Genomic DNA, 57671 nt, shown 5'->3' with positions numbered 1-57671 from the left:
ATAACATCACAAGTCACCACTACAGTTGGCTCTGCAAAAAACGGGTCGATAAAACCTGTTTCAGCATCTGGACGTAAGATCATGTCAGACGCTTCGATACCTTTCCAACCAGCAATTGAAGAACCGTCGAACATTTTACCATCTTCAAAAGTATCTTCATCGATAGTATCTGCTGGGTAAGTAACATGTTGTTCTTTACCCTTAGTGTCCGTAAAACGGAAGTCTACCCATTTTGCGCCACTTTCTTGGATGAGTTGTAGGACCTTGTTCGCCATGCTCATTTTGCTCCGATGATTTTTTGTTGCACATTTAGTGCGTGTTAGTAGTTGGTAGTTTTAAAGCAATTACCGTACCAACTTTTAAAAGCAAAGCTAAAATCTTGAAATCCTTATCAGATTAACAGCTTTATTCACTTTGCTTTGCGACTATTATACTGTGCTTAAAACTAAATGCACCATATTCAGGCACAGTTCATCGCAATAAAAAATATTTATTTACAACCTGTATCAAAATGGTGCACCTCAGAGCATGATCGTTTAATTATTAAACTTAAAGTCAAGTTTATTCAGGGATTTAATTACTTAATTTACCAAACGATATATTTTATAAATTTTTATAAATTAGAAAAATGGATCAAATTTTCAGGCACATGCGTTTAATGCCTTGTTTTATATATCAATAAATAAAAAAATTTAATATTTAATTTTTACTTGAAAGACTAAAATTACAACTCAATCATGACTTTATTAATACACATCGAGCCATGATGAATCTAAATTTTGTGCATCATATTAGTTCATTAAAATTAAATATCTTCGCTAAATGATGTAAAAGTGAACGACCGCGAGACTAAATCTTATAAATTATAAATTTACTGAGTGCATTTTGTTTGTTTGTTTTTAAAACAAATCTTACTCATCAAACAGAATGATTAAAAAAACTTATGAATAACACGTATGAGCTTTTAGATTCAGATCAATTTTTCATTTATTAGCGCTCTTCACCTAGAACCATTCATTCACACATTAATTTGATTTAAGTGATCAATATTGCTGATGTTTTGAACCCCAAAATTTAACCTGCGCTGATAAAAGAATCTGCTATGATAACTGCCACTTAATCGCTTTGAGTTACTAGACAAGGATGCAGTCAACACCCTGTGATGTATCTTATTAATGTGAATAACAAAGCTAAATTAAGTTAAATTATAAATTTCAAGAGGTTAAGCTTAAAATGCTTCTGATGATCGACAACTATGACTCTTTTACCTACAACATCGTCCAATATTTTGGCGAGTTAAATCAGGAAGTAAAAGTGGTCCGTAATGATGCCGTGACTTTGGAGGATATTGAGCGATGGCAACCAAAATATCTCGTCATTGGACCTGGTCCCTGCTCTCCCTCTGAGGCAGGTATTTCAATCCCAGCGATTCAACACTTTTCAGGCAAGATTCCACTGCTTGGGGTGTGCTTAGGTCACCAAAGTATCGGGCAAGCATTTGGTGGAGATATTGTTCGTGCAAAAAAAGTAATGCACGGGCGTTTATCTGACATGTACCACTCTGATCAAGGGATCTTTAGCAATCTACCCTCTCCATTCTCAGCGACTCGCTATCACTCTTTAGTCATTGATCAAGCGACTTTACCTGAATGTTTAGAGGTGACGTGTTGGACCAATGAAGAAGATGGTTCTATGGAAGAAATTATGGGTGTGAAACATAAAATCCTTCCCGTTGAAGGTGTTCAGTTCCATCCAGAATCGATACTCAGCCAACATGGCCACAAAATTTTCCAAAACTTCTTAGAAATTTATGCGTAAGAGCAAGACATGAATATTCAACAAGCATTAAACAACATTACGAAAAATATTGAATTAACACAGCCTCAAATGGAAGCTGTTATGCGCACCATTATGGATGGTGAAGCGACTGATGCACAAATCGGTGCATTGATGATGGGTTTGCGTTTAAAAGGCGAAAGTATTGACGAAATTACTGCTGCTGCACGTGTGATGCGTGAATATGCGATCAAGATTGATGTCAGTGATCTTCCATACTTAGTCGATATCGTTGGCACGGGTGGTGATGGACAAAACCTGTTTAATGTATCAACTGCATCAAGTTTTGTAATTGCAGCTGCAGGTGCAACGATTGCCAAACACGGTGGCCGAGGTGTGTCATCAAAATCAGGCTCGTCAGATCTATTAGAACAAGCTGGTATTAATCTCGACCTAAATATGGCACAGACTGAACGCTGTATCCGCGATTTGGGTGTGGGTTTTCTCTTTGCTCCAAACCATCATAAAGCAATGAAGTATGCAGCAGGTCCTCGTAAAGAATTGGGCTTCAGAAGCATTTTCAACTTACTTGGCCCGCTTACGAATCCGGCTGGTGTAAAGCGCTTTGTAATTGGCGTGTTCTCAACAGAATTATGTCGACCTATTGCTGAAGTTCTTAAGCAACTTGGTGCTGAGCACGTCATGGTTGTTCACTCTAAAGATGGACTAGATGAAATCAGTCTTGCTTCATCCACCTATGTCGCTGAGTTAAAAAATGGTGAAATTACTGAGTGGGAAATCCTCCCTGAGGATGTAGAGATTGAATCTCAAACATTGACGCATTTATCTGTTGATAGCTCTGCTGAAAGTTTGGCACTGATCAAAGATGCACTAGGTAAGAAAAAATCACCGAAAGGTGAAAAAGCGGCCAGTATGATTGCATTGAATGCTGGTGCTGGTATTTATGTCTCAGGTTTAACTTCGAGTTATAAACAAGGTGTGGCATTAGCACATGACATCATTTATGGTGGTCAGGCACTTGAAAAGATGGATGTGCTTTCTGAATTCACAAAAACAATAAAACATTATGAAGCTTAATTAAGTCAGGACATTCTTATGTTAGATATCGCGAATACTATTCTTGGCAAAATTGTTGACCGTAAACAAGAAGAGTTTGCTGCACGATTAAAACAACGTAGTTATAAGGACGTCGAAGAACTCGCTCAAGCCGCTAGCCCTGTTCGCGGTTTTGCTCAAGCACTACAACACAAACGTCCTGCTGTCATTGCTGAAATCAAAAAAGCATCTCCTTCTAAAGGCATTATTCGAGAAAACTTCAATCCTGCTGAAATAGCTGAACAGTATCAATCAGCGGGTGCAGCTTGTTTATCAGTACTTACAGATATTGATTTCTTCCAGGGTGCCGATGAGAACATTCATATTGCTCGCTCTCACTGTGATTTGCCTGCACTAAGAAAAGATTTCTTAATCGATCCTTATGGTGTGATTGAAGCTCGTGCATTGCATGCAGACTGTATCCTTCTCATTGTTGCATGTCTTTCAGATCAACAACTTGAGGAAATGTCGAAAACTGCATTTGAACATCATTTAGATGTACTGGTTGAAGTGCATGATGAATATGAACTAGAACGTGCTCTCAAATTATCAGATCGTTGTTTATTAGGCGTTAATAATCGTAATTTAAAAACTTTCGATGTTGATTTGAACACATCAATTCGTCTAAAAAAACAACTTGCACCATCTCGTTTATTAGTGACGGAAAGCGGCATTGCAACCTCAGCGGATGTCACCATGATGCAAGAAAATGACATTCACACTTTCCTTGTGGGTGAAAGTTTTATGAAACAGCCTCGTCCTGATCATGCCTTTACCGCATTGTTTGGCGAACCTCAGAATATTTGACTCTAATATTCTGCGGTAAATTGTTCGACTAAAAATAATTCAATCTCATAAGAATGGATTTCCGAATCCATTCTTGCCTCCATTAATGCCAACAACAATAGCTAGAACAAATTCAAAATAAATTAGATTAATAATCAATCTCTTTTTTTTGCTTTATCCCTTAAGTTATCTCCAATTCATCCAACACCTTAAAATCAACTTAAATACTTCTCACTACAAAGTTGAGGGATTTTCGGATTATAATCACATTCATTCATCTTCCACTTTAAAGTCACAAGCACGTTATGAGTAAACATGATTCTTCTTTATCAAAAGATCAATTTAATTTACTGAAACAGTTTAAGAAACAAATCAGTAATCCTGCTCCTCGTGTTGAAGCTCCTAAACCTATTGAAAAGACGGTTGAACAAGAGCATGAGGAAGATTTAGAACTCTTTCGTCAGCAGATGCAAGGCGTTCAAAAAATTGATCATGGCAATATTGCAAAAATTGAGAAACCAGTAAAAAAGAAATTGGATGCTCAAACCTTAGCAAAACGTGCTGCTGCTGAAGGTCCAATGCATACTGATGAAACAGTGATGTCTGATACTCAAGCCATGCTCAATCCAGTTGGCAGTCAGGCTAGTCTGAGTTATCGAATTGCGACCTTACAACATAAAGTATTTGAAGATCTGAAAGCTGGAAATTTACGTTGGTTTGAAGCAGTTGATTTGCATGGCTGTACCGTAGAAGAAGCACGTTCAGCTGTATTGCAAATTATTCAGATGGCGAAAGAGCAAAATCAAAACGTCATTAAAATTGTTCATGGTAAAGGCCCTGAAGCTGTTTTAAAAACCTATGTTAATAGTTGGCTCAGACAACATCGTGATGTTTTGGCTTTTGTCAGTGCGCCTGAAAAACAAGGTGGCACTGGCGCGGTCTTAGTTCTGCTTAAACGTGCAGAAAAGAATCCAAAATTTACTCAATAATCGGAATTTTTTCTGAATATACGGCATTGTAATCGTTTTCTGATACAATGCCGTCCTTGTTCAACATCTGTGTAAGTGAACACGTCTTATGTCTATGCAGCAATCCTACGCCAACATTTTAACTGCCGTTGGCGAAGATCTTACTCGTCCTGGTCTTAAAGATACACCAATGCGTGCTGCTAAAGCTTTTTCGTATTTGACGTCAGGTTATAGCCAAACGCTTGAAGAAGTGACCAACAATGCGGTCTTCCCTTCAGACAACCGTGAAATGGTTTTGGTCAAGAACATCGAATTCTATTCGCTTTGTGAACATCATTTACTGCCGTTCTATGGACGTGTGCATATTGCCTACTTACCAGAAGGTCAAGTTTTAGGTTTATCTAAATTTGCACGTATTACTGAAATGTTTGCCCGTCGTCTACAGATTCAAGAAAATCTAACTCAACAGATTGCTGAAGCTGTGGCTCAAGTGACTGGTGCTAGAGGCGTAGCTGTTGTCATTGATTCAGCACATATGTGTATGATGATGCGTGGTGTAGGCAAACAAGAGTCAACCACTCGTACAGTATCATTTGTTGGTGACTTTAAAACTAACAAAGATGAACGTCGCGAGTTTCTGAGCGCTGTTCCAGAAAGTTATTAATTCATAAAACCTCAACCTTGTTGAGGTTTTTTTTAGACCGTATTCCAAGGCTCAATTTCTTAAGGTGAATATATGACATCTCTTCATGTTGCAGGTCAAGGTCAACAACAAGCAGAAAAGTCAGTCGACTTCCCGCGTCCTGATCGTCTCGTCCAAGGCAATCCCGAACGTCACACCTACAGTCTTTATGAACACGAGCATATGGAATGTGGGATTTGGGAATGTGAAGTTGGTGCTTGGAATATTCAATTTGCCGACAATAAACAAGAATTCTTTCAAATTATAGAAGGAAAAGTTCGCATCCACACTCAAAGTAAAAATCACTTTATCGAAGTTTCGGCAGGTCAAGCAGGTGTAATACCACCAGGATTCATTGGAACATTCGAAGTCATTGAGAAAGTGAAAAAGTACTATGTGAATGTAATCGTTTAAAAACAAGCCTCACCTTTCAACACAGTACTTCCTAGTACTGTGTATTTACCAATAGCGTGTAAATCCTAAACTAGTTTGATGCCAATCATGCTGTTCTTGTAATTGATAATTCCAGTGAATAGAGATAGCACTTTGCGAGTTAAGTGCATACTGAACTGAGGATCGTAGTCCGAGCTGCCAAGCCTGCTGATCTTCCCAAAAAGGGATTTCAATTTGCACTAAGCTATTCACTCGATCTGACCATAAGTTTTGACAACCTACAGTTGGCCCTAGCCCCAATCTCCAGCCCTTTTCTAAAATTTTTCCAGCTTGAATATGATTCTGCATCTGCGCATAACACAGTTGTTCACGATCTGCATCTGCCCAACTATATCCAAACTGTGTTGATAGATTCAAAACACCATGTTGCTCGCTATCACTGAAATTTCCAGAAACATCAATTGAGATTTGCTTCCAACCGAATCCAAATCCCCAGCTCAACGGCGTCTTAAAAGGCGTAATTGGATTATAAGAATTCACTTCTAAAAGATCTAAATCAGCCAACTTGAATTGATCATTCCGTAACTCGAGACTTCCCTCAAGAAATTTCAACTGTGTTCCAAGTCGGTATCCACCCTGAGGATCAGATAAATCGTGATAGGCTTGTCGATGGTTGAACTGCACAAACGTATCGTCCTGCACTCGTCCAAATTCAATCGATGTTTTTCGAGCATGATGCCCGTCCACAGGGTCAATTCGTGGTCTTGCCACTTCAGTACGTTGTTTTTCAACAGGGAGTTGGCTTCTTAAACTCAAAATTTGTCGTATTTTTGGTTGCGCAATACTCGCTTCTATTTTTTGAGAAATAAGCTGTAGATACAAATGATCATATGCCATCTCAAGAATACGCGCCTGATCCTTGGCCGTAAATTGAGCTAAAAATTCACGCATTTGTGCTGGTTGAACCAGCGTTAATTGATGTGCCGAATGTGCTAAGTCATTACCATGTTGTTTGGCTTGATGAAGTAACTGCGTTTCAAGTGCTGGGCGATAAACAGTATCTTTAATGAGACCTTGCTGCTGAACCGCTTTAATGGTTTCGACTGGGATTACAGTATGACTAAACTGTGCTTGGAGATTGGCATCGGGTTTTACCAAATCAATGAGTCCCAATAAGCGGTAGGCACAATTATCACTTATAAAATAATAGGGAAATTGGACATGCTTTAACTCCCAGATATGTTGTACTAAACGTGTAGTTTCTTCTGGGTTTAATGCTAATTCGTATTCCCACAAATCACGGCTTTCGAAATCACCATACTCTTTTACTTTTCGATAGTAGGGCATTAACGAATATTCACCTGGATATTGACCCGTTAAGCCTTTCCAAGCAAAAGAAAAACTATCACTATTTTCGACCGTCGCAGCGTAGTTGACGGCATAAGAAATAAGATTAAGCTCTTTTTGATCTTTAGGATCAAAACGTAACAAGGTATGACCAAACATCGAACTTGGATTTCCCATGAAATCTGTCGCATAAATCAATGTTGCTTGATACGGTTTAATCTGTCCAATCCATTCCTCTAGAGCAGGACAATCTGCTTTAGGAAGCTCCTCTTGTTTTATTTTCAGTTGTTCTATTAACCATGCAGAGCGAGCTGGGAAACGACATATAATGGATTGATCTTGTCCTCGATCTATAAATAATTCACGAATATTTGCATTCAGCTCATCTTCTAAATTATCTGCACCATTTGCACTAAAAAAAAATCCTGAATAGCTCACTTCACTCTTCGCTTGATGTGCATACATTAATCTTTGCCAAGTTTTATTTTTATCAAGCTGATGGTGTTGTGCTTGTGCAATATATTGTTCAACTGGAGAAGTATATGCATGTGTCAGAAAGCTACTGACAATCAAGGCAGAAAAAAAAGCAAATTTCATAAAATGAACTTAATAATGATGAAACAAAAAAACCCTGCCATAAGACAAGGTTTTCGCAATTAAACGTAAGCTTTTAAAACTTCGTCTTGAGACATAACAGTTTGAAGAGATGCAAGGACTTGGAATGCATCTTGATTGTCCGCTGAATAAATTTCAGAGAAATTTTCTTTTGATACTGCAAAGAAACGTGCTTTATCTTCAGATTTAATATTCAGAAGCTCTGCAAGGACGTTAAGACTTTCCCCCTCACCTACCGCCATATCACGTGCAAGAGCTTCGGCATTTTCATTTGTAAATGTTACTGCTTGTGCTGTTACTGTACCTGTACCACTACAGCCTAATGTCCCGAAAGTAATACCGAATAATTGGTTAGCAAATAAACCGTTGGTCGTACCTGCTAAGATTTTTGCAACTTTACCAGACTGACCTGCCCAAACTTGTGAACCGATACCACAACCCACATCACGGTCAGCAAATGCAGCTGTTGATCCTACTGCCAATACCGCAGCTAAAGCTAATTTTTTATACATAACATCACTCCAAACTTGATGTGCTCAAGTGTTCTTTATTGTTCCAATTTTGTTCTTTTACGAACTTCTTTAACATAGCGATATCAAGCCAAGAACGCAAAACAAATCTTACCAATGCCATCAAGTATCGAGTTTTTTTGATGAATTAACTTATTCGCCCTTCAATCGCCACAAACCCTGTGAATTCCGTTCACCTAGGATTTTTAAAACCAATACTAAACTCAGCATTAATAGGAGATACCAAGAACCAAGTTTCCCCCATCCCACCATATGCCACTGTTCCACTTGCGTTGGATACAACCAAATTTGATAAAAAGTACTGATATTTTCAGCAATCCAAATAATAAATGCCAGCAACAAAAGTACAGGAAGCATTGGCAAGGTCATTTCATGATATTTAAGCTTGAACGTTATTTTAGTTTTCCAAAATATCAACACGCTCCATGCAAACAGTAAATATCGTATATCTGGGATAAAGAACTTAGTCATAAAGTTTAAATAGGACAAGATCGCTAAACTCAGCATATTAAAAAAACTAGGTAAGTTCTCAATTTCTACGCGATAGAGCCTGAGTGAACGAGCAAAAAAACTGCCTACGGCAGAATACATAAATCCCGCAAAAAGTGGTACGGTCATAATCTTAAACGCCGCAGGTTGCGGATATTGCCATGATGCAATCTGTGGATGTGTCAGGAAAATCTCCATGACCATTGCCAACATATGAAATATTGCAATAACTTTGGCTTCAGCCCAAGACTCTAACTTTAAAAGCAGTAAACAGACCTGAATAACCACTGCATAAATCAAGAGGTAGTCGTATCGGTACAATCCATAATATTCTTGATGCCCTATCGAAGCCGTCAAAGCAAAGGCTAGCAGTAATAAAATACCAAATAAGGCAGCGGATGCTGCCTTATAATGAAACTCAAATAATGATTTTAAAAAGCTCACACATTCATCCTAAATGTTTAGCCTAAATATTTTGCGCTGTACTCATGTACCGTATCAATGAAAACTTTAGGATTCGCAGGATCTACCCATTGGGTGATACCGTGTCCAAGGTTTGCAACATAACCCGTTTTTTCACCAGCAGCATATGCATCATCGAGCATTAATTTTACTGACTTTTCGATACTCGCAGGAGAGCCATATAATGTTGCAGGGTCTAAATTACCTTGTAGGGCAGCGCGACCAGCAACAGTTTGACGTGCAACATTTAAAGGGGTTGTCCAATCTAGTCCAAACGCATCTGCGCCAGTTGCGATCATAGGTTCTAACCATTGACCACCACCTTTGGTAAATAAAATTACTGGTACTTTGCGGCCTTCATTTTCACGATTTAAACCCTTCACGATTTTGTGCATATAATTGAGGGAAAATTCTTGATATTCTCGATGTGCAAGTGCACCACCCCAACTGTCAAAAATTTGAATCGCCTGCGCACCTGCCTCAATCTGTGCGTTCAAATAATCTATGACTGAATAAGCCAAATGATCTAACAAGGCATGTAAAACTTCAGGTTGTGCATACATCATTTGCTTGGTGTAACGGAAATCTTTACTCGACCCACCCTCGATCATATACGTCGCGAGTGTCCATGGACTCCCAGAAAATCCGATTAGAGGTACCTGGCCACCTAATGCTGATCGGATTGTCGACACTGCATTCATGACATAGTCTAAGTCCGATTTAGCATCAATTTTTGGTAATTGGGCTACATCCTGCTCAGTACGGACTGTTTTCTTAAATTTTGGTCCTTCCCCTGCTTCAAAATATAGTCCTAAGCCCAAAGCATCAGGAACAGTCAAAATATCTGAAAATAGAATGGCTGCATCTAAGTCATAGCGACGAAGCGGCTGTAAAGTCACTTCACAAGCAAAGTCATTATTTTTGCACAAAGAAAGAAAATCACCAGCAGTTGCTCGTGTCGCACGATATTCAGGTAAATATCGACCAGCCTGACGCATCATCCAAACTGGCGTGCAGTCCACAGGTTCACGTAATAAGGCACGCAGAAAACGATCATTTTTTAAGGTCGTCATTTACTTTCTCGATGCAAAATTGAAATTCCATTCATCATACCAAAAAGCTGCACTTTAAAGTATTTAGTTAGAATGAAAATAAAGATTGAGACTATCGGAATTTATTTGATTTAAACAAAACAAATACTGCATATCCGTGTTTTTTCTGCAATACTTTATCCGTGTTTTTATAAATCAATATGAATAATTCTTAAGGTTGAATTACATGTTCGTTCGCTCAATTCTTGCTTTGAGTTTAAGTTGTATTATGTCTGGAACTGCATTGGCTGCTTCTGGTACTGCTGAACAACCGCTTTCTCCAATTACAAAAACGAGTTTAGATACTATTCAAGATCCAATTGATCCTCTCGCGGTAGAATCTAGCTCTGAAGCCCAAATTAGCCAGCAAGAGCAAAATGATCTAAATCAAGCTGCAGATACGCTTCAAAACCTAGAAAGAACTGAGGATAGCACTGCGGACATTGGCAGTGCACCTGCATCTTCAGCAGTGACAAATCCAGCTCCATCTACATCAGCACCTGCTACAGCAAATTCATGGACGCTAGACAGTCTGAATAATGCTGAATGGTATGAAAATATTGGCAAAGGTCAATTCCCTGTATATGCCCGTGCACATGTAATGTTAAATAATTCACATGCTTCACCAGGTGCTATTGACGGTACAAGTGGAAAAAATACACTTAAAGCAATTGCTTCATTCCAGCAAATGAATGGCTTAAAGGCTACAGGTGTTTTGACGAAAGAGACTTGGGATGCTCTAGTTGCACGCCAAGCTGGTAAACCTGCTTATGTTGAATATACGATTACTGAAGCAGACCTAAAAGGTCCTTATGCAGCCTCAATTCCTCATGACTATGCTTTACAAGCGAAAATGAAAGGTCTGTATTACACTCGTGTAAGTGAAATGCTGGCTGAAAAATTCCATATGGATGAAGAGTTTCTCAAGAAACTGAATCCTAAAGCGACATTTAAGAAAGCCGGTGAAAAGCTTATTGTGACCAACATTCGCAATGAACTTCCAGAAAATATTCATTTAATCGTGGCACATAAAGGCGCTAAACAACTTTATTTATTTAACCAACAAAACCAAATGGTTGGTTCATTCCCAGCAACCATCGGTAGTGCTGACACTCCATCGCCGACAGGAACATACAAAATTACTGGCGTAGCGAAAAACCCTTGGTATAGCTATTCACCAAGTAACTTTGTACAAGGTAAAAACTTGAAGCCACTTTCATTACCACCTGGTCCTAATGGCCCTGTAGGTAATATCTGGATCGGTTTAAGCAAAAAATCGTTCGGTATTCACGGCACACCTAACCCATCAAGTATTTCTAAGACAGCTTCACACGGTTGTATCCGCTTAACCAACTGGGATGCGAATGATTTGGGTAATAAAGTTCGTTCTGGCGTTACAGTAAAGTTCTTAGAATAATCTAATTTTAAAAAGCCTGTTTCAAGCAGGCTTTTTTATCCTTTTTATGTTTCAAAATTAGAACGATACGTTATCCTAATCCACTATCTTATTCATTTTAACCTATTAAAATAACATCATCTTTAAGAATAATGAAAGGAGCATCATCATGAATGCTTATTTACATCGCAGTGAATCACGTGGTCATGTAAAAATGGGTTGGTTAGAATCCAAACACAGCTTTTCATTTGGGAGCTGGTATGACCCTAACCACATGGGCATCAGTGCTCTCCGTGTCATTAATGATGACCTCATTGCTGGTCATCAAGGTTTCGGTACACATCCACACGACAATATGGAAATTCTCACCTGTGTATTACAGGGAGCGATTACACATAAAGATAGTATGGGTAACCACGGTGATATCAAAGCTGGTGAATGGCAACTGATGAGTGCTGGTACAGGCATTCAACACAGTGAAATCAACCAAGGTGATGAAACAGTTCATTTACTGCAAATCTGGATTATTCCAAATCAGCGCAATGCAGAGCCGAATTACCAACAAATTCAACTCGATCCTGCTGAACAACCGAACCAATGGCATCTGATTTGTGGACCGACAGAACAAGCACCCATGCATATTCGCCAAAATGCGGAGGTTAAAACAGCTGTTTTGGAGAAAGGGCATTCACTTGAAGTTGTTGCAACACAACATGTCAGCTATCTACATGTAATTAGTGGTTCAATTCAAGTCGCTGAACACACTGTGAATGCTGGAGATGCTATTGCATTTATTGATCCAGCGCAGATTGAAGCATCAGAAGATGCTCGTGTGATTTGGTTCGATCTTCCAGAAAAAGTGGCTTAAACGCTGTAGAGAAACCACCTTAGGGTGGTTTTTTTATGCCATGCTCAAAAAATTAAATCAAACAGTAAATATCAGTCTTAATATCGCACGAATATGAAGAAAATAAAAAAAGCCACTAATGATTAGTGGCTTTTTAAAAATTTGGCGGAAGCGGTGAGATTCGAACTCACGGAGGACTCACACCCTCGTCGGTTTTCAAGACCGGTGCATTAAACCGCTCTGCCACGCTTCCAATGGCGGCTATCATATAAATATTTTTTAAAATTGGCAAACACTTTTCTAAGAAATTTTGCTCGCCTGCCTATTTTTAAATCAGAAATTACTATTTTGATGAATTTTCGATCTTTCATAGCGAATTGAATTAATAAACCATGTTTTTTTTCCCAAGGGTGTATGTACCTCAAATTCATCATCTACTTGCTTACCTAACATTGCACGTGCCATAGGTGAATCTATTGAAATATGTAGAGGATGATGATCATAAATTTCATCTACACCGACAATCCGAATCGTCTTTAATTGTCCTTCCTCGTTCTCGATGTCTACCCAAGCTCCAAAATATACTTTGCCCTCTTGTTCAGGAGAAAAATCGATAATTCGCAACTCTTCAAGTCGTTTACCGAGGTAACGAACACGACGGTCTATTTTTCGTAAAATTTGTTTATTGTATTGATAATCTGCGTTTTCAGAACGATCACCTAAACTGGCAGCCCAATTCACTTTTTTGGTGATTTCAGGTCGTTCCTCATGCCATAAATACTGTAGTTCTGCGACCAATTTGTCATGCCCACTTCGGGTAATTAAATTCGATTTCATAGGCGATAAAATGAGTATTTTGCTTACGTTATAGCGACACATTGCAACATTTTATACCGCATTTCTACATGGAAAAATTTTATAAAGTTTTTTCTTTTTATTTATCAATGCCTTAAAACCATGTTTTTTATTTTTTTTTGTACAAAATTTGACATGAGTAAAATTGACCATTAATATGCGCCCATGTTTTATCTTGATTACTTTTTGTACGAAGATCTTTTCTTCAATATTTTATCCACCCACACATGTCATTTTGAATGACGTTCATGACGCCCACCCTAATTGAATTTATCAACTTTAAATAAAAGTTTAAGGCGGTACTGCTTTTGCTTTTTTTGGGCATAAATTACTTGTAGCGGAGACAACATGCGCAGTAGTTCAAACACTGGATCGAGGCTTTGCCTTAATTCACTAACTTCTTCTCTCTCGTTTAAAGCGATGGTCCTCGCTACAGCATTTATCCCATTTCATGCATTAAATGCAACAAAGACCGACAACCAATACAACTCCATTGTAAATTCGAACAAACTTACAGTGGTGGCCGTGTCAAATCCCACCGTGGTTTTTAAAGACGGTAACTTCAAACATGGCTTTGGCTACGACTTGGTGAGCAGTTACGCTCAAAACTTAAATGTAAAACTCGATTTTAAAACGGTTCAAAGTAATGAAGCCGCTTTGAAAATGGTGCAGCAAGGTAAAGCTCATTTCGCGGTGACCACAGCATCGATCATGACCATTGAGCAAAAGAATCTTTCAGGTTTTTCCGCATCATGTGGTGACCTTGAAAGCTTACGCAAAAATGGGCTTAATCCAGAAATCAATTGGGTTTTTAAAAATGCTGCTGATCCTTTAACAGATACTGCCAGCGGTTTTGTTTGTCAAAGCAAGCAAAATGGTGCTATCCGTCAAATGGCATCTTTCTACAACCGCAACGTGGTTAAACAAGATGATTGGGATACTATTCAGCGCAATCTTAAAACACGTATGCCAATTTATAAAGCTAGCTTTAAAAAGTCAGCCCAAACATACGACTTAGATTGGCACTTCCTCGCTGCGATAGGCTATCAAGAGTCGTTCTTAAAACCGAATTCTGTGTCTCCTACAGGTGTGCGTGGCATCATGATGCTCACCAACAACACAGCAAAAGCAATGGGTGTGTCGAATCGTGTTGATCCTGCTCAAAGTATTGCAGGTGGTGCGAAGTATTTTGATCTGATGATGTCGAAATATGATTATATTCCTAAACATGATCGTTATTGGTATGCCCTCGTGGCTTACAATATGGGGCCAGGTGCCACAGATGCGATTATGAAGCGCCTAAAAGCCCAAGGAAAAAATCCGAATGATTGGATACAGGTATATGATTTTCTTTACCGTAATCAATCGCACAATACGCGTTATAAGCAAGCGATCCAATACGTCACTCGTATTCGTGCTTATTTAGAACATATTAAAACGACACCAAGTTTGGTGAGTATTTAACAAAAAAAAGCTTACCTAAAGGTAAGCTTTTTTTTGTTTAAAAGTCTTAAGTAGTTTGCTCTAAAACTTTTTTGAACAAATCTTTTTGTTCTTGGCTTGGCTTCGCTGTTTGTAAAGCCATCAATTGAGACATATCGCCTTGAACTTTGATTTTACCAGTCATAAATGCTTGCATAGCAGCAGCCATGTCAAACTCTAAGAATACTTTGCGTAAAGTATCCGCATCTAAGTTTAAAGTTGTTTTAGCATTCGCAGAAGCGCCTTTTTGGATCTTACCGCTATCAAGCGCTAATTCAGTCGTTCCTTCGCTACCTGTTACTACAAGATTCAATGCTAGATTTGCTAATGATGGTGGTAAGTTCAAATCACCAGCTTCAGCTGTAAGTTTCTCAACGTTTGCAAACCAATCATCAGTTAAAAATGCAGGCATGTTCTTTCCTCGATGTATTTATTCAATTTATTGCGTTACCTATCCAAGATAACAACATGTAGAAGCTTTACGCTTGAGAGAGTTATAGCATGATATTTTCCAAATGCGATACGTTTTTTTGTACTCTGCGTTCGATTTTTTTTGTAAATAAAACTAATCGCCTAAATATCATCAAATCTTTATTTTTTCACAAGTTTGTCAATGATTTTTTGTATCGGTACTACGACCTAAAGTGACAAAAAACATCATTTTGTAAATCGACTCAACACCTTCATTAAAATGTAAAAATCTAAGAAATAAAAAAAGCACTTCGAAAAGTGCTTTTTTTATTAAGACGAATTACTCAGCAGCAAAACCGAGATTGACCATGCTAATACGCTTATTTGGTGTGTCCCCTTCGGCTGTTGAACAAGTTACATCAAAATCAACTTCACGTTGTCCATCTAAGGCTTCAAAATCGAAAAGATCTCGGTCAGCCAATTGCGATGGCGAGACATTCTGTAACGCGCCAAAAATGCTGTGTAAACGTTTTGGATGAGCTTTATCCCATTCACGCAACATATCATTGATGATTGCGCGCTGTAAGTTTTCCTGCGAACCACACAAGTTACATGGAATAATTGGGAATTTGCGCATTTCAGCGTATTTGATGATGTCTTTCTCTTCAACATACGCCAAAGGACGAATCAAAATATTCTTTTTATCCGATGAAAGTAGTTTTGGTGGCATCGCCTTTAAACTACCGCCATGGAATAGGTTCAAGAAGAACGTTGCCATAATATCATCACGATGATGACCTAAAGCAACTTTGGTCGCGCCAATTTCTTGAGCAAAACCATATAAAGAACCACGGCGCAAGCGTGAGCACACTGCACAATAGGTTTTACCTTCAGGTGTAAGCTTTTTGGTAATGCTATATGTATCTTTTTCTAAGATGTAGTACGGAATGTTATTTTCTTCTAAATAACGGGGTAATACATCCTCAGGGAACCCTGGTTGTTTCTGATCAAGATTCACAGCCACAACATCAAAATTGATTGGTGCTATGCGTTTAAACTGCAGGAGAATGTCCAGCATGGTATAGCTATCTTTACCACCTGAAATACATACCATGACCTTATCGCCATCCTCAATCATTTTGTAGTCACGGATTGCATGACCTACTTGACGACGAAGTTTTTTTAATAAACGATAATATGCAGAACTTGTAGGTGGCTCTGGCTTAAAATTAAATCCTTGGTTGGATTCAACTGGCGAGTACATAGACGACATTAACCATAAAAAAAATACTGCGCAATTTTAGCTGATTCAGTGCTTAATCGCATCTAAAGAATCTGTTTTTTACATCTAATTTTTATTTTTTCATAACACTGTCTTATTCACACATCTAAAATGGACGCTTGGGTTCATTTTTTAGTCGAATTGCTTATCTTTTGGACTTTTCCACAGTTTTCCACAAAACCTGTGGATAAAATTGTGGACTTTTTAGGGGTTGACAAAGTTTTGGCAAGATAAGATGGTGCTTTCCCTTAGATTGATCATTTTTTAACCACTATTCTATATCCTTAAAATTCAATAACTTATATGTGTCAAGCAGTTGTTTATAAATAAAAATAAATAATTTTTTTGGATATTAAGCCAACAATTAAGACTTGATTTTTTTACAACGAATTGTTAAAAAACATTACATAGTCGAGAGACATCTCCATTGCAGAAAATCACCCACATATCATTTAGGGACAAAAATAGTGTTCGAATGATGAAAACTACAAATAAAATAAAAGTCATAGCGTTATTTGGGTGTGTGAATTTTCTAATATTCTCGCCACAGGCTTCTGCAGGTCAAACAATCTATCAGCTTAAAGATTCAAACGGCACTACCGTACTGACCAACCGCAAAAACAAATACAACCATCTTAAAGTTGAAAAGAAAACCTACTATCCAGATAGCAATATTCATAGTTACAGCAATTGGGGAAGCAATGAAGCATCTGTTCTCCCAAGCCATAGTAAAAATCGAAATGCCTTTGATGGCTATATTCGCCAAGCAGCTCAACGACACGGCATTTCTGAAGGACTCATTAAAGCGGTGATGCACACAGAGTCTGGTTTTAATATACATGCACGCTCCCCTGTTGGTGCTCAGGGTCTTATGCAATTGATGCCTGCGACTGCACAACGATTTAATGTCAATAATGCATATGATCCTGAACAAAATATTTTCGCTGGTGCAAAATATTTGGCTTGGCTATTGAAACGCTTTAATGGCAATACGCAATTGGCATTAGCGGGTTATAATGCTGGCGAAGGAAATGTTGCTAAATATGGTGGAATTCCGCCCTTTCGTGAAACTCAAGACTATGTCAGACGTGTACTCAGTCGTTACAATAATTTATACGCCAATGGTGTAGGCTCAAATCCAACCAATAGTTATGCAGCTTCAGCATCCTCTAAGTTAAGTTCACCGAGCTATAACAATCAGAATTTATCAGCTCAAGTGACTGCACCATCTAAACCAAAGTCACCTCCTCGCCAAATTATTGTGGCCGCTGATGGCAGTTTTACTGACGCACCAGCTGGTTCATATTCTACAAATAATGCCACAGCATCAGCGAAGATCTATATTTCGAATTAATCTCAATTTTTTTCGTTATATTTTTTATTTTTTTCTTGAAATTTTCCCTATTCGAAAGCATATTTGACGTAGGTTTTTTAATTCAAAAAGCTTATTAAATTTTATTTATAAGAGGATTTTCTCGATGATGCGGATTGGTTTGTTTTTGCTGACCAACCTCGCGGTACTGGTGGTAGCTGGCATAATCTTGTCACTCTTCGGTGTCGGTAGTTACCATGGCGCGGGTGGCTTGAATCTTGGCAATTTACTTGTGATCTGTTTTGTCTTTGGTATGGTGGGTTCTTTAATCTCCCTATTCATGTCAAAGTGGATTGCAAAGAAAACCACAGGTACAGAGTTAATTGATCCCAATGCTCCACGCAACCAAGCGGAAGCATGGTTACTCAATGAAGTGGCACAACTTTCTCAACGTGCTGGTATTAAAATGCCAGAAGTTGGTATTTTCCCATCTTATCAATCAAATGCTTTCGCAACTGGTTGGAACAAAAACGATGCTTTAGTCGCTGTTTCAACAGGCTTATTGGAACGCATGAATAAAGATGAATTACGTGCAGTGTTGGCGCATGAAATTGGTCACGTTGCTAATGGTGACATGGTCACCCTTGCTTTAGTCCAAGGTGTAGTCAACGCGTTTGTGATGTTCTTCGCGCGTATCGTCGGCGACTTTGTAGATCGCAACGTATTTGGTCGTGAAGAAGGTGAAGCACCGGGCTGGAGCTATTTCCTCATTACAATCGTGTTAGATATCGTATTCGGTATTCTTGCTTCGGCAATTGTCATGTGGTTCTCTCGCTATCGTGAATATCGTGCTGATGAGGCTGGCGCGCGTTTAGCGGGTAAACAAGCGATGATCAGTGCATTACTTCGCTTACAAGCAGAAACTGAAATGCCAGATCAAATGCCTAAAGAAATGAAAGCTTTCTCAATTTCATCAGGTCGTGAAGAAGGATTCAGCCTTGCTGCACTATTCCAAACACACCCAACAATTGAGCAACGTGTAGCAGCATTACAACAACTTGATTGTCCTTAATCTGCTTCTAAAAAAAGCCTCCATAGGGAGGCTTTTTTAATGGACTCAATCTATAAGACTTTAAATAGATTGAAACCATTGCCATAAGAACGTGACGCCAAACCATAAGGCAACACCAAAAATAATTAAAAACAGAAGACCCAGTAAATCAGGAATATGAATCCAAATCCATGCCACGACAGGATTTCGCCAGAAGGCAGAGTTCTGCTGTTTACGCTCTAAGTTTTCATGTAAAAATGGGTGTACCACATGATGGTCTGAATGTATCTGATACTCTTCACGGATATGATCATGAACCACATCTAAAGCCTTGCGACTCGGTCGAATAAACACATCAAAAAGTGTACCTGCAACAGGGATTAAACCTACTACACCATCCATCACAGCAAGTTTAAGCACGCCATTCAATTTAGATTGGGGCACACCGATTTTTCGAGCTTGTAATACTGCATAACACGTAAGTACAAATCCAGCTACGTCACCCGCCACAGGAATCGTGCTCAATGCTGCATCAGCCCCTACCCCTTGTTTAGTGAATGGAATTCTTACGACGGAATCCATCATGTTTGCGAACTTGGCAAGATCGCGTTCCATTTTGATGACTTCAGCTTGGGTTAATTTATTTTTATTTGTCATTTAAGCAACATCCTGCAAAGATACTCCATCAGTCATAGCCTTAGAATAAGAGTTGTGAAGCAATAAATAAATAGACCAATACACCAGTTGCATCACATATTGAAGTGACCAAGGGCGCAGATGCGCTTGCAGGATCGAGTCCTAACTTATTGAGTACAAATGGTAAACTCATCCCGATCAGACAGCCCATCATGACAATACCCATCATACTGATCGCAAGCACTAAAGCGACCATCATATCTCCACGGATATAGCCAAGAATACAAACAGCTGCAGCCATCGTTGCACCCAAACATAGAGCAACCATCGCTTCACGACCAAGCAACACAAACCAATCCTTGGCTTTTACATCGCCAGTTGCGATTGCTCGAACCATCAAGGTTGCAGATTGGGAGCCTGCGTTACCACCACTCCCAACCAATAGCGGTAAAAAGAAAACCAAAACAATATGCGCAGCAATGATGTCTTCATAATGGGCGATCCCAATACTCGAAAGTAGGCTGCCAAAGACCAGAAACACTAGCCAAAAAACACGTTGTCTAAATAACAATAATATTGGTGCTGAACGAATACTGATATTTTCTTTAAGCTCTACCGCCCCACTTTTCAAAAAGTCCTCGGTAAATTCTTCTTGGAATACATCCATAGCATCATCATAAGTGACGATACCGAGTAGATGGTCATCATGATCTAAAATGGGTAAGGCGATAAAATCATAGTGGCTTAATTTTTTTGCCACTGATTCCTGATCCTCATCTACCCGTCCGTAAATGACGTCAGTGGTCATTACTTCTTGGACTGTTTTATCCAAAGGTGCTTGCACAATTTCTCTAAGAGAAATTACACCCTCAAGTTTCTGAAATTGATTGGTAATATAGATCAGATATAAGGTTTCAGTATCTTTGGCGGAATGGCGCAAAATCTCTAAAGCTTGTTGCATTGAGATGTCTGATGGCAAAGTGACATAATCAGATGTCATGATCGCACCAGCTGTTTCCTCAGCATACAGTGCCAAAGATTGAACTTGCTGCTTCGTTTCTCGATCTAAATTCGCAAAAATAAATGTTTTAATTTGATCCGGTAAAGCTTTGTACAAATCTGTTCGAGCGTCTGAATGCATTGAACCAATTAACTGGACTGTACTTTTGCCGTCCATTTTTTTAACCAACTGTACTTGATGATTGAGTGGCAAAAACTCAAATACATATGCCGCGTTTTCTAAATGGTGGATAAGTTGTATTTGTTGATCGATTTCTAATTGCTGTAAAAACAAAGCCAAATCTGCAGGATTAATCGTATCCGCAATATGATCAATCTGAGCGACATCAGAATTGATCAATGCTTGTTGTAATGCTTCAATTTTATGATCTTGTTTAATTTGATCCATAATCGCTTCATTTATTATCGTTTAGAATTACGCAAGGCATGCTAACACTGATTGAACATGTTAGTGCGTATTGGTCTTGTCAAAAACTAATATTTAAAAATGGATTAGATCAACCGCAGTACAATATTCGCTGTACTGCGGATACCATATTAAGTTTCAGATGCTGATTTTGATTTATATTTGAAAATATTCCGAACGATAACAAACATAAAGGGAATAAAGACAAGAACTAAAATTGTGCCGAAAATTACCCCCCCAAGGACACTGACACCAATTTCTTGACGACTGGCAGCACCTGCACCTGATGCAAATACCAAAGGTATAACCCCTGCACCAAAAGCAAGTGAAGTCATTAAAATTGGACGTAAGCGTAAACTTGCACCTTGTAAAGCAGCAGCAATCGCGTTAGCTCCACGCTCCTGAGCCATTGCCGCAAATTCAACAATTAAGATGGCATTTTTACATGACAACCCAATCGTCGTAAGTAACGCAATTTGGAAGTAGATATCGTTTGGAAATCCGACCAACCAACTAAAAATAATATTACCGCCAATACCCAATGGAATAGCAGCAATCACAACAGAAGGTATCGACCAACTTTCATATAAGGCAGCTAAACATAGAAAGATAAAGCCAACAGAGATGAGATAAAGCCAAATGGCTTGTGTACTCGATTGTTGCTCTTGAAACGATAATCCACTCCACGCTAGCCCAACCCCGTCCAATTGATCAACCATAGACTTGATATCACGCATTGCAGCACCACTGCTCACATTTTTTGCAGTGTCTGCTTCCATTTGTAGCGCGGAATAACCTTGGAAACGAGTCACCACATCAGGGCCTCCATCCCAATCCACAGTGGCAAAATTAGCAAATGAAATCATTTGATTTTGATTATTTCGTACAGACCATAAATTGAGATCTTCAGGCTTTGAACGATACTCGGCATCCCCCTGCATCATGACGCGTTTAATACGTCCGCGATCAATAAAGTCGTTCACATAAGAACCACCCCAAGCTGCAGCCAAAGTGCTATTAATCGCAGATTGTGAAAGACCATTCGCCATCACTAATTTTTGATTGATATTCACTTTCAATTTGGCTTTATCTGGATTAGAGCGTTTGCCCAAATTTTCAAAAGTCGTGAAGTTGATTGCCTGTCGTTCTAGCGCTTGAAATTGATCTTCTAAATACTGTCGTCCTTGTCCATTTAAATCTTGCAGCCAAAACTCGATGCCGTTTGTATCGCCAAGACCACTTACAGAACCTGGCAAACTCACCATAATCCGAGCGCGACTGTCTTTTCTAAAGAACTCCATCGCTCGTTCACGAATGGCTTGTGCAGAGTTTGTCTCACCTGGACGATCATCCCAATGATGTAATGCTACAAATCCTGTTCCTAAATTTTGACCCGTTCCTGAAAAATTTCGTCCATAACGAATTTGAACCAACCTAACATTCTGTTTTTCTTGTTCAAGAAAATACTCTCGAATACTTTCACCAACAAGCTGACTTTCTGTCATAGGTGCGCCTTCAGGTAAACTGAATTGGACACTGATAAAACCTTGATCTTCACTTGGAATAAAGCTGGTTGGAAGCGACTTATAAAACAAAGCAAAAATCACAATTAACCCAGCAAAACTGGTTAAAACGATCCATTTTAGTGACAGGCTTTTTTCAACCCACTTTAGATAATGCAATCGTAATGATTCCATTTTTGTATTAAACCATGTCGCCCATTTTGCTTCTTTTTGTTTGGGTTTAAGAATAATCGCACACAATGCTGGTGTGAGAATTAACGCGACCAACAATGACAGTGACATGGCTGCAATCAAGGTAATTGAAAACTGACGGTATATAACTCCTGTCGATCCTGTAAAAAAAGCCATCGGAATAAATACTGCAGTTAGCACCACTGTAATTCCAATTAAAGCCCCCGTCATCTCTTGCATAGATAAGATAGACGCTTGCTTTGCAGATAGCCCCTTTTCATGCATCAAACGTTCGACATTTTCGACCACCACAATTGCATCATCTACAAGTAATCCAATCGCAAGAACTAATGCAAAAAGTGTCAATGTATTGATGGTCATTCCGAGCGCAAATAAGACGGCGAAAGTGCCCAAAATAACAATTGGAACCGTGACCGTTGGAATAAGTGTTGCGCGCCAGCTTTGTAAAAAGATAAACATGACCAACACGACCAAGATAATGGCTTCAACTAAGGTCTTTACAACTTCTTTAATGGACTCTTGAACAAACGGCGTGTTATCTCGTGGGTAGACAATTTGATAGCCTTCAGGAAGTTTTTTCTTAATGTCCTCAAGTACTTCTTTAATTTTAGCTGAGGTTGCAAGAGCATTTGCACCAGATGACATTGAAACAGCCAAGCCTGCTGAAGGTGATCCATTAATGGTATTAAAAGCTTGATAATTTTCAGCACCTAACTCAATGCGTGCTACATCTTTTAAATAAATAAAACTTCCATCAGGGGTCGCTTTGACAATGATATTTTTAAATTCATCGACTGTTCTTAGTCGTGATCCAGCGGTAACTTTTGCATTAAGATACTGGTCTGCTACTGTCGGTAAATCTCCGATTCCACCTGCAGCAACTTGTGTATTTTGTGCTTCAATTGCGGCACGAATATCACTAGGCATCAACTGATATTGTTTCAATAAGTTCGGATCTAGCCAAATACGCATGGCATATTGAGAACCAAAGACATCAACCTCACCAACACCTTCTACACGCGCAATTTCTGGTTCAATGTGATCAGCCAAATAATCTGACAACGCAATATTATTACTTTGGTTCGTAGTGTCATATAACCCCACCACCATAAAGGTGTCACCTAAGGATTTATAGACATTGACCCCTTGACGCTGCACGTCTTCAGGCAAACGATTGATCACCCCATTAATGCTATTTTGAACTTGGACTTGTGCTGTGTCTGGATCAGTTCCGTTTTCAAAACTTAAACTAATTCGACTATTCCCAGATGCATTACTGGTAGAGCTAAAATAAAGTAAGTTATCAATTCCTTTAATTTGTTGTTCTATGACCTGTGTGACACTTTCCTCAACTGTTTCGGCATCAGCTCCTGTGTAAGTTGCTGATACAGTAATTCTTGGCGGAGCAATATCAGGATAGCGTTCTACCGGTAAGCTCATCACCGCAAATATACCAATTGCCATGACAATAATCGCAAGTACGCCAGCAAAAATAGGTCGTTCAATAAAGAACTTAGATAACATAGTCGTTAAGCCGTCAAAAGAATTCTAGAAAGTGTTTTCATTAAAATATATAAAAATTTAATTGATATTCAGTGACTATGAATAAAAAAACAAGAACTAATAACAGAAACGATCAACATTGATTGAATTAAGAAGAAAATATGAAGCCCTCACCTATGAACCGCTTATCTGATCCTTCAAAAAAAATTTGCGCAATTTCTCAAAAGTAAAAAACTTCTAAAATTACGCAGCATTAATGCCATCACCCCCTCCCAATTTGAGGATAGTCATATTCAATTTTTTAAAACTATATTCGAGGTACAAAAATACGAATGATTTGGGGGAAATGATGAAAAAAGCTCTTCTAACACTGGCGCTCAGTACCTGTTTAGCAGCTTGTGGTGGTTCGGATAAATCCGCAAAAAATGATGATCAGATTAAAATAGGAATACTGACTGACAGCCCAGTAGCAGGTGCGACGTATATCGTGAATGGCAATAATGACAATGCGAAGAAAACCAATGCAAATGGGGAATTTGAATATCAAGATGGAGATGTCATTACATTTAAAATTGGTGATATCGAAATTGGTACTGTACAAGGCTTAGCTCGTGTGACACCAAATGAACTCGTGGATGAAGATTTAAATGCAGATGAACGTAACAACAGAATTATCAATCTACTGATTTTTTTACAATCACTGGATATCGATGAGGATAAAGAGACCATACAAATCCCTGATGATGTTTCAACTCTCTCGCCTTCAGCGATTGATTTCAGCGATACGACGAGTGATTTTAGAGAGCGACTTCAAGCTCAAATTATCAATATTCCTGAAATTGCCTCCAATACAGTAGTCAGTGAAGAGCAAGCTAAAGAACATTTTAGCAGCTCACTGCTCAAAGACATTCAAGGCGTATGGTATGCAAAAAACAATGAGTCTGAAATTGTGTTATTTATTGGAGAGAATGGCGAATATATGCTTGGTGAACCAATCCCAAGTGAGCCCAATAATTCTTCAAATGGCATGGAATACGCCAAGATTAATCTAGATGCTTTGAGTGGTAGCTTTTATACTTCTTCCATAGATAGTACTACGCCTGTCATTGACACAAATGAAGATTGGGGACTTCTCGATGATGGGGAATCACGTTCATTAAGGCTATCTTTTAATGGTTCTAAACTCAAAATTTTTGATGATAATAATCTTGATGAAAGTGCAGAATTTACGCGAGTTCCTCGAAATAATAGTGGAATTGTAGGCGCATGGCAGTCCTCAAGTGGTAAACAAATTTTCGTATTTAATTCTAATAACACTTTCATTATGGTAGATGCTATTGGCGATGATCAACCAGATCCATATGACGGACCTTGTGGTGGCCCTGGTATTGAGTATGGTCGTTATCAATTACGCGACAACAAGCTCTTTGTTACCACGCCCCTCAGCATTGATACAAATGGTTGTGCTGGATTATCCAATACAGACGCGCATTTAGGCTTACCATTACAAATTTCTACTCAAAGTTTAAGCTTTACCGTGGCAGATGAAGGCACATTTACACTGACCAGAATGAATTAATTTTATCCCCCTTCAACATCTTCGTTAAAGGGGGATTATTCAATATGCTGAAAAGCATCAATAAATTCGATCAAAATCCGCATCATTTCAGCTTGTGAGGAGCATCCTAACTTCTGATAAATCGTTTTCAGATATGTCCGCAGTGAACTCAGCGTAATCCCACATTTCAAAGCAATATTTTCAAGATGCTGATCGTCCATAAAATGCTGACAAATTTCAATTTCTCGAGCTGTCAGTTGGAATGTTGACTTCAGTAATATTTTAGACAAGCGTTTTCGATCCTGCATTTTTGATAAGAATAATGCAACTTGATTATTGTCTAAGATCATTGAATCTGACAGCACCTTAAGTGGTGAGACTGTGATTAAGTAAGCTGATTGATGTCGATCGCTATATAACTGCATTGCACCCCCAACTTCTTCTTGATCATGCCTCTCTAATGAATAACGCTCATTCTTTTTGAATGTGCTCTGCACCAATTTTTTTAATTGAGTATTATAAGGCTCGATTATTTTTAATCTGTTATGCAAATCTATTTCAATCATACTCGTATCATTCAAACAATCCTTCGCATACTGATTCACAAATCTCACTTCTAGGTTAGATTGAACGATGAGCACACCCACATTCAACTTATCTAAAATTTCGGTGTAATTACTTCTATCATTTTGAAGAAACTTAATTTGTCGATGAATTTGAATCGCTCTTCTAAAGTGTTTTGCGAGTCTTTCTAAACTTTGTAATTCAGCAGCCTCATAAGCAACTGCATCTGAGGGTCGATGTACCGCAAGCACGCCCCATTTATATTTTCCATACTCTAGCAATACCCCACTGAGATAACAGATGTTTGAAGGAACTAAACAATATTCATAAAAGTTCTTCAAATCCTCATTATCTGTTTCAGCATATGATCGACAATCAATTTGATAGGCATGCTCTAATCCATAGTTATTCATTAACTCACCATGAATACGCATGTCTAGGGCATCTAAGTTATACGTTTGATAATTTTGAATTCCATCAATCGGGATATTAATGGTGTAAATAAAATTTTGTTCGGGCCGAAGCTGATCAAAGTAAGTAAAGATCGCCGTTGAACTCTGTGTAAATTCCACGACCTGTTTTAAAACATTTTCCCAGTGATGTGGCTTTAAGGCAGCCTCATAAATTTCTTCTATGATTTGATTTTCTTGAACAGTTAACATCATCACCCCCAATCATGGTGTTAATGTTCCTTTAGATTAGCGCTCTACAAGGATTTTATTCAATATTTACAATAGTATTCAAATATTTATCAGACAGATGACAAAAAAATCCCCGCTTAAAGCGGGGATTTTTTAGGCTGTGGGATGAATTACATCATACCGCCCATACCACCCATACCGCCCATGTCAGGCATAGCTGGTTTATCTTCTGGGATCTCTGTAATCATGCACTCAGTTGTTAACATTAAGCCCGCAACAGACGCAGCATGCTCAAGTGCAGAACGAGTAACTTTCGCTGGATCAAGAATACCCATCTCTAGCATATCGCCGTATTCACCAGTCGCAGCGTTATAACCAAAGTTGCCTTCGCCATTTTTAACTGCATTAATCACTACAGATGGTTCGTCACCTGCGTTAGATACGATTTGACGAAGTGGCGCTTCAATCGCACGACGAAGGATGTTGATACCTACGTTTTGATCATCGTTAATACCCGTTACACCGTCAAGTGCTTTAGCTGCACGTACTAATGCAACACCACCACCCGCAACAACACCTTCTTCAACAGCAGCACGAGTTGCATGAAGAGCATCGTCTACACGATCTTTCTTCTCTTTCATTTCAACTTCAGTTGCAGCACCGATTTTGATCACTGCTACACCGCCTGCTAATTTAGCAACACGCTCTTGAAGTTTTTCTTTGTCGTATTCTGAAGTTGATTCTTCGATTTGCGCACGAATTTGTTGAACACGCTCAGCAATTTGATTCGCATCGCCTGCACCATCAACAATCACTGTGTTTTCTTTAGATACAGTTACTTTGTGTGCAGTACCTAAATGTTCAAGTGTTGTTTGATCTAACTGCATACCGATTTCTTCAGAAATCACAGTACCACCAGTTAAGATCGCGATATCTTGAAGCATTGCTTTACGACGATCACCGAAGCCTGGTGCTTTAACAGCACATACTTTGATGATGCCACGCATGTTGTTTACAACAAGCGTTGCAAGTGCTTCACCTTCAACATCTTCAGCGATGATTAGAAGTGGTTTACCTGTTTTCGCAACTGCCTCAAGAACTGTAATCAACTCACGGATGTTGCTTACTTTCTTATCAACAAGAAGGATAAATGGGTTTTCCAATTCAGCAGTTAATGTATCTTGTTTGTTTGCGAAGTATGGAGAAATATAACCACGGTCAAACTGCATACCCTCTACAACATCTAGAGAATCTTCAAAGCCTGAACCTTCTTCAACAGTGATTACACCTTCTTTACCCACTTTTTCCATCGCTTGAGCGATCAGTGAACCAACAGTCGTATCAGAGTTCGCAGAAATCGAACCAACTTGTTCAATCGCTTTAGAATCAGATGCTGGTTTAGCAGTTGCTTTAATATCTGCAACAACAGCTTTAACTGCAATATCAATACCGCGCTTCAAGTCCATTGGGTTCATACCCGCAGTTACTGACTTGATCCCTTCGTTCAAAATTGCTTGAGCTAAAACAGTTGCCGTTGTAGTACCGTCACCTGCGATGTCATTTGTTTTAGAAGAAACTTCACGAACAAGTTGAGCACCCATGTTTTCAAACTTGTCTTTTAATGTGATTTCTTTCGCTACAGAAACACCATCTTTAGTGATGTGTGGCGCACCGAATGAACGATCGATAACTACGTTACGGCCTTTAGGACCAAGTGTAACCTTAACCGCATCTGCAAGGATATTCACACCTGCGATCATTTTTGTGCGAGCTGAATCACCAAATTTAACGTCTTTAGCTGACATATTTGACTCCGAATATTATTAAAATTACTAAATCTGATTGATTAAATGAGTAGTATTAAAAAGAATCAATTAGCCTTCTAAAACAGCTAAAATATCTGACTCTTTCATGATTAATAGTTCTTCGCCATCTACTTTCACAGTTGTTCCTGCATAAGTACCAAACAATACCTTGTCACCTACTTTTACATCTAAAGCGCGAACGCCATTGTCAGTGATCTGACCATTACCAACTGCAATAATTTCACCTTGAGCAGGCTTTTCTGCAGCAGAACCTGGCAATAAAATGCCGCCAGCTGTTTTTGTTTCTTCTTCAACACGACGAATTACTACACGGTCATGTAATGGACGAATGTTGCTCATAAAAATACTCCATCAGACTAAGTCTTTTGATTAATAGTCGTGATCTTAATTTCCTTAGATCACCACCAAAATTATTTGATGTCACTTTTGTGGGGATGGAAAAAATTGCTTCAAGGGGAAAATGAAAAAAAATTTAATTTTTTGTATTTTTTTTAGGCATTTCGATAATTTAGCCTTCATTCCGATTTGCAACTAAATAAAATTTCTTGAATCTCGAATCAAAGCGATATTCACGCACCTTCAGTTTTTCATCAATTAGATTAAAACTATTAGAAAAGTCATGATGTAAACGATGTGACGTAGCGGTACCTGCATGAATATCCAATATTGGATGTTGAGCATTAAGTTGGAAAATCTTATTCAGATCATAAACAGCAGATACATGTAAATGACCATGTAGAATTGCATTCAACCCTGAGCTTGCCCATGTCTTTAGGGCTTTTTCAGTATTTTTAGGACGATCTTTAGACATATTTATACCGTGATCACCACTATAGAAAGGTTGATGCGTAAGCAGAATTTTTAATTTATCTTGAGGAGCCAATTTCATTTTTTGATCAACATCCTGAATTTGAAACTCAGTAATACGACCTTTGGTATGGTACTTAGGGTGAATTGTATTGATTCCTATAATATAAAAATGCTCAGTTTCTAAGGTCTGTTCCATTTCACCAAAAAACAACTTATACCGATGAAACGGACTTAAAAATCTGCGCCATAAATGAAACAAAGGAATATCGTGATTACCCGGAATCACAATATAAGGAACATTAAGTTCTTCTAGAAATTTTTTGCAGTGATAAAACTGTGAAAATCTTGCCCTTTGAGTGAGATCACCACTGACCACAACAGCTTCGATCAAATGTTCTGCAACAAAGTGAGTAATTGCATCTAAGCAATCTTGTTGCTCAGTCCCAAAATGCAAATCAGACAAATGTAAAATCATTGTGGCACCATTAAGGTCAGTGCATTTCTTTCAACATGAATATCTAATGGTGAATCCAGTTGAATAATTTCTCCATCGATTGCTACAGTCATCTTTTTTTGATGAGAACGTATGCGCACATGATCCGCACTAAAACTATATACGTCTGCTGCCTGATCTAATTTTCCACGAACGAGTTGGATGAGTGTTTTAAAAATACTCAGCTTATCCGTGCGAGCAAGTACAACTCCCGCAACCCGACCCTCTTCTGCCGTTTTAGCGATATTGAGGTTCATTTCTTTTAATTGAAGTTGGTTATTACCTAAAAATAATAAAGGGGTTTTAACTGCATAATTTACACCATCCACCTCAATTTCTAACTTTAATTCTTTACGATCACGAATCAACACGTCTAAGCCAGAAGTATAGGCATGTAATGGTAGACGCCCTAGTTTTTGGTTATATAACTCTCTTTTTTTAATAAACAATGGATAAAGACCCAAACTCGCGTTATTTAGATAAATGGCATCATTAATTTTTGCCACATGTACCGCTTTAGGCTTACCTTCAACCACCAGTTTTGCAGCTTCGAGAATATCTAAAGGAATATTCAAAACCCGTGCAACATAATTGAACGTCCCTAAAGGTAAAATTGTCAAAGGGATGGTTTGATGTAATAAATAATTAGCCACAGAATTTAACGTTCCATCCCCGCCAGCAACCACAATCACCCCCTGATTATCGTGATTTAAATGTCGAAGATGAACTTTTTCAATGAGTGCTTGAACACTCATTTCTGATGCAATATCAAAAACTTGTATTTCAAAACCTAGATCTGTCCAGTAATGCATGAGTTGCTCATAAATTTGATCATTATTGGTGGCATGGAATCCAGATTTTTCATTAAAAATCATAGACAAAGGCTTAAGCATTGAATTCATTTTATGGCTTTAAAAATTGAATTACTTTAAAATTTCGTCTATTTACTACTCAATTAAAAGCCAATTTATGTAATTTTTAAATGATGTTCATTTAATTTTTCGATGATGAGAATTGATCTCATAATTTAATTAAGTTTTTATTTTAAATGAATATTTTAACCAAAAATACCAAACATAAAATTTAAAAATGAAAAAGAAATTACTCATTTTTTAAAAAAATATCAAATAATTACATAAACTTAACACCAAACAAGTCTTAAGCACTATTTAAGCCTTTGGTCTTATTTTTTTTAAGAAAATATGCTTTAATACAGCCACTTTTTTTCATACTGAATCTAGAGTCTGCAAACCAGCATCTAGATATTATTTGTACACCACATTGTACACTTTTGATATAGGCCTCACCATGACCCAAGTGAACGCACCAGAATTCGTTCGTCACCCTAAGCTTATTGCTTGGGTGGAAGAGATTGCTAAACTAACAAAGCCAGCAAAAATTGAATGGTGTGACGGTAGCGCAGAAGAATATCAACGTTATATCGACTTGATGATCGCTAACGGCACAATGCAAGCGCTTAACCAAGAAAAGCACCCTGGTTCATATCTTGCAAACTCTGATCCTTCTGACGTTGCTCGTGTTGAAGACCGTACTTTTATCTGCTCTGAAAACAAAGAAGATGCTGGCGCAACTAACAACTGGGAAGCTCCAGCGGTTATGCGTGAAAAATTAAACGGTTTATTTGACGGTTCTATGAAAGGTCGTACTTTGTACGTTGTACCTTTCTCTATGGGACCTTTAGGTTCTCATATTGCTCACATTGGTATCGAACTTACTGACTCTCCTTATGTTGCAGTCAGCATGTCTAAAATGGCTCGCATGGGTAAAGCTGTTTATGACGTTCTAGGCACTGATGGCGAATTTGTTCCATGTGTACACACTGTAGGTGCACCATTGGAAGAAGGTCAAAAAGACGTGGCTTGGCCTTGCAACAAAGAAAAATACATCGTTCATTATCCAGAAACTCGTGAAATTTGGTCATTTGGTTCTGGTTATGGTGGTAACGCATTGCTTGGTAAAAAATGCTTAGCATTACGTATCGCATCATTCATGGGTCGTCAGCAAGGCTGGTTAGCTGAACACATGCTTATCCTTGGTGTGACAAATCCACAAGGTGAAAAACACTACATCGCAGCTGCATTCCCATCTGCTTGTGGTAAAACAAACTTTGCAATGTTAATTCCACCAGCAGGTTATGAAGGTTGGAAGATTGAAACAGTAGGTGACGATATTGCTTGGATCAAACCAGGTGAAGATGGTCGCTTATATGCAATCAACCCTGAAGCAGGTTTCTTCGGCGTAGCTCCTGGTACAAATACGAAGACCAACCCGAACTGTATGGCTACGCTTCATAAAGACGTGATCTATACAAACGTTGCTGTGACTGACAACGGTGAAGTTTGGTGGGAAGGTCTTTCTAAAGAAGCACCTGCCAACCTAACGAACTGGAAAGGTCAACCACACACTGGTGAAGAAAAAGCGGCTCATCCAAATGCGCGTTTCACAGTTTCAGCTGGTCAATGCCCTTCTATTGATGCTGACTGGGAAAATCCAGCAGGTGTTCCAATCTCTGCGTTCATCTTTGGTGGTCGCCGTGCGGATACAGTACCTCTAATTTCAGAAGCATTTGACTGGGTTGACGGTGTTTATAAAGCTGCAACGATGGGCTCTGAAACAACTGCTGCTGCTGTTGGTCAACAAGGTATCGTTCGTCGCGATCCATTTGCGATGCTTCCATTTGCTGGCTACAACATGGCTGACTACTTCACGCATTGGTTAGAAATGGGTGAGAAAGTTGGCGAGAAAGCTGCTGCTGCTGGTAACAAGCTTCCTGGTATTTACAACGTGAACTGGTTCCGTCGTGATGCTGAAGGCAACTTTGTATGGCCTGGTTTCGGTCAAAACATGCGTGTTCTTGAGTGGATTATCGATCGCTGTGAAGGTCGTGCTGACGCTATTGAAACTCCAATTGGTCGTGTTCCAACATACGAACAGTTGAACTGGACTGGTTCTGACTTTACGAAAGAACAATTTGACCTTGTAACTTCTCAAGACAAAGATCAATGGATCAAAGAACTTGAAAGCCACACTGAATTATTCAACAAACTTGGTGATCGTTTACCAGAAGCGTTGAAAAAACGTCAAGCTGAGCTTTTAGAAGCGGTTAAATCTGCTTAAGTATGATGAGAAAAAAGGTCACTTCGGTGACCTTTTTTTACTTCAAACAAACTGAATAAAGTGTATTTAGTAACGTTTATTAGTACCAATAATTTGTCACACTTATGGCATACTGATTTAAACAGCTTATTAGGATCAAATAATGAAAAAAATAGAAATGATTGGCTCTTGTTTAATCGTACTTATGCTTACAGCCTGTCAATCTGTTCCGAGACAGCACAATGGAGCTACAGGATATCAAATTGAAAATAAATCAGAGAATTCTGCCACTATTTCGTATACCCTCTCTGCACGTGCCAACCAAAATATTGATGAACACAAATTACAACGTACTTGCCAACAAGTTCTAGGGCACACTCAACAATACAAAACCACCATTTTGAGTGTAAATGAAATTGCTAATCCCAATTATAAAACACAAGAAACTCAACAGGTTCAAATTGGTCAATCACGAACATCATTCGGACTCTCAAACACTCAAAGCCTATACAGCAATGAAGACTACAATACACGTCTTTCTTTAGAAACTAAGCCTAGCCTCTTACAAGTCGTTCGCTTTAACTGCACACTCTAAACTTAGGACACTCAATGTACTTCATTGAGTGTCTTATAAAAACTGACATTTCTAAATTCAGGTGATTCATCCAAGTCTGGCCATGTCGTTGCACTGCGTTCATCAAGCTTTTCATACTTCGGATGACTAAAGTTTTTTACACGACTATCCGCCACCCACACTTCAGGTGCAAATTTTAAAAACTCATCCAAGAAGAAACGATTGCACTGGTCATACAACACATCAGCCGCCAACAAGATATCAACCTGCTCAGCTTTATATAAGTCATACAAATATTCAAGCTCAACATCATTCAATTCAGCATTGGCACGACACGCATCCAAACTAACTTGGTCGATATCACAGCAAATGACACGCTTTGCCCCTGCCATTTTCGCTGCAATCGCGACTACGCCTGAACCTGCGCCAAAGTCTAAAACCACTTTGTCTTTCACATGATGCGGTTCAGCCAATAACCATTGTGCCATTGCTAAACCTGATGCCCAACAGAAAATCCAATATGGCGTATCATTCCATATACGACGAATAACTTCATCATCTAGCTTATCGGTTGGAAAAACAGGTGGAATGAGCCAAAGTGAAATTGGTGTATCAGGCAATTGCTGTGCATGAAGTTCACAACCTGGAATCACATCATGTAAGGCTTTGAGTAAATGTTCAGGCACTTTAGGAAATTGGAAAGTACAGCTCATTGGATTTTATTTTTAAATATACAAAATTTGAGTTTCAAATACGAAACCTAAATTAATAAAGAGAATTCCCTCTCCTTTTAAAGGAGAGGGTTAGCGAGAGGATTTATCTAACTCAATACCCTCAACCCCAACCCTCTCCCTGAGCCGTATACGGCGCAAGAGAGGGAGATAATATTAACCTAAAGCTTTTTCAGCTGCTTCAACTGTTTGACGAATCAACGTTGTGATTGTCATTGGACCTACACCACCCGGTACTGGTGTGTAAGCTGAAGCAATTTCTTCAATACCAACAAGTTGAATATCGCCCACACCACCGCCATCACGTGGATGGAAACCAGCATCAACAACTACTGCACCAGGTTTAATCCAATCTTTTTGAATCAATTCAGCTTTACCCACTGCACCCACAATGATATCCGCTTGCTTCACAAAGCTAGCAAGGTCTTGTGTACGAGAGTGACAAATCGTTACAGTAGCATTCGCCTCGAGAAGCATAGCTGCCATTGGTTTACCCAAAATTGCAGATCGACCTACAACAACCGCATGCTTACCTGCGATTTCAATGTTGTTTTCTTTCAGAATCGTCATAATACCTGCAGGTGTCGCAGAACCGTAAGCCGCTTCACCCATTGCCATACGACCATAACCAAGGCAAGTAACACCATCCACATCTTTTTCAAGTGAGATCGCATCAAAACACGCTCGCTCATCAATTTGCGCAGGTACTGGATGTTGTAAAAGAATACCGTGAACATCAGGATTTGCATTGAGTTTTTCAATTTCAGCAAGCAATTGTTCTGTCGTAGTTTCTTTTGGTAGTTCAACTTTAAGTGAATCCATACCAACACGGCGGCATGCATTACCCTTCATACGCACATAAGTTGCAGATGCACCATCGTCACCTACTAAAATCGTCGCAAGAATTGGAGTACGTCCTGATTTTGCTTTTAACGCTTCTACGCGAGTTAACAAATCAGCCTCAATTTGTTTTGCCAATGCACGACCATCTAAAACTAATGCCACGGCACATCTCCCAAGTGTTGATATGAATCAATTTCGCACATTCTACATGAATATTTTAAATAATTTCCGTTATATGCTGTTTTTCTGCACATACGAATAAAAGCACTATTGTTTTTTTTTCAGAGCTTGTTAATATACGCATCAACAAGACATGGCGGGGTGGCAGAGTGGTCATGCAGCGGACTGCAACTCCGTGTACGCCGGTTCGATTCCGACCTCCGCCTCCATCTTGTTAAGCCCGAGTGGTGAAATCGGTAGACACAGGGGATTTAAAATCCCCCGCCCTCAAAGCGTGCCAGTTCGAGTCTGGCCTCGGGCACCATTCTTCTAATAGAGAATAATGGTGTAAATAAAGAACCCAGCGTAAGCTGGTTTTTTTATGTCTGCATTTTCTTTAAACTCATCTGCTATAATCACTCATCTTCAGAATTTCATATTCAAATGAATCAAAATCAGCAAGTTGCTCAATATCTTCAAGAACTAAAACAACAATACCCTCAAGCGTTTAAAAAAAACTTCTTGCTCTATAGTCAGTTAAAGACCAAAGGGATTCTAGATGAGCGTAAAGAACTGATCCCGCTTGCACTTGCATTAATGATTTTCCTCCCTTGCTCATATTTGTTAACCCTTTTGCTTAAACAACACAATGTTTTTTTAGAAGGCTTTCAATCTGGCGGGAGTGCTGTGTTGTGTATCATGTTATTTTTTATGCTGATTACGCCAATCATCCTCAAACAGATCAAGCATAGTAGCATCTCAACTTACCAGCAACTTAAAAATACCCCATTCAAACTGACCATCCTCATTCTTTTACAAAGTTTAAATATCGCTTTTATGGAAAGTTGGTTCTTACAGGGAATTTTGTTTTATTTCTCTATGAATTTTGGTTTCGTTAAATTTTATAAAGAGAATTTATTCCGAGAAAATACTTCTAAAGAAAACTATTACTACATTCAAGAAATTCGTAGAGCGGCTTTCTGGAGTTATAAACAAAATTTTAAGCTTTACTTAAAACTAATCTTTTCATCAAAAAACTCAAAGCAGTATCAATTACTGATTGAACAAAAACAAAAAAATGCGCAACTTTATGTTCATTTGATGAACTATGAAAACAAATTGTGTATGCGCTACAAGCATACCGATATTGAAAAATATATCGATAGCATCATGTAGCGCTACGATCAACTTGCTTGCTGCATTACTTTAATTATATTCAAATTGGTATCATATGTGGTCGAGTGCAATCTGAGTTGATCAACTTGATACTCCTGTGAATGAATATCTGTTAAAAACAACCAATCTGCACTCAATTGCGTAGAATCAAAGCTCAATTTTAAATAGCCTCGTTGATTCAAATTACAAAAGCTTAATTCATCAATCAATTGGATAAACACTTGTTCAAATTGTTGCATTAAGTTCTCAGGTAAATTGAGATATTTCTCCATACCTGGTGAAGAAACTGAACTTGTTGCTAATTCAATCCCCACCTTCTCACCATTTTGTTGATGTAATGCAGACTCCCACGCATTATGGGTATCTCCAGCCAACACAACAACTTTCTTCTGATATTGCTCATACAAAGCATAAACACGCTCACGCTCAGCATAATAACCATCCCAAGCGTCTAAATTATAAGGAATCACGGTTAGGATTCTTGATAATTCAGCGTCAGTTAAGCTCGGGTCACTATTTTTATAACGCAACTTAATCGCAACCAACTCCATGAGACGTTTTTGAGCTTCTATTAAAAAGTTGCCATCTACCATTCCACTTTTGGCGACATTTAATATTTGTAATACCTCAGCAGGTACCAACATTTTCGCCATCAATACTTGCTGACCCAATACATTCCATATTGCACGAGAACTCTGAAGACTATTCGCCAACCAATTTAACTGATCTATCCCTATTAGCTGTCGCTGCTCATTCATTAATGCCGCTCTAAATTGCTCAACATTTAGATTTTCACCATCCATAAATGAAGCAAAAGCCAGTTGCTCATCTCGTGCCAACATACGTGTATCTAGCATATTAAGTTGAACTAAATCACCAAAATTAAACTGACGATAAATATGAAGAATATCGTTATTGCTTTTTTCGCGGATTGGCATCCACTCAAAATAAGCGGTTAGGGCTGCTGTTCTTCGTGCTACGAAATCTCCCTCTAAATCAGGTTGATGATTCTGCGCACCAGCTCGCCATGCATCATTTGTCAGCTCATGATCATCCCAAATCAGAATAAATGGATGACGTTGATGAACCGCTTGTAAATCAGGATCTGTTCGATATTTTGCATAACGTTTTCGATAATCTTCCAGACGGTAAATCTCGTTTTGATTATCCACATCGAGTGTTCTACCAAGCTTTTCGGCTTGTTCAGTTGCATATCCATCTTTGCCATATTCGTAAATATAGTCGCCCAGATGCAGCACAGCATCCACGTCCTGCTTCGCAATTTCACGGTACACATAAAAATAACCAGCAGGATAATTTGAGCATGAGCATACGGCAAAGTTAACCGCATTGGACTTGGTTGCTAAGGTCTTCGTACGACCAATTGGAGAATGTATCTGCCCATATTTAAATCGGTAATAATAGCGAGTATCGGCACTCAAATTAAGTACATCGACTTTCAAGCAAAAGTCTTTAGCAGCAGAAGTCTTGATTTTCCCCATCTGAACAATATTTGAAAAATTCTCATCAAGTGCAATTTCCCAATCTAACTCATATGTTGCCGTCACATCTGTAGGTGTTATGCGCGACCAAAGAATTATTCGATCCTGTAATGGATCTCCGCTCGCCACTCCATGCAAAAATTCAACTTTATGCTCATTGCTGGTTTGACCATCGCCATTACATGCTGTAATCGAAACAGGCAGTGAAATCGCACCAAATCCAGCCAATGAGTTTTTAATTAATGCGCGTCTTGAGATTTTATTTTTCATTTTATTTATGAATTGGCGAGTTATTTTAACTTCGAACTTAAACCATATTTATGAAGTTAAAATTGCAATCAGATGACAATTTAATGTCCAAATATCTTAGACCATCGCCCCCAAAGTTATAATTTTTAACCTAATCAATGCAAGTTGATTGAAAAGAAAGCAAATAATACGATTTTCTCTTGCCAAGCTTAAAAGTGTCCTCTATTATTGCGCACATGCCCGAGTGGTGAAATCGGTAGACACAGGGGATTTAAAATCCCCCGCCCTCAAAGCGTGCCAGTTCGAGTCTGGCCTCGGGCACCATTCTTCTAATAGAGAATAATGGTGTAAATAAAGAACCCAGCGTAAGCTGGTTTTTTTATGCCTAGTGTTTAGTCACAACAATAACAACACAAAAAAAATAGAGAGCGATTTACCACTCTCTATTTGAAACAAGTTCTTCCATTTCGATATCTAAGAATCCCTCTTCCTGAACGACCATCATCATTGCCTCAGCTATATAGTCTGCTGCTGCATCATCAAGAGAAGAGTCAAGATCTTCGAACTGAGGTTTCATCTCATTAATTTCCGCCACAATATCATTGGCGATTTGATAAATCTCAGCATCGGAATTCACCTTAGATACCTTCTTTGAGAATTTTTCAATGAGTTGCTGAATTTCAGCCACGAGAATATCAGGATAATATTCATCGTCGAACATCGGGAGAAGTACATCATTCAACATATTAAAGCTCAAGTAATAGCATTAACAAAAACCGAGCTTATATAACACAAGCTAGACATTAAACCAACAATAAAAATGAGGAGTAAATCTCACTTTGAGTCAAAGTACAACTAAGCCAATATTTTCATTGATGATTTTAACTGCCTTAAATCACCCTTTAATTTAACCGACACTATTCATTGCTGTCCAAATTTGTATAGCTTGCACCATTTCTTTTACATCATGTGCTCTGACCATACATGCTCCTTGCTGTATGCTTAACAGATGCCCCGTCACCGAACCCACTGCACGTTCATGGGCAGGTACACCACCTAAAGCTTCACCAATAAATCGCTTACGAGATAATGCAGAAAGTATTGGATATCCCAACTCATTTAATTTATACAACTCTTTTAATAATTTCAGGTTTTGATGTGCATTTTTTGCAAATCCGAAACCCGGATCAATCATGATATTTTCAGGTTTAATTCCCGCATTTAATGCTGCATCTAATCGAGTTTGCAATTCTGAAATCACATCTAAAGTAATATCATCATATTGATCCAACTGGTTCATTGTGGTTGGCTCACCACGCATATGCATGATAATGACTGGAATATCTAATTCCGCAGCTGTTTCTAAAGCATGTGGCTTTGTTAATGCTCTGACATCATTCCAAATATGCGCTCCAGCTTTAACCGCCTTTTTAATCACTTCTGGTTGAGAAGTGTCGATTGAGATCACTACATTCAATTTTGACAACGCTTCAACGACCGGAACTACACGATCTACTTCATCCTGAACATCAACAGCAGATGCGCCAGGGCGAGTTGACTCACCACCTACATCAATAACACTCGCCCCTTCAGCAATCATTTGCTTTGCTCTCTCTAGTGCCGCCTCTACACTATTGTGTTTACCACCATCACTAAACGAATCTGGCGTTACATTTAACACACCCATTACATGAGGCTTTGACAAATCAAGTTCCAATGCACCACATTTAAGAATCTGATTAGGTAAAGAGATAAGTTGCATATTGATGTTCCTAGAAAATCTATTCACATGATATCAAGTAAAATTTAAACATGAGGGATAATTTCAACACAAAAAAAAGAGCCTCATAAGAGGCTCCTTCATTTTAGCTTGCTGGTAAAGGTGGAGGCGTTGAAGGACCATCTGTAGGGGTTACATCTACAATTGGATTCTCAGCCACATACACCTTAGGTGGTTGAGGTTCACGACCTTCCATAATGTCACGGATTTGATCACGATCAATCGTTTCCCACTCAAGCAAAGCTTTTACCATCGCATGGGCAATATCTTTATTATTTTCTAAGATATCACGTGCAACTTTGTACTGCTCATCTAGGATACGGCGAATTTCACGATCAACTTCAAGTTGAGTCGTTTCAGAAATAGTACGACCACCTAGACTACCCATAAATGACTGTTGAGCATCTTCTTCATAAACCATGACACCCATCTTGTCAGACATACCGTACTTAGTCACCATTGCACGCGCCATTTTTGTTGCACGTTCAAAGTCATTAGAAGCCCCAGTCGACATCTGATTAATGAAAATTTCTTCTGCAATACGACCACCAAACAGAATAGAAAGCTCATTCAACATTTTGTCTTTGTAATGACTGGTTTGATCAAACTCTGGAAGCTGCCAAGTTACACCTAATGCCCAACCACGTGGCATGATCGTGACTTTATGTACTGGGTCTGTGCCTGGAAGCATTTCAGCTACAATCGCATGACCTGCTTCATGATAAGCCGTTGCGCGACGCTCTTCTTCACGAAGAACCATTGATTTACGCTCTGGCCCCATATAAAGCTTATCTTTTGCATCTTCAAAGTCATGCATATCGACCGTATTTTTATTACGACGTGCAGCAAATAACGCAGCTTCATTGACTAAGTTTGCCAATTGCGCACCAGAGAACCCTGGAGTACCACGTGCCAATACTTTGACATCCACACCTGTCACTGAAGGTAATTTTTTCAAATGCACATTCAGGATTTGCTCACGACCTTTAATATCTGGAAGTCCAACCATCACTTGACGGTCGAAACGTCCCGGACGAAGTAAAGCTTTATCTAGAACGTCAGCACGGTTAGTCGCAGCAATAACGATGATACCTTCATTACCTTCGAAACCATCCATTTCTACCAACATCTGGTTCAAGGTTTGTTCACGCTCATCATGACCACCGCCAGTACCTGAACCACGATGACGACCCACTGCATCAATTTCATCAATGAAAATGATACACGGCGCATGGCGTTTCGCTTGCTCAAACATATCACGTACACGTGATGCACCAACACCAACGAACATTTCTACAAAGTCTGAACCTGAGATACTAAAGAATGGAACCTTAGCCTCTCCAGCAATCGCTTTCGCGAGTAAAGTTTTACCTGTACCCGGTGGACCTACCATCAGGACACCGCGAGGAATGCTCGCACCAAGACGCTTAAACTTTGTTGGATCTTTCAAGAAATCAACAATTTCAACGACTTCTTGTTTCGCTTCGTCACAACCCGCAACATCTGTGAAAGTGACTTTGATTTGGTCTTCTGAAAGCATTTTTGCTTTTGACTTACCAAAACTCATCGGGCCGTTTTTACCACCAGCACCGCCACCCATGTTGCGCATAAAGAACATGAATAACAAAATGATTAAAAGTACTGGAAAGCTTGCGATCAAAAGCTGCATCAATAAACCTTGACGTTGCGGAGCAGTGCCCTCAACAACGACATTATTTTTGATGAGATTCGGCATTAACTCAGGATCTTGAACCGCAGGACGAATACTCTCAAATGGAGAACCATTTACTTTTTCGCCACTAATTCGTTCACCGTCAATGGTAACTTGTTTAATTTGACCAGCATTAACCGCTGCAACAAATTCTGAATAGTTCAATGCAGCAGGCTTATCACGGTCACTAATGTTGCTGAAAATTAATATCAGCACACCAAGTATAACAAGCCATAAAACGGCATTCTTAAAGAGATCGCTCAAAGCTTTATTCCCATATCAATCTAATTTGATCATGCCCAAAATTGGGTGACCTTTAACAAAAAGCGAGTAAATCAATTTCGCAATAAAATATTCAAAAGGTACAAAATGCACATTTTTTAGCGACTTGGCAAGTCACTTTATTGCGAATTCTTTTTACGGCCCTGTCCAATTAAAAAAACTTCCTTCGAACGAGCACGCGAGGCAGCAGGCTTTGCAGTTTTTAATACTTCAAAACTGTCTACAACTTCCTTACGGAATTCGTCAAAACCAGTTCCTTGGAAAACTTTGACAACAAACTGTCCTTTCGGACCTAAAACTTTATTGGCAAAGTCTAATGCAAGTTCACACAAATAAATTTGTCGAGGTTGATCAACGGCCTTATTACCTGATGTATTGGGGGCCATATCTGAAATTACAACGTCTACAGTTCGTCCATTTAAAATATTTAACAATTTTTCGAAAACTTCCTCTTCTCGAAAGTCTCCTTGCAGGAACGTCACATCTGGAAGTGCATCCATTTCCAAAATATCTGATGCAATCACTAAACCTTTATCACCCACTAATTTTCCGGCGATTTGGGACCAACTACCAGGTGCAGCACCAAGGTCCACGACAGTCATACCAGGTTTAATGATTTTGTATTTCTCTTGGATTTCAAGCAATTTATATGCAGCACGCGCACGATAACCTTCCTTTTGTGCTTTTTTCACAAACGGGTCATCTAAATGCTCTCTCATCCACGCACGACTACTTTTGGATAACTTCTGATTGGTAATGCGTGTTGCCATAACTCTTTAAATACACGTAATCTTCTAACTTTTTATTGTACGTGAATTTTATCCCCCTTGCAGTATTCATCTGTATCTAATTCAAGATTATCGTTTATGTTTTTTTGATTTAAGTTGATCGATTATTTCTGAGAAACATAAGCGTTTGATCTCTTGATTTGCTATACTAAGTCGTTTTTAAAATTAGGTTATCTTTATGGCGGCTTTATCAATTCAGGAACGCAAACGTTTGCGTCAAATCGGACATGCACTTAACCCAGTGGTAATGTTAGGTGGTCAAGGTTTAACTGAAAATGTCATTGAAGAAACTCAACGTGCTTTAAATGATCATGAGTTAATTAAAGTAAAAATTGGCGGTGAAGATCGTGATGCTCGTGCAGCAGTCATTACTGAAATCGCCGAAGTCACTGGTGCAGAGGTTGTTCAAACCATTGGAAAGATTGCACTTTTATATAAGAAAGCGGCAAAACAAAATCCTAAACTTTCGAATCTTGTTCGCCACGCACATCTTTCTAATTAATTTGAGTTGCATTGAATGGCAAGTTACGAACTAAATTCTTTTGACCGTTACTTTGATATCTCCTTGGTTGGTGCAATTGAACAAGCGAGTCCATACACACTAAATGTGGGCTATTGGTTACGTGACCCAAATCAATACTTAGTTTATCCGGAAATTGTAGCTGGTCATCCACGACGAGATTTTCTTTGGGAAGAAACCTGCTTTGAAATTTTCATTGGGGTGAAAGATCAGGACTTTTATCGTGAAGTCAATCTCTCCCCTTCTCAAGCTTGGCAAGCGTATCAATTTGAAGAGTATCGTTACCCTGAAGATATGCCACCTCAAGCAGCTTATGACATAGAACTGAATTCACTCAAAAAGACGCACTATGGTTTAAATGTGAGCCTTGATCTAACGGAGTTTATGTTAAAACATAAATTGAAATGGCAGGATATTTTTATTGGCTTATCCGCTGTATTAAACACATCGCAAGCTAAACATTATTATGCGATGCAGCATAGTAGTCCTGAAGCTGACTTCCATAACAAGCGCGATTGGTTGCATCAGTTTTAAAAAAAATAGTGAGATTTAATCTCACTATTTTTTTACCCCAATATTTAAGTTCTATAGTTGTAGACTCTTCCGACCTCTTTTAGAGTTAAGTTTTATACAGCTGATCTCAACGTGTTATATCTAGTTATATTTGTAATTCCTGTTATTCATTTCTAATTTCAAAATTGTCCTTAATCACTTGAACAGCCAAATCTGCTCTTAAATATTTCTTCACAAACACCGAAGTAGCGTCAAATCTCTTTAAATTCGATCTCGGTTTAATTTTTAAAACCCAGCATGCTAACTACCAATTTCATCTTTGAATAATTGAACCAACGCTTTTAACAAGCAATTCAATATTTACCTCTATTTTCCATATTTAATCAGTCCTTTCTAAAATACTGGTAAATTGACCTAATCAGTACTTTTTTCGAACTTTTAGGAAGCATTTGGAGCAACTTCAACATTTGTTCTATTTAACAAATCAGCTTTTCAGAAGCTTTGTTATTCTGTTTCAGAAACTTAGCTTATTAATTGTAAGTCTACATAAATTTTGATAAATCGTGATAAAACTTAACTTTTGAATTATTAAATAATTCTTACATTCTTAGACTTTTGTCCAAAGTTTAAAAAGCAGACTTTTAAACAAATTACAAGGTATATATCTGACGAATTCAGGTTTATTTACGTGGACTTTATCAAGGTGTTTGCGTATAATGCCGTGTTAAGTTCAAGCGAGCAGATGTAAGGAGGGTGGGTTTTAAAGTAGCCTTCCTTTTTTTTCGTCTACTCGCTTTTTTACAGCCTAAATTTCAGGAGCTTTGGTTTGAGCACCCCAGCAATTTTAGCCCTTGCCGATGGTACGATCTTTAAAGGAACGTCAATCGGTGCATCGGGTAGTACGACTGGTGAAGTCGTTTTCAACACTGCCATGACTGGCTATCAAGAAATTTTGACTGACCCAAGTTATGCACAACAGCTTGTTACGCTTACCTATCCACACATTGGTAACACAGGTTGTAATGATGAAGACGCTGAGTCAGGTCGAATTCATAAAGTATGGGCAAACGGATTGATCATTCGTGACCTACCTTTATTGCACAGCAACTTCCGATCTACGCAATCTTTAGGCGAATACTTAAAATCTCACAATGTTGTCGCTATCGCTGACATTGATACACGTAAACTGACACGTATTTTACGTGCTAAAGGTGCACAAAACGGTTGTATCTTAGCTGGTGAAAATATTACAGAAGAAGAAGCTTTAGAAAAAGCTCGTGCATTCGGCGGTCTGAATGGTTTAGACCTTGCGAAAGAATGCTGTGATCCAAACGGTTTCGAATGGACTGAAGGTTCTTGGAAATTAGGTCAAGGTTTCTCCCAACCAGAAGCAAAATTTCATGTTGTCGCATATGATTACGGTGTCAAAACCAACATCTTACGTATGCTCGCAGACCGCGGTTGTAAATTAACTGTTGTACCTGCACAAACTCCTGCTGAAAAAGTTCTTGCTCTAAATCCAGATGGCGTATTCTTATCGAATGGTCCAGGCGATCCTGCAGCATGTGACTATGCAATTGAAGCTGTAAAAACAATTGTTGAAGATGCTCGTAACGTACCTGTATTTGGTATTTGCTTGGGTCACCAAATTCTTGCTCTCGCTTCTGGCGCTAAAACGGTGAAAATGCCTCATGGTCACCATGGTGCTAACCATCCTGTACAAAACATCGAAGATGGTACAGTGATGATTACTTCTCAAAACCATGGCTTCGCAGTGGATGCAGAAACATTACCTGCAAACCTTAAAGCGACGCACAAATCATTGTTCGATCAAACTCTTCAAGGGATTCATCGTACAGATAAGCCTGCGTTTAGTTTCCAAGGTCACCCAGAAGCAAGCCCAGGTCCACATGATTGTGCACCATTGTTCGATCATTTCATCGAACTTATTGAAGCATCTAAGAAGTAATTGAGGAGCAAATAATGCCAAAGCGTACGGATATTAAAAGCATCTTAATTATTGGTGCTGGTCCAATTGTTATCGGTCAGGCGTGTGAGTTTGACTACTCAGGCGCACAAGCATGTAAAGCATTACGTGAAGAAGGTTACCGTGTAATTCTGGTAAACTCTAACCCTGCAACGATCATGACTGACCCTGCAATGGCAGATGCAACGTATATCGAGCCAATCACTTGGCAAACTGTTGCAGCGATCATTGAGAAAGAACGCCCAGACGCAGTTCTTCCAACAATGGGTGGTCAAACTGCATTGAACTGTGCCCTTGCCCTTGATGAGCATGGCATTTTAGAAAAATTCAATGTTGAATTGATTGGTGCAACGAAAGAAGCGATCGAAAAAGCGGAAGACCGTAAACTTTTCGACCAAGCAATGCGTAAAATTGGTCTTGAATGTCCAAAAGCAGCAATCGCTGAATCGATGGAAGAAGCTCTAGAGATTCAAGCACGTTTCGGCTTCCCAGTGATTATCCGTCCATCATTCACCATGGGTGGTTCAGGCGGTGGTATCGCATACAACAAAGAAGAATTCCTTGAAATCTGTGAACGCGGTTTCGATCTTTCTCCAACTAAACAATTATTGATCGATGAATCTTTAATTGGTTGGAAAGAATATGAGATGGAAGTTGTTCGTGACAAAAACGACAACTGTATCATCGTATGTTCGATTGAAAACTTTGACCCAATGGGCGTACACACAGGTGACTCAATCACTGTTGCACCTGCACAAACATTAACAGATAAAGAATATCAGTTAATGCGTAATGCATCTTTAGCAGTGTTGCGTGAGATTGGTGTAGAAACAGGTGGTTCTAACGTACAGTTTGGTATTTGTCCAAATACTGGCCGTATGGTTGTGATCGAGATGAACCCACGTGTATCTCGTTCTTCTGCATTGGCTTCAAAAGCAACTGGTTTCCCTATTGCGAAAATCGCTGCAAAATTAGCGGTTGGTTATACCCTTGATGAGCTTAAAAACGACATCACTGGCGGTACAACTCCAGCATCTTTCGAACCTGCGATTGACTACGTTGTAACTAAAGTTCCACGTTTCAACTTTGAGAAATTCCCACAAGCTGACGCAACTTTAACTACACAGATGAAATCTGTTGGTGAAGTGATGGCGATTGGTCGTAACTTCCAAGAGTCTATGAACAAAGCACTTCGTGGTCTTGAAGTGGGTGCAACTGGCTTTGATGAAAAAATCGAAGTGGGTGCTGAAGGCGCGCGTGAGAAAATCTTACAAGAACTTCGTGTTCCGGGTCCTGAGCGTATTTGGTATGTTGCTGATGCATTCCGTCACGGCTTTACATTAGAAGATGTATTCCAAGCGACTAAGATCGACAAATGGTTCTTGATCCAAATCGAAGACATCATCAAAACAGAAAACCAAATCAAAACTTTAGGTTTTGGCGATCTAAATGCGGACAACATCCGTTCATTTAAACGTAAAGGTTTATCTGACCTTCGTATTGCGAACTTGATGGGTATTTCACAAAAACAATTCCGTAAACATCGTTGGAACTTGGGCGTAACCCCAGTTTACAAACGTGTAGATACTTGTGCTGCTGAGTTTGAATCAGACACAGCGTATATGTATTCAACTTACGATGACGAATGTGAATCAAACCCGTCTAGCAAAGACAAGATCATGGTGATCGGTGGTGGTCCTAACCGTATTGGTCAAGGTATCGAATTCGATTACTGCTGTGTACACGCGGCGCTTGCAATGCGTGAAGACGGTTATGAAACAATCATGGTGAACTGTAACCCAGAAACGGTTTCTACTGACTATGACACATCTGATCGCCTGTACTTCGAACCAATTACACTTGAAGATGTGTTAGAAATCGTACGTATTGAGAAGCCAAAAGGCATCATCGTACAGTACGGTGGTCAAACACCACTTAAATTGGCTCGTGCTTTAGAAGAAGCTGGTGCACCAATTATCGGTACATCTCCTGATGCGATTGACCGTGCAGAAGACCGTGAACGTTTCCAACAAATGATTCAACGTCTGCAACTTCGTCAACCAAACAACAGCATTGTAAAATCTGCTGAAGAAGGTATGGCTGAAGCAGCGAAAGTTGGCTATCCACTTGTAGTACGTCCATCATATGTACTTGGTGGTCGCGCGATGGAAATCGTATACAACGATGAAGAGTTACGTCGCTACTTACGTGATGCTGTTCAAGCTTCTAACGATGCCCCTGTTCTTCTTGACCGCTTCCTAGACGACGCGATCGAAGTTGACGTAGACTGCGTATCTGACGGTAAAGATGTGGTGATCGGCGGTATCATGCAGCACATCGAACAAGCAGGTATCCACTCAGGTGACTCTGCATGTTCGATCCCTCCTTACTCTCTTTCTAAAGAGATTCAGGACGAAATGCGCCGTCAAACTATCGCGATGGCTAAAGAGCTTGGTGTTGTTGGTTTAATGAACGTACAGTTTGCTGTTAAAGGCGAAGACGTTTACATTTTAGAAGTGAACCCACGTGCATCACGTACAGTGCCATTCGTTTCTAAATGTATCGGTGAGTCTTTAGCCAAAGTCGCTGCACGTTGTATGGCGGGTCAATCTTTAGAATCTCAAGGATTCACGACTGAGATTATCCCTGAGCACTTCTCTGTTAAAGAAGCAGTGTTCCCATTCAACAAGTTCCCTGGAGTTGATCCAATCCTTGGGCCTGAGATGAAATCTACAGGTGAAGTAATGGGCGTTGGTAAAACATTTGGTGAAGCGTTCTATAAAGCTGTATTAGGTGCGAATGAGCGTTTACCAGGTCTTCCAACGGAAGGTGAAGTTAAACATGCGTTCATCTCTGTACGTGATTCTGATAAACCACGTGCAGCAGGTATTGCAAAACAACTTACTGGCTTTGGTTTCAAAATTCTTGCTACTGGTGGCACTTACGATGTCATCAAAGCGGCTGGTATTGAATGTGAACGTGTAAATAAAGTGACTGAAGGTCGTCCAAATATTGTGGACCGCTTGAAAAATGGCGAAATACACCTCATTATCAATACAACAGAAGGTAAACAAGCTCAGCAGGATTCGTTCTCAATCCGCCGTTCTGCACTTCAAGGTAAGGTCTATCATACGACTACCCTTAATGGTGCAGATGCAGTTTGCCAAGCTTTAGCAATCAAATTGCCAATGGATGTATATCGTTTGCAAGACTTACAAACAGTAGGTTAATACACTACCAAGAAGTCCCGTCACCTCTTGGTGGCGGGCTTTTTTTCATTTATAGACTTAGTATTTTTTCATACTTACTTTTTTGAGGGACAACTATGCAACGTTATCCTATGACACCTCAAGGCAAAGAAGCGCTTGAGAAAGAATTACACCAACTTAAAACTGTAGATCGTCCTCGTATTACAGCAGCGATTGCTGAAGCGCGTGAACACGGAGATCTTAAAGAAAACGCGGAATACCACGCTGCACGTGAGCAACAAGGTTTCTGTGAAGGCCGTATCCAAGATATCGAAGGAAAATTGGGTGCTGCACAAGTGATTGACGTTAAAGAACTTGAGCAAAATGGACGCGTTGTTTTTGGCGTGACTGTCACAATTGAAAATTTGGATACTGAAGAACGTAAAACGTATCAAATTGTTGGTGACGACGAAGCAGATTTTAAAATTAACAAAATATCTGTGAATTCCCCTATCGCTCGTGGTCTTTTAGGTAAAAATGAAGGTGATGAAGTTAAAATTACGACACCTCAAGGTGAAGTTGAATACGAAATTGTGAGCGTAGAATATCTCTAATTCTTGATATTTTAGGCTATAAACCCCTCTGATGAGGGGTTTTTTATTTTCATTTTAATTGATTCATTGTTTTTGCTAGATGCACTTTTCCAGCTTCATGAAGCTTCGTAATAACATTACGAAAATCTTTTTCCTCTCTATTTTGACTTAGTTTTGATTTAGCAATGATTCTTTCAATTTTAATTTCAAATACAACAAAATGGTTGAGCATTTCCATCAAGAAATCTTTTGGTGCATCTGCCATTTTCCAAGCATTTTTACCATTCGTGATACGTTCATGTTGTTGAGTGAGTTGACCTAATACTGCAAGTTTAGTTTTCTGATCATGAAAAAACTGAATTTCACCATTAATGTGTACGACTTGATAATTCCAAGTAGGTACTTTTTTGTGATCTTCAAATTTTGAAGGATAATAATTCGGTGAAATATAAGCATCCTCTGCTTTAAAGATGCATAGTATTTGATTATTCAAAATCGAATGATTGAATAGTGTATTCTGCAATGAAACATGTCCTCTCAATGTTTGTTCATCTACTAATATGAGCGGGATATGTTCAGCAATTAACCCTGTTTGGGTCTGTGCGACCAAAGATGCAAGAGGATACTCCTTTATTATTCTATATATTTCTTCAGGTCTATCTTCTCTAAATTCTGTTTCAACAAACATAGCTTTTCCATTCTTCTAATGCTCAATGAATATAAAAGTTTTTATTCAGGATGTAAGTTTTAATTGGTATATAATGCCCTAAAATATTCTCCTTTTATTTCACCATGTCTGAAAAGCTGATCAACTCGCCTGTCAATCATTGGTGTGAGTTCGAATTTATTTCTAAAACGGTAAAAAATCCGAATATTCATATCAAAGGCAATTATAGCTATTACTCAGCATATTGGGATGAAGGTTTTGAGCGTTGTGTGGTGCGTTATCTACATGACAAAGCTTCGACACCAGAAAAACCCATCGATCAGCTTTATATTGGCAATTTTGTCTGTTTTGGTGCTGAGTGCGTCATCATGATGGGCGGAAATCAGTTACACCGTACCGACTGGATTTCGGCATTTCCTTTTGATACGCGTTGTTTTGTGCCTGCTGGCGATACTGTCATTGGTGATGGTTGTTGGATTGGTAGTCGTGCCATGATTATGCAAGGGGTAAAACTTGGTGAAGGCGCAGTGGTGGCAACTGGTGCTGTCGTCACCAAAGACGTGCCACCTTATGCTGTCGTAGGTGGTGTACCTGCGAAAATTATTAAATATCGCTTTTCTGAACAAGATATTAAAAAACTGCTTTCTCTAAAACTTTATGATTTAGACGAAAAGCAGTTTTTAAAAATGCGTGAACAGTTGCAGACCGATAATATTGAAAATTTAGTGAAGTACATGACATCATCTACGTAAAATTATATTAAGATTGTAGTGCTTCTTCTCTTGCAACCAAATTAATTTCTTCATGTAAATAAATATTGTCATCATCATGGAAAGTAATTGGGTTGACAGTACACTTAATGTATTCATCGTAAGATTTACCATATATATCTTGGTATTGAACTTTGAACATCCTTACCAAATTGTGTTTTCCCTCACTTAATTCTTGCGCGAACTTACCATCAACTTCAAAAACTATAATAAAGTTTTCTGAATTCTCAAGTTTATACTGTTTTCTTTGGATATAGGGTTGTCCTTTACGAGATCTAATTATCAAATTTCTTGCCCTATCACCAAAGTTCTTAATTGTTAAAGTAAACTCGATTCTTCTTTCCTCATAAATATCAATGACATTATCATCTACATCAAATATAGGCTCATCAATTAAATAATTCTTCGTCACTTTAAAAGCATATTCAAAATAAGGTTGCACTTGAAAATGCTTTTGCTGAAGTTCTTCTTCGTACACCTTAGTCAAACGTGACTGCTGCTCTACAGAAGCCTGCATTTCTTTTACTTGCAATTCCAATGCTTGAGTCGTTTTTCCTAACTCAGTTGCTTGAAGTTTTAAAGCTTCTGAATTTTGCTTAAGGCCTTTGCCCTGTTGATAAAAACCTCTAACCAACCAAAAAAATGCTAATGGAGCAAAAGCTCCCGCAATAAAATCACCAAATTCATTTAAATCTTTAGGTATTACACCGTTGTGAATTTTTAAATAGATAAAAATTAACCAACCAAAAGTTATCGCCCCTGATAAACAACTTCCAATATTCACTTTAATCCATTCAAAAAACTTCTTATTCATTAAATATAGAATTCAGTTGCTTATTTTCCAAATATCTTATCATTATCACTCTTAAAGACATAAAAAAACCCACTCAAACGGAGTGGGTTTTCAAAATATAGTCGCTAAAGTAAGGCTAATACTTTTTTTAATTCTAAATATCAACTCTAGAGTTTATAGAGATCTGAAACACCCATAATTACATCTCTACTCATTACAATACTTTCAAATTGATCTTTTTATGATTCAGTTAATCAAATTTCATTCTTCATAGTTCGTTACTATCTTATATCTCTAAAATTTAAGATAATAAATCAAAAACAATAACTTAATATAAAAAACCATAGTTTTACACTTGGTTTTATTTTGAACAATTAAGGTCTATGATGAACTTATACACTTTTAATTAAAACGGTTAAAAAAGGAGAACAACATGAGTTATCAACATATCCTCGTTCCAGTGGATGGTTCAGAAGTAGCACTCAACGTCGTTCAGCATGCTGTTGATTTGGCTAAAGCATTTAACAGCAACATTACTGTTGTTCAAGTGATGACACTCGATCCCTATATCGCAGCAGAATATCTCTCAGATGGGCAGTCGAATCTTTTAATAGAACGAGCACGAAAATTTATTGAAGATAACCTAGCTCAAGCTAAAGCAAAGTTTAATGAATATGGAGTAGACGTAGAGACAAAAATACTCGAAGGAGAAAGTATTCACCGTACCATAATGAAGTCAATTGATGAGCTTAATATTGATCTGATTGTTATCAGCTCGCACGGTCGCTCAGGATTCAAGAAATTAATTATGGGCAGTGTCGCACAAAGCCTCATCACTGAAGTCAATGTACCTGTTTTTGTCGTAAAGCAATAATAACTGATAGCTCCGTATACCATCATACGGAGCTACTCGAACCATCCAAAAATCTTGAAATCTATTTTGCCATTGTTAAACACAACTCCCTCTTCAAGCAATCTAGCTTGCTGGCAATTAAAACCTTGATCATCCAAACGCTGATGACTAATTTTACCTTGTGCATTAATGACACGATGCCAAGGCAAATCGCTACTCACATCTAATTGATTCAACACACGACCAACCAAACGTGCATGTTTAGGCAGTCCGGACATCGCAGCAATTTGACCATAACTGGCTACTTTCCCATAAGGAATTTGTGATACTGTGGCTAAGAACATCTGTGCCATTTCCGCTGATGCTGATCGATTCATCAATAATTGACCTATAGTTTATCGAATGATTGATTTGAGCAAATGCATTTCATAACAGACTCACTTAATCTAAATTTGCACAATAACAATACACAGAGAAATACAATGAAAAGGATATTTTCACACTTACTTGCTGCTTCAATTGCAGTCGGTACAATCTCTATTACATCGACAACTCAAGCCGCGCCAAGCAGTATAAATATACAAAATATTTTACAACAAGAACGTGCTTGGGCTGGACTGAATACCAAGCGTATTAAAGTTTCCGACATCGATTGGGCTTACAGCGAAGGTGGAACAAAAGGCAAACCCGTACTTATGCTTGTGCATGGTCTAGCAGGCAGTCGGGATAATTGGAACCGAGTCGCTCGCTATCTGACACCACATTATCACGTCATTATCCCTGATTTACCTGGACAAGGTGATAGTAAAGTAGCTGCAGATTTTGATTATTCAATTCCAAATCTAACCGAAAAATTACGTCGCTTTGCGGAATCCATTCATGTTGATCAAAATCTAAATGTTGCCGGTCACTCCATGGGCGGTGCTGTAGCATTACTTTATGCAGCTCAGTATCCAATCGATACTAAATCATTATTACTCATTAATAGTGCAGGCGTATTTAAATCTGCCAATACGCCTTACTTAAAAGACCCAAACTTACTCAAAAATTTTATCGTTTCTAAACCTGGAGATTTTGATCGGTTATTTAAAATTGCTACGCAGCAACCTCCATTTATACCGAACGAACTGAAAGTCGAACAAGAAAAGCTCATGATATCCAATGTTACGAATAACACGAAACTCGTTGAGCAACTTATTCTCATGTCAAAATCATTTACACCTGAAACATTTGCGCTAGCGGCTCGTTCAATCGATCAACCAACACTCATCATTTGGGGAGATCGTGATCAAATTATTAATGTAGAAGCTGCAGCTGAACTGAAAGGATTACTGAAAAATGCTCAAGAGCCTATCATCTTAAAAGGTGTAGGTCATACACCAATATTGGAACAAGAACAAATCCTCGTACAACATTATTTAAATTTTCTTAATCTACTCAAATAAGTTATAGACAATGAATGGGACATTTTAAATGTCCCATTTTTTTCAAGAATAAAAAAAGAGGAACCGAAGTTCCTCTTTTTCACATTAGTCTATTAGAACAACAAGTGGTTTTTGTTCAACAAGTCTTGAAGTGAAACATCAGTATTGTTGAAAGTAATTAGGTCAACCTTGTTATAAGTTGTACCTGCACCATCACGATCAATACTTAACTTCGTATTGTTTCCATCTTTCTCGACAAAGATAAATTTATCAATGTTTTGAGCAGTTGCACTATCAGATAACAACTCAGAAACATCAATCTTCACATTGCTGCCTAATTGGAAGTCATTGATTGTGTCAACACCGTTACCACCGTTATGGCTGTTGTCATTTAACACATTGAAGATCAACTTATCCAAACCTTTAGCAGAAACTGTTTCATTCAAGTAAGTAGAATTAAACTTACCTGCTGTTTCATTCGCCAATGCATCAGCATCATTCGCGTTTGCTTCTGGTGTGAATTTGCTCCAAGCCAATGGTGAACCTGATTTAGAATCAATTTGAAGTACTAATTGAGCTGTATCAGACTTACCAGTTACAGGATCAGTAATCGTGTATTTAAATACATCCGTTTTACCAATCGCGTTAAGGTTTGCATTTGGCTTATAAGCATATGTACCGTTTGCATCAATAGTTAATGTACCAAACTCGCCTTTAATTGTTGTTGCACCATTAATCGCAACACCATTTACAGCTTTCACAACAGCACCGGCAACTACAAGATCTTTACCATGTACAGCATCAAGATCAGTAATGACATTACCCTTCGCTTCAGTGATTGACTTCACAACAGGCGTTGTACTTGTATTAGTTTCTTTAATTACTAAATTAGTCTGTACATAACCTGGTAAAGAAGCAAGGTTACCATTACTCATTTCTATGCAATATTTACCTGCAGGTAAATCTTCTAAATTGATATGAGCAACTTCTCCAAATAAGCCGATGAAATCAAATAATCCTGCAGATTTATTATTGGCAATTGGTACCCACTTACCAGAACTATTTTGCTGGTAAAGAACAATTGATACTGAGTCTAATAATGTTCCCCATGATGCTGATTTTACTTGAAGCTGCACATCTGCAGTTTTGTTTGCACCAATTGTAAACTCTGTAGCACCACTTGTTTTACCAATCGCAAAACCGGCGAAGCCAATCAACCAATTATAAGAAATTGCATCTTTAATGAATTTCTCTGTAACAGGATACTCGTATTCAATACCAGCTTTAGCAACATTATCAATGGCATCCAACGGAATGTTTGGAGCAGTCACTTGACGTGGTGCAGATTCACCCGCTACATCAGAAGCGGTCACATATACATTTTGTCCATCGTTTAAACTTGGTATCAACTTAATTGAGTAGTTTCCATTGCTATCCGCAGTGGTTGTACCAATCACGTTGTTGTTTGCATCTTTTACTTTAACAGTTGATAAAGCTTGTGCAGTACCTGTTACTAATGAACCATCTGCATTAAATGTTGCCGTTGGCGCATCTGGAGGAGTCACATCCAAATCGAAGCCGATGCTTGATGAAGGACCGACATTTCCAGCTTCATCAATCGCTTTAGCTTCAACGATAATTGTACCTTCTGGTAAATTATTGTTGATTGGATATGTCCAATTACCATTTTGATCAGCAGGAACAAGTGCAGAATCAATAATTCGACCTGTAGAGTCCTTAATCACTAATTCGACAGTAGTATTCGCTTCAGCTTTACCTGTTAATACTGGTTTCAAGTCACTTGGATCTGTAATTGGATTAATAATCACAGCATCAGGAGCTTGAGTATCAACTGTTAATTGCTGAGTTTCAGTTTTTTTGTTCTTAGCTAAATCAGTAGATGTTACTTCAACTGTGTAATTTCCATCCGCTAAATCTCTTGGCGGTGTAAATGTCCAATTGCCTGAGCTATCTACAGAAGCTGGTGCATCTACAACAGTATTTCCATTCTTATCTTTAATCACGACTTGAACTTTAGAATATTGTTCAGTAGAACCAGAAATTGCTGGAGTAGCATCGTTTGTAGGATATAACTCTTCAACTGACAAATCAGGTGAAAGTGTATCTACACCAAATTTTAAAGAAACTGTACGGCTAGTATTACCAGCAGCATCACGTGCAGTGGCTACAAGTGTATATATACCATCTGCTAAAGGTTCTGCTGGTTTATAACTCCAACGGCCTGCAGACAACACTGCTAAACCACTAGATACCACAGCACCGTTAGCATCTTTAATCTCTACAGCAACCTCTTTAGGATTATTTACTGTATTACCACTAATCGTACGTTGTGGATCATTAGTATAATTAATACTTGGATCAACTGCCGTTACTTGAGATGCTGTTACTACTGGTTCAGCAATAAATAATGAGCGTGCAGCGAAAGCAGAGAATGCAGCAATTTGAGGCTCAGCAGCTAATGATACTGCCTGTACAGATGCAGCTTCACTCACATCCCATGCAGCTTCTTCATCATCCCAAGGATCGATATCTAACCAAGGATCATTATCATCTTCCCACGGATCAATATCGATATCTGGTGGTGTCAAGTCGATTACAAAATCTTGTTCAGTTGGATTACCTACGTTTCCAGCTTCATCTTTAGGAGTAGCTTCGATTTTGTAGTCACCTTCTTCCAACTCAGCTTCTGGTTTATACGACCATTTACCATCTTCTCCAACTTCAACAGTGGCCTTCTCTTCGAAGCCATCTGGACCGGTGATCACGATATCCACTAGCGAACCTTTCTCACCTGTTCCTGTAATTTCAGGTTGAGGATCATTCGATTCGAAATCATCACCACCAATTGGATCAATAGTAATGTCAGAAGGAGGTGTTGTATCAACTTCTAACTGTTCTTTAGAAGTATCACCTTTGTTACCCGCTTTATCAGTCGGAGTTACTTCAATATCGTAATGACCTTCTGGTAATTCTTCAGTCGGTGTATACGTCCAGTTACCTTCTGGATCAACTTCTGCTTTACCTTCAGAGACAATTTCACCGTCTTTGTCTTTGATCACAACATCAACTATCGCTCCCGGTTCTGTTTTACCAGTAATTTCAGGAGTGGTATCGTTTGTTGGCTTAAGCTCATCGATGGTTAATTCAGGCGCTACTGTGTCAACCTCGAAGCTCTCTGGCTGAGATTCACCTGTGTTACCTGCTTGATCTGTTGCTTTTGCAACTACGTCATATTCGCCATCTGCCAATTCAACTGATGGTGTATATGTCCATGTGTCACCTGTAACTGTCGCTGGACCTTCTGCAACAACTTGACCGTCTTTGTCTTTAACAACGACATTTACTGTTGTTCCTGGTTCAGTTGTAC

At 38.8% G+C, this 57671-nt stretch carries 50 protein-coding genes and 4 tRNA genes (1 of these 54 running past the window's edge); 26 read left to right on the top strand and 28 right to left on the bottom strand.

All coding sequences use genetic code 11. The features are described 5' to 3' along the window. Window positions 1–281: the beginning of a type I glutamate--ammonia ligase gene (glnA, locus tag AC1M9A_RS00270; protein ID WP_171076768.1), read on the bottom strand. Its footprint begins 1135 nt before the window's first position; only the first 281 of its 1416 coding nucleotides appear in the window; its start codon is at window positions 279–281; its stop codon lies beyond the left edge, outside the window. A 952-nt stretch (window positions 282–1233) separates the two neighbouring features. On the opposite strand from glnA, the gene AC1M9A_RS00265 reads away from it, so the two are divergent. From AC1M9A_RS00265 to AC1M9A_RS00240, 6 genes are all read left to right on the top strand, one after another. Beyond that, window positions 1234–1818, top strand: a complete 585-nt coding sequence (locus AC1M9A_RS00265) for an anthranilate synthase component II (protein ID WP_481586574.1) — start codon at window positions 1234–1236, stop codon at window positions 1816–1818. A 9-nt stretch (window positions 1819–1827) separates the two neighbouring features. Beyond that, window positions 1828–2874 carry an anthranilate phosphoribosyltransferase gene (trpD, locus tag AC1M9A_RS00260; protein WP_035266991.1) on the top strand — a complete coding sequence of 349 codons (1047 nt, stop codon included), beginning with the start codon at window positions 1828–1830 and terminating at the stop codon, window positions 2872–2874. Between the two features lie 18 nt (window positions 2875–2892). Then, window positions 2893–3699, top strand: a complete 807-nt coding sequence (gene trpC, locus AC1M9A_RS00255) for an indole-3-glycerol phosphate synthase TrpC (protein ID WP_481586573.1) — start codon at window positions 2893–2895, stop codon at window positions 3697–3699. A gap of 284 nt (window positions 3700–3983) precedes the next feature. Beyond that, a complete protein-coding gene (locus AC1M9A_RS00250) occupies window positions 3984–4667 on the top strand; it encodes a Smr/MutS family protein (RefSeq protein WP_092765950.1) in 684 nt (227 codons plus the stop codon). A 94-nt stretch (window positions 4668–4761) separates the two neighbouring features. Then, window positions 4762–5310, top strand: a complete 549-nt coding sequence (gene folE, locus AC1M9A_RS00245; RefSeq protein ID WP_171076769.1) for a GTP cyclohydrolase I FolE — start codon at window positions 4762–4764, stop codon at window positions 5308–5310. 72 nt (window positions 5311–5382) lie between these two features. After that, window positions 5383–5742, top strand: a complete 360-nt coding sequence (locus AC1M9A_RS00240; protein ID WP_481609369.1) for a cupin domain-containing protein — start codon at window positions 5383–5385, stop codon at window positions 5740–5742. A gap of 45 nt (window positions 5743–5787) precedes the next feature. Here AC1M9A_RS00240 and AC1M9A_RS00235 read toward each other — a convergent pair whose 3' ends face one another. From AC1M9A_RS00235 to hemE, 4 genes are all read right to left on the bottom strand, one after another. Beyond that, window positions 5788–7665: an Lnb N-terminal periplasmic domain-containing protein gene (locus AC1M9A_RS00235; RefSeq protein WP_481609368.1), complete on the bottom strand. Its 1878-nt coding sequence runs from the start codon at window positions 7663–7665 to the stop codon at window positions 5788–5790. Window positions 7666–7724: 59 nt separating this feature from the next. Further along, window positions 7725–8195 (bottom strand): DUF3015 family protein, encoded by a 471-nt coding sequence (locus AC1M9A_RS00230; RefSeq protein WP_035266978.1) that lies wholly within the window; start codon window positions 8193–8195, stop codon window positions 7725–7727. Window positions 8196–8345: 150 nt separating this feature from the next. Beyond that, window positions 8346–9146 carry a DUF817 family protein gene (locus AC1M9A_RS00225; protein ID WP_481609367.1) on the bottom strand — a complete coding sequence of 267 codons (801 nt, stop codon included), beginning with the start codon at window positions 9144–9146 and terminating at the stop codon, window positions 8346–8348. Window positions 9147–9163: 17 nt separating this feature from the next. Next, entirely contained in the window at window positions 9164–10237 is a 1074-nt protein-coding gene (gene hemE / locus AC1M9A_RS00220) for a uroporphyrinogen decarboxylase (protein WP_481593182.1), read from the bottom strand. A 205-nt stretch (window positions 10238–10442) separates the two neighbouring features. Between hemE and AC1M9A_RS00215 the strand changes: the two genes are divergently transcribed. Next, on the top strand, window positions 10443–11672 hold the full coding sequence (locus AC1M9A_RS00215; RefSeq protein WP_035266970.1) for a L,D-transpeptidase family protein: 1230 nt from the start codon (window positions 10443–10445) through the stop codon (window positions 11670–11672). Between the two features lie 148 nt (window positions 11673–11820). After that, window positions 11821–12519 (top strand): pirin family protein, encoded by a 699-nt coding sequence (locus AC1M9A_RS00210; protein WP_180028681.1) that lies wholly within the window; start codon window positions 11821–11823, stop codon window positions 12517–12519. A 142-nt stretch (window positions 12520–12661) separates the two neighbouring features. Here the strand turns inward: AC1M9A_RS00210 and AC1M9A_RS00205 are convergent. Beyond that, window positions 12662–12751: transfer RNA gene (locus AC1M9A_RS00205), tRNA-Ser, on the bottom strand. Between the two features lie 80 nt (window positions 12752–12831). Beyond that, the gene (gene greB, locus AC1M9A_RS00200; protein ID WP_481609366.1) at window positions 12832–13335 is read right to left on the bottom strand and encodes a transcription elongation factor GreB; all 504 of its coding nucleotides are present in this window, start codon (window positions 13333–13335) and stop codon (window positions 12832–12834) included. 366 nt (window positions 13336–13701) lie between these two features. On the opposite strand from greB, the gene AC1M9A_RS00195 reads away from it, so the two are divergent. Next, window positions 13702–14817, top strand: a complete 1116-nt coding sequence (locus AC1M9A_RS00195; RefSeq protein WP_035266964.1) for a transglycosylase SLT domain-containing protein — start codon at window positions 13702–13704, stop codon at window positions 14815–14817. A 46-nt stretch (window positions 14818–14863) separates the two neighbouring features. On the opposite strand, the gene AC1M9A_RS00190 is transcribed toward AC1M9A_RS00195, so the two are convergent. Next, window positions 14864–15247, bottom strand: coding sequence for an SCP2 sterol-binding domain-containing protein (locus tag AC1M9A_RS00190; RefSeq protein WP_092765941.1), 384 nt, complete (start codon window positions 15245–15247; stop codon window positions 14864–14866). A gap of 339 nt (window positions 15248–15586) precedes the next feature. Continuing rightward, window positions 15587–16510 (bottom strand): tRNA 2-thiocytidine(32) synthetase TtcA, encoded by a 924-nt coding sequence (ttcA, locus tag AC1M9A_RS00185; RefSeq protein ID WP_035266955.1) that lies wholly within the window; start codon window positions 16508–16510, stop codon window positions 15587–15589. 514 nt (window positions 16511–17024) lie between these two features. Here ttcA and AC1M9A_RS00180 point away from each other — a divergent pair. Beyond that, a complete protein-coding gene (locus AC1M9A_RS00180; RefSeq protein ID WP_481595671.1) occupies window positions 17025–17882 on the top strand; it encodes a lytic transglycosylase domain-containing protein in 858 nt (285 codons plus the stop codon). A gap of 124 nt (window positions 17883–18006) precedes the next feature. Then, complete coding sequence (htpX, locus tag AC1M9A_RS00175) at window positions 18007–18912, top strand: protease HtpX (RefSeq protein ID WP_035266954.1); 906 nt, start codon at window positions 18007–18009, stop codon at window positions 18910–18912. A gap of 60 nt (window positions 18913–18972) precedes the next feature. On the opposite strand, the gene AC1M9A_RS00170 is transcribed toward htpX, so the two are convergent. The 3 genes from AC1M9A_RS00170 to AC1M9A_RS00160 form a co-directional block, all read right to left on the bottom strand. Beyond that, window positions 18973–19548, bottom strand: coding sequence for a DUF4112 domain-containing protein (locus tag AC1M9A_RS00170; protein WP_035266953.1), 576 nt, complete (start codon window positions 19546–19548; stop codon window positions 18973–18975). Window positions 19549–19588: 40 nt separating this feature from the next. Then, complete coding sequence (gene mgtE, locus AC1M9A_RS00165) at window positions 19589–20926, bottom strand: magnesium transporter (RefSeq protein ID WP_481609670.1); 1338 nt, start codon at window positions 20924–20926, stop codon at window positions 19589–19591. A 158-nt stretch (window positions 20927–21084) separates the two neighbouring features. Then, on the bottom strand, window positions 21085–24192 hold the full coding sequence (locus AC1M9A_RS00160) for a multidrug efflux RND transporter permease subunit (RefSeq protein WP_481609365.1): 3108 nt from the start codon (window positions 24190–24192) through the stop codon (window positions 21085–21087). Between the two features lie 328 nt (window positions 24193–24520). Between AC1M9A_RS00160 and AC1M9A_RS00155 the strand changes: the two genes are divergently transcribed. Next, window positions 24521–25750: a hypothetical protein gene (locus tag AC1M9A_RS00155; protein ID WP_481609364.1), complete on the top strand. Its 1230-nt coding sequence runs from the start codon at window positions 24521–24523 to the stop codon at window positions 25748–25750. A gap of 35 nt (window positions 25751–25785) precedes the next feature. On the opposite strand, the gene AC1M9A_RS00150 is transcribed toward AC1M9A_RS00155, so the two are convergent. The 5 genes from AC1M9A_RS00150 to AC1M9A_RS00130 form a co-directional block, all read right to left on the bottom strand. Then, window positions 25786–26955: a LuxR C-terminal-related transcriptional regulator gene (locus tag AC1M9A_RS00150; RefSeq protein WP_481609363.1), complete on the bottom strand. Its 1170-nt coding sequence runs from the start codon at window positions 26953–26955 to the stop codon at window positions 25786–25788. A gap of 149 nt (window positions 26956–27104) precedes the next feature. Continuing rightward, window positions 27105–28739 (bottom strand): chaperonin GroEL, encoded by a 1635-nt coding sequence (gene groL / locus AC1M9A_RS00145; protein WP_035266940.1) that lies wholly within the window; start codon window positions 28737–28739, stop codon window positions 27105–27107. A 69-nt stretch (window positions 28740–28808) separates the two neighbouring features. Next, the gene (locus AC1M9A_RS00140; protein ID WP_004810787.1) at window positions 28809–29099 is read right to left on the bottom strand and encodes a co-chaperone GroES; all 291 of its coding nucleotides are present in this window, start codon (window positions 29097–29099) and stop codon (window positions 28809–28811) included. 169 nt (window positions 29100–29268) lie between these two features. Beyond that, the gene (locus AC1M9A_RS00135; RefSeq protein WP_481595646.1) at window positions 29269–30045 is read right to left on the bottom strand and encodes a metallophosphoesterase family protein; all 777 of its coding nucleotides are present in this window, start codon (window positions 30043–30045) and stop codon (window positions 29269–29271) included. After that, window positions 30042–30965 carry a diacylglycerol/lipid kinase family protein gene (locus AC1M9A_RS00130; protein WP_481609362.1) on the bottom strand — a complete coding sequence of 308 codons (924 nt, stop codon included), beginning with the start codon at window positions 30963–30965 and terminating at the stop codon, window positions 30042–30044. The genes AC1M9A_RS00135 and AC1M9A_RS00130 overlap by 4 nt, the downstream gene beginning before the upstream one ends. 406 nt (window positions 30966–31371) lie before the next feature. Between AC1M9A_RS00130 and AC1M9A_RS00125 the strand changes: the two genes are divergently transcribed. Further along, window positions 31372–33201 carry a phosphoenolpyruvate carboxykinase (GTP) gene (locus AC1M9A_RS00125; protein WP_481609361.1) on the top strand — a complete coding sequence of 610 codons (1830 nt, stop codon included), beginning with the start codon at window positions 31372–31374 and terminating at the stop codon, window positions 33199–33201. A 142-nt stretch (window positions 33202–33343) separates the two neighbouring features. After that, on the top strand, window positions 33344–33775 hold the full coding sequence (locus AC1M9A_RS00120; RefSeq protein WP_481609360.1) for a hypothetical protein: 432 nt from the start codon (window positions 33344–33346) through the stop codon (window positions 33773–33775). A gap of 11 nt (window positions 33776–33786) precedes the next feature. On the opposite strand, the gene AC1M9A_RS00115 is transcribed toward AC1M9A_RS00120, so the two are convergent. Together AC1M9A_RS00115 and folD are read right to left on the bottom strand one after the other, a co-directional pair. Next, window positions 33787–34467 (bottom strand): class I SAM-dependent methyltransferase, encoded by a 681-nt coding sequence (locus AC1M9A_RS00115; RefSeq protein WP_481609359.1) that lies wholly within the window; start codon window positions 34465–34467, stop codon window positions 33787–33789. A 174-nt stretch (window positions 34468–34641) separates the two neighbouring features. Further along, the gene (gene folD, locus AC1M9A_RS00110; protein ID WP_108619642.1) at window positions 34642–35490 is read right to left on the bottom strand and encodes a bifunctional methylenetetrahydrofolate dehydrogenase/methenyltetrahydrofolate cyclohydrolase FolD; all 849 of its coding nucleotides are present in this window, start codon (window positions 35488–35490) and stop codon (window positions 34642–34644) included. Window positions 35491–35643: 153 nt separating this feature from the next. Here folD and AC1M9A_RS00105 point away from each other — a divergent pair. The 3 genes from AC1M9A_RS00105 to AC1M9A_RS00095 all read left to right on the top strand — a co-directional run bounded on the left by AC1M9A_RS00105 (window position 35644) and on the right by AC1M9A_RS00095 (window position 36663). Next, window positions 35644–35717 (top strand) — tRNA-Cys (locus AC1M9A_RS00105). A 9-nt stretch (window positions 35718–35726) separates the two neighbouring features. Beyond that, window positions 35727–35812: transfer RNA gene (locus tag AC1M9A_RS00100), tRNA-Leu, on the top strand. 119 nt (window positions 35813–35931) lie between these two features. Continuing rightward, window positions 35932–36663 (top strand): hypothetical protein, encoded by a 732-nt coding sequence (locus AC1M9A_RS00095; RefSeq protein WP_481609358.1) that lies wholly within the window; start codon window positions 35932–35934, stop codon window positions 36661–36663. Between the two features lie 8 nt (window positions 36664–36671). On the opposite strand, the gene AC1M9A_RS00090 is transcribed toward AC1M9A_RS00095, so the two are convergent. Continuing rightward, a complete protein-coding gene (locus AC1M9A_RS00090) occupies window positions 36672–38435 on the bottom strand; it encodes an alkaline phosphatase D family protein (protein WP_481609357.1) in 1764 nt (587 codons plus the stop codon). A 217-nt stretch (window positions 38436–38652) separates the two neighbouring features. Between AC1M9A_RS00090 and AC1M9A_RS00085 the strand changes: the two genes are divergently transcribed. After that, a tRNA-Leu gene (locus AC1M9A_RS00085) sits at window positions 38653–38738 on the top strand. 109 nt (window positions 38739–38847) lie between these two features. Here the strand turns inward: AC1M9A_RS00085 and AC1M9A_RS00080 are convergent. The 4 genes from AC1M9A_RS00080 to rlmE all read right to left on the bottom strand — a co-directional run bounded on the left by AC1M9A_RS00080 (window position 38848) and on the right by rlmE (window position 42957). Then, window positions 38848–39159, bottom strand: a complete 312-nt coding sequence (locus AC1M9A_RS00080; protein WP_035266912.1) for a DUF5713 family protein — start codon at window positions 39157–39159, stop codon at window positions 38848–38850. A 162-nt stretch (window positions 39160–39321) separates the two neighbouring features. Then, window positions 39322–40176: a dihydropteroate synthase gene (gene folP / locus AC1M9A_RS00075; protein WP_481609356.1), complete on the bottom strand. Its 855-nt coding sequence runs from the start codon at window positions 40174–40176 to the stop codon at window positions 39322–39324. Window positions 40177–40279: 103 nt separating this feature from the next. Further along, window positions 40280–42169, bottom strand: coding sequence for an ATP-dependent zinc metalloprotease FtsH (ftsH, locus tag AC1M9A_RS00070; RefSeq protein ID WP_035266907.1), 1890 nt, complete (start codon window positions 42167–42169; stop codon window positions 40280–40282). 137 nt (window positions 42170–42306) lie between these two features. Continuing rightward, window positions 42307–42957 (bottom strand): 23S rRNA (uridine(2552)-2'-O)-methyltransferase RlmE, encoded by a 651-nt coding sequence (gene rlmE, locus AC1M9A_RS00065; protein WP_179998526.1) that lies wholly within the window; start codon window positions 42955–42957, stop codon window positions 42307–42309. A 196-nt stretch (window positions 42958–43153) separates the two neighbouring features. On the opposite strand from rlmE, the gene yhbY reads away from it, so the two are divergent. From yhbY to greA, 5 genes are all read left to right on the top strand, one after another. Continuing rightward, complete coding sequence (gene yhbY / locus AC1M9A_RS00060) at window positions 43154–43477, top strand: ribosome assembly RNA-binding protein YhbY (protein ID WP_035266903.1); 324 nt, start codon at window positions 43154–43156, stop codon at window positions 43475–43477. A 15-nt stretch (window positions 43478–43492) separates the two neighbouring features. Continuing rightward, complete coding sequence (locus tag AC1M9A_RS00055; protein ID WP_180028122.1) at window positions 43493–44029, top strand: DOMON-like domain-containing protein; 537 nt, start codon at window positions 43493–43495, stop codon at window positions 44027–44029. Between the two features lie 805 nt (window positions 44030–44834). After that, the gene (gene carA / locus AC1M9A_RS00050; RefSeq protein ID WP_035266900.1) at window positions 44835–45977 is read left to right on the top strand and encodes a glutamine-hydrolyzing carbamoyl-phosphate synthase small subunit; all 1143 of its coding nucleotides are present in this window, start codon (window positions 44835–44837) and stop codon (window positions 45975–45977) included. Between the two features lie 14 nt (window positions 45978–45991). Then, window positions 45992–49225, top strand: a complete 3234-nt coding sequence (carB, locus tag AC1M9A_RS00045) for a carbamoyl-phosphate synthase large subunit (RefSeq protein WP_481609355.1) — start codon at window positions 45992–45994, stop codon at window positions 49223–49225. 95 nt (window positions 49226–49320) lie between these two features. Then, window positions 49321–49797, top strand: coding sequence for a transcription elongation factor GreA (gene greA / locus AC1M9A_RS00040; RefSeq protein ID WP_035266896.1), 477 nt, complete (start codon window positions 49321–49323; stop codon window positions 49795–49797). A 49-nt stretch (window positions 49798–49846) separates the two neighbouring features. On the opposite strand, the gene AC1M9A_RS00035 is transcribed toward greA, so the two are convergent. Continuing rightward, window positions 49847–50464: an FMN-binding negative transcriptional regulator gene (locus tag AC1M9A_RS00035; RefSeq protein WP_481591252.1), complete on the bottom strand. Its 618-nt coding sequence runs from the start codon at window positions 50462–50464 to the stop codon at window positions 49847–49849. A 104-nt stretch (window positions 50465–50568) separates the two neighbouring features. Here AC1M9A_RS00035 and AC1M9A_RS00030 point away from each other — a divergent pair, with 104 nt between their 5' ends. Next, complete coding sequence (locus AC1M9A_RS00030; RefSeq protein ID WP_481609354.1) at window positions 50569–51195, top strand: CatB-related O-acetyltransferase; 627 nt, start codon at window positions 50569–50571, stop codon at window positions 51193–51195. 7 nt (window positions 51196–51202) lie between these two features. On the opposite strand, the gene AC1M9A_RS00025 is transcribed toward AC1M9A_RS00030, so the two are convergent. Next, window positions 51203–52027 carry a hypothetical protein gene (locus tag AC1M9A_RS00025; protein WP_481609353.1) on the bottom strand — a complete coding sequence of 275 codons (825 nt, stop codon included), beginning with the start codon at window positions 52025–52027 and terminating at the stop codon, window positions 51203–51205. A 412-nt stretch (window positions 52028–52439) separates the two neighbouring features. On the opposite strand from AC1M9A_RS00025, the gene AC1M9A_RS00020 reads away from it, so the two are divergent. Then, window positions 52440–52880: a universal stress protein gene (locus tag AC1M9A_RS00020; protein WP_092765923.1), complete on the top strand. Its 441-nt coding sequence runs from the start codon at window positions 52440–52442 to the stop codon at window positions 52878–52880. A gap of 32 nt (window positions 52881–52912) precedes the next feature. On the opposite strand, the gene AC1M9A_RS00015 is transcribed toward AC1M9A_RS00020, so the two are convergent. Beyond that, entirely contained in the window at window positions 52913–53236 is a 324-nt protein-coding gene (locus AC1M9A_RS00015) for an MGMT family protein (RefSeq protein WP_481609352.1), read from the bottom strand. Window positions 53237–53341: 105 nt separating this feature from the next. Between AC1M9A_RS00015 and AC1M9A_RS00010 the strand changes: the two genes are divergently transcribed. Then, window positions 53342–54304 carry an alpha/beta fold hydrolase gene (locus AC1M9A_RS00010; protein ID WP_481609351.1) on the top strand — a complete coding sequence of 321 codons (963 nt, stop codon included), beginning with the start codon at window positions 53342–53344 and terminating at the stop codon, window positions 54302–54304. A gap of 92 nt (window positions 54305–54396) precedes the next feature. Here AC1M9A_RS00010 and AC1M9A_RS00005 read toward each other — a convergent pair. Then, the coding region (locus tag AC1M9A_RS00005) for a BapA/Bap/LapF family large adhesin (RefSeq protein ID WP_481609350.1) at window positions 54397–57671 on the bottom strand (3275 nt) is incomplete at its 5' end.

The organism is Acinetobacter sp. ANC_7634 (assembly GCF_056779875.1).
Note: the sequence above shows the minus strand (reverse complement) of the source record. Positions and strands in the feature narration are given on the sequence as shown.

What these genes read in the sequence shown, in the direction of transcription:
- AC1M9A_RS00265 (WP_481586574.1), top strand. Translation starts at nt 1,234, where the DNA reads ATGCTTCTGATGATCGACAACTATGACTCTTTTACCTACAACATCGTC.
- trpD (WP_035266991.1), top strand. Translation starts at nt 1,828, where the DNA reads ATGAATATTCAACAAGCATTAAACAACATTACGAAAAATATTGAATTA.
- trpC (WP_481586573.1), top strand. Translation starts at nt 2,893, where the DNA reads ATGTTAGATATCGCGAATACTATTCTTGGCAAAATTGTTGACCGTAAA.
- AC1M9A_RS00250 (WP_092765950.1), top strand. Translation starts at nt 3,984, where the DNA reads ATGAGTAAACATGATTCTTCTTTATCAAAAGATCAATTTAATTTACTG.
- folE (WP_171076769.1), top strand. Translation starts at nt 4,762, where the DNA reads ATGCAGCAATCCTACGCCAACATTTTAACTGCCGTTGGCGAAGATCTT.
- AC1M9A_RS00240 (WP_481609369.1), top strand. Translation starts at nt 5,383, where the DNA reads ATGACATCTCTTCATGTTGCAGGTCAAGGTCAACAACAAGCAGAAAAG.
- AC1M9A_RS00235 (WP_481609368.1), bottom strand. Translation starts at nt 7,665, where the DNA reads ATGAAATTTGCTTTTTTTTCTGCCTTGATTGTCAGTAGCTTTCTGACA.
- AC1M9A_RS00230 (WP_035266978.1), bottom strand. Translation starts at nt 8,195, where the DNA reads ATGTATAAAAAATTAGCTTTAGCTGCGGTATTGGCAGTAGGATCAACA.
- hemE (WP_481593182.1), bottom strand. Translation starts at nt 10,237, where the DNA reads ATGACGACCTTAAAAAATGATCGTTTTCTGCGTGCCTTATTACGTGAA.
- AC1M9A_RS00215 (WP_035266970.1), top strand. Translation starts at nt 10,443, where the DNA reads ATGTTCGTTCGCTCAATTCTTGCTTTGAGTTTAAGTTGTATTATGTCT.
- AC1M9A_RS00210 (WP_180028681.1), top strand. Translation starts at nt 11,821, where the DNA reads ATGAATGCTTATTTACATCGCAGTGAATCACGTGGTCATGTAAAAATG.
- greB (WP_481609366.1), bottom strand. Translation starts at nt 13,335, where the DNA reads ATGAAATCGAATTTAATTACCCGAAGTGGGCATGACAAATTGGTCGCA.
- AC1M9A_RS00195 (WP_035266964.1), top strand. Translation starts at nt 13,702, where the DNA reads ATGCGCAGTAGTTCAAACACTGGATCGAGGCTTTGCCTTAATTCACTA.
- AC1M9A_RS00190 (WP_092765941.1), bottom strand. Translation starts at nt 15,247, where the DNA reads ATGCCTGCATTTTTAACTGATGATTGGTTTGCAAACGTTGAGAAACTT.
- ttcA (WP_035266955.1), bottom strand. Translation starts at nt 16,510, where the DNA reads ATGTACTCGCCAGTTGAATCCAACCAAGGATTTAATTTTAAGCCAGAG.
- htpX (WP_035266954.1), top strand. Translation starts at nt 18,007, where the DNA reads ATGATGCGGATTGGTTTGTTTTTGCTGACCAACCTCGCGGTACTGGTG.
- AC1M9A_RS00170 (WP_035266953.1), bottom strand. Translation starts at nt 19,548, where the DNA reads ATGACAAATAAAAATAAATTAACCCAAGCTGAAGTCATCAAAATGGAA.
- AC1M9A_RS00160 (WP_481609365.1), bottom strand. Translation starts at nt 24,192, where the DNA reads ATGTTATCTAAGTTCTTTATTGAACGACCTATTTTTGCTGGCGTACTT.
- AC1M9A_RS00155 (WP_481609364.1), top strand. Translation starts at nt 24,521, where the DNA reads ATGAAAAAAGCTCTTCTAACACTGGCGCTCAGTACCTGTTTAGCAGCT.
- AC1M9A_RS00150 (WP_481609363.1), bottom strand. Translation starts at nt 26,955, where the DNA reads ATGTTAACTGTTCAAGAAAATCAAATCATAGAAGAAATTTATGAGGCT.
- groL (WP_035266940.1), bottom strand. Translation starts at nt 28,739, where the DNA reads ATGTCAGCTAAAGACGTTAAATTTGGTGATTCAGCTCGCACAAAAATG.
- AC1M9A_RS00140 (WP_004810787.1), bottom strand. Translation starts at nt 29,099, where the DNA reads ATGAGCAACATTCGTCCATTACATGACCGTGTAGTAATTCGTCGTGTT.
- AC1M9A_RS00135 (WP_481595646.1), bottom strand. Translation starts at nt 30,045, where the DNA reads ATGATTTTACATTTGTCTGATTTGCATTTTGGGACTGAGCAACAAGAT.
- AC1M9A_RS00130 (WP_481609362.1), bottom strand. Translation starts at nt 30,965, where the DNA reads ATGAATTCAATGCTTAAGCCTTTGTCTATGATTTTTAATGAAAAATCT.
- AC1M9A_RS00125 (WP_481609361.1), top strand. Translation starts at nt 31,372, where the DNA reads ATGACCCAAGTGAACGCACCAGAATTCGTTCGTCACCCTAAGCTTATT.
- AC1M9A_RS00120 (WP_481609360.1), top strand. Translation starts at nt 33,344, where the DNA reads ATGAAAAAAATAGAAATGATTGGCTCTTGTTTAATCGTACTTATGCTT.
- AC1M9A_RS00115 (WP_481609359.1), bottom strand. Translation starts at nt 34,467, where the DNA reads ATGAGCTGTACTTTCCAATTTCCTAAAGTGCCTGAACATTTACTCAAA.
- AC1M9A_RS00095 (WP_481609358.1), top strand. Translation starts at nt 35,932, where the DNA reads ATGAATCAAAATCAGCAAGTTGCTCAATATCTTCAAGAACTAAAACAA.
- AC1M9A_RS00090 (WP_481609357.1), bottom strand. Translation starts at nt 38,435, where the DNA reads ATGAAAAATAAAATCTCAAGACGCGCATTAATTAAAAACTCATTGGCT.
- AC1M9A_RS00080 (WP_035266912.1), bottom strand. Translation starts at nt 39,159, where the DNA reads ATGTTGAATGATGTACTTCTCCCGATGTTCGACGATGAATATTATCCT.
- folP (WP_481609356.1), bottom strand. Translation starts at nt 40,176, where the DNA reads ATGCAACTTATCTCTTTACCTAATCAGATTCTTAAATGTGGTGCATTG.
- rlmE (WP_179998526.1), bottom strand. Translation starts at nt 42,957, where the DNA reads ATGGCAACACGCATTACCAATCAGAAGTTATCCAAAAGTAGTCGTGCG.
- yhbY (WP_035266903.1), top strand. Translation starts at nt 43,154, where the DNA reads ATGGCGGCTTTATCAATTCAGGAACGCAAACGTTTGCGTCAAATCGGA.
- AC1M9A_RS00055 (WP_180028122.1), top strand. Translation starts at nt 43,493, where the DNA reads ATGGCAAGTTACGAACTAAATTCTTTTGACCGTTACTTTGATATCTCC.
- carB (WP_481609355.1), top strand. Translation starts at nt 45,992, where the DNA reads ATGCCAAAGCGTACGGATATTAAAAGCATCTTAATTATTGGTGCTGGT.
- greA (WP_035266896.1), top strand. Translation starts at nt 49,321, where the DNA reads ATGCAACGTTATCCTATGACACCTCAAGGCAAAGAAGCGCTTGAGAAA.
- AC1M9A_RS00035 (WP_481591252.1), bottom strand. Translation starts at nt 50,464, where the DNA reads ATGTTTGTTGAAACAGAATTTAGAGAAGATAGACCTGAAGAAATATAT.
- AC1M9A_RS00030 (WP_481609354.1), top strand. Translation starts at nt 50,569, where the DNA reads ATGTCTGAAAAGCTGATCAACTCGCCTGTCAATCATTGGTGTGAGTTC.
- AC1M9A_RS00025 (WP_481609353.1), bottom strand. Translation starts at nt 52,027, where the DNA reads ATGAATAAGAAGTTTTTTGAATGGATTAAAGTGAATATTGGAAGTTGT.
- AC1M9A_RS00020 (WP_092765923.1), top strand. Translation starts at nt 52,440, where the DNA reads ATGAGTTATCAACATATCCTCGTTCCAGTGGATGGTTCAGAAGTAGCA.
- AC1M9A_RS00015 (WP_481609352.1), bottom strand. Translation starts at nt 53,236, where the DNA reads ATGAATCGATCAGCATCAGCGGAAATGGCACAGATGTTCTTAGCCACA.
- AC1M9A_RS00010 (WP_481609351.1), top strand. Translation starts at nt 53,342, where the DNA reads ATGAAAAGGATATTTTCACACTTACTTGCTGCTTCAATTGCAGTCGGT.